Genomic DNA, 57,671 nt, shown 5'->3' on the forward strand with positions numbered 1-57,671 from the left:
CGCACAGCTCGATCGCCTGTTCCAGCGCGTGCCCGAACCCAAGCCCGAGCCGGCCTGGGTACACGGAGAATTGCAAGCCCCCCCCCCCCCCCCGCACACCCCCCCCCCCCCCCCCCCCCCCCCCCCCCCCCCCCCCCCACAAACCTGCTCCCCATTTGAGTCAGTAGGGAGGCGGGTCCGGTATTTTTTCTGTGTGTCGACCCCACGGTCGAACCCTTTATTTCAAGTTAAGGAGTGACACCATGCTGGTGATGCGCCCCGCGCAAATGGCTGATCTGGGCGAGGTACAGCGCCTGGCTGCGGACAGTCCGATCGGTGTCACTTCCTTGCCGGATGACGTGGAACGCCTGAGCGACAAGATCGCCGCGAGCGAAGCCTCGTTTGCCGCCGAAGTCAGTTTCAATGGCGAGGAAAGCTATTTCTTCGTCCTCGAAGACACCGCCACCGGCAAGTTGGCGGGCTGTTCGGCGATCGTCGCGTCGGCGGGCTATTCCGAGCCGTTCTACAGCTTTCGCAACGAGACCTTCGTCCACGCCTCCCGTGAGCTGAAGATCCACAACAAGATCCACGTGCTCTCCCAGTGCCACGACCTGACCGGCAATAGCCTGCTGACCAGTTTCTATGTGGTCCCGGAGCTGGTCGGCTCGCCGTGGTCGGAACTCAACTCCCGTGGGCGGTTGCTGTTCGTCGCCAGCCATCCGGAGCGGTTCGCCGATTCGGTGGTGACCGAGATCGTCGGCTACAGCGACGAGAACGGTGATTCGCCGTTCTGGGACGCCATCGGGCGCAATTTCTTCGACCTCAACTACGCCGCCGCCGAGCGCCTGTGCGGGCTGAAAAGCCGAACCTTCCTCGCCGAGCTGATGCCCCATTACCCGATCTACGTGCCGCTGTTGCCGGACGCTGCCCAGGAAGCCATGGGCCAGGTCCACCCGCGCGCGCAGATCACCTTCGACATCCTGATGCGCGAAGGTTTCGAGACCGATCACTACATCGACATCTTCGACGGCGGCCCGACCCTGCATGCCCGCGTCTCGGGGATCCGCTCGATCGCCCAGAGCCGCGTGGTACCGGTCAAGATCGGCGAGCCGGTCAAGGGCGCCGGCCGGCAATACCTGGTGGCCAATGCCCAACTGCAGGATTACCGCGCCGTGTTGCTGGAGCTGGATTACGCACCGGGCAAGCCGGTGACGCTGGACATGGAAGCGGCCGAGGCCCTGGGCGTTGGCGAAGGCGCCAGCGTGCGCCTGGTGGCGGTTTAACGAGTTTCGCGGGTGGCGTGAGCGACCCGTCTGAGGAGATAGCATGATCGTTCGTCCCGTACGCAGCAGCGATTTACCCGCTCTGATCGCCCTGGCCCGCAGTACCGGCACCGGCCTGACCACCTTGCCGGCCAATGAAGAGCGCCTGGCCCATCGGGTCGGCTGGGCCGAGAAGACCTTTCGCGGCGAAGCCGGGCGCGGCGATGCGGATTACCTGTTCGTGCTCGAAGACGACGACGGTCGGGTGGTGGGGATTTCCGCCATCGCCGGTGCCGTGGGGCTGCGCGAGCCCTGGTACAACTTCCGGGTCGGCCTGACGGTCAGCGCTTCCCAGGAACTGAACATCTACCGGGAAATCCCGACGCTGTTCCTGGCCAACGACCTGACCGGCAACTCCGAGCTGTGCTCGCTGTTCCTCCATGCCGATTACCGCAATGGCCTCAACGGCCGCATGTTGGCCAAGGCCCGTTTGTTGTTCATCGCCGAATTCCCGACGCTGTTCGGCAACAAGATCATCGCCGAGATGCGCGGCATGTCCGATGAGAACGGCCGGTCGCCGTTCTGGGAAAGCCTGGGCCGGCACTTCTTCAAGATGGAATTCAGCCAGGCCGACTACCTGACAGGGGTGGGCAACAAGGCGTTCATCGCCGAACTGATGCCCAAGTTCCCGCTCTACACCTGCTTTCTGTCCGAAGACGCGCGGGCCGTGATCGGCCAGGTGCACCCGGACACGGAGCCGGCGCTGTCGATGCTCAAGAGCGAAGGCTTCAGCTACCAGGGCTACGTCGATATCTTCGACGCCGGCCCGGCCGTGGAGTGCGAAACCGGCAAGATCCGCGCGATTCGCGACAGCCAGGCGCTGGTCCTCGCCATCGGCACGCCGGGCGATGACGCCACGCCGTTCCTCATCCACAACCGCAAGCGCGAAGACTGCCGCATCACGGCGGCTCCGGCGCGCTTCGCCGCAGGCACCCTGGTGGTCGATCCGCTGACCGCCAAACGTCTTCAACTCAACGTCGGCGATCAGGTGCGCGCCGTGGCGTTGTCCGCTGCTCGGGAGTCGAAATAATGAATTCGCTGTACATCGCAGGCAGTTGGCTGGAAGGCCAGGGTGACGTGTTCGAGTCGTTGAACCCGGTCACCCAGCAGGTGTTGTGGGCCGGCAAGGGCGCCACGGCGGCGCAAGTGGAGTCGGCCGTGCAGGCGGCGCGTCAGGCGTTCCCGGAGTGGGCCCGGCGTTCGCTGGATGAGCGTATCCAGGTGCTGGAGGCCTTTGCCGCAGCGCTGAAGCATCGCGCCGACGAACTGGCCCGTTGCATCGGTGAGGAAACGGGCAAACCGCTGTGGGAAGCGGCCACCGAAGTCACCAGCATGGTCAACAAAGTGGCGATCTCGATCCAGAGCTACCGTGAGCGCACCGGCGAAAAGAGCGGCCCCCTGGGCGACGCCACGGCCGTGCTGCGACACAAGCCCCACGGCGTGGTGGCGGTGTTCGGTCCGTACAACTTTCCCGGCCACTTGCCCAACGGGCACATCGTGCCGGCGTTGCTGGCGGGCAACAGCGTGCTGTTCAAGCCCAGCGAGCTGACGCCGAAAGTCGCCGAGCTGACCGTCAAGTGCTGGGTCGAGGCCGGCCTGCCGGCGGGTGTGCTGAACCTGCTGCAAGGCGCGCGGGAAACCGGTATCGCCCTGGCGGCGAACCCGGGCATCGACGGGCTGTTCTTCACCGGCTCCAGCCGTACCGGCAACCTGTTGCATCAACAGTTCGCCGGCAGCCCGGACAAGATCCTGGCGCTGGAAATGGGCGGTAACAACCCGCTGGTGGTGGACGAGGTGGCGGACGTCGAGGCGGCGGTCTACACCATCATTCAATCCGCCTTCATTTCCGCCGGGCAGCGCTGCACCTGCGCGCGCCGCCTGCTGGTGCCCGAAGGCGCCTGGGGCGATGCGTTGCTGGCGCGCCTGGTGGCGGTCAGCTCGACCCTGGAAGTCGGTGCCTTCGATCAACAGCCGGCGCCGTTCATGGGGTCGGTGATTTCCCTCGGCGCCGCGAAGGCGTTGATGGATGCGCAAAACCACCTGCTGGGCAAAGGCGCGGTGCCGCTGCTGGCGATGACCCAGCCCCAGGCCCAGGCAGCCTTGCTGACCCCTGGCATTCTCGACGTGACGGCGGTGGCCGAGCGTCCTGACGAGGAACTGTTCGGACCGTTGCTGCAAGTGATTCGCTATGCGGATTTCCCCGCGGCGATCGCCGAGGCCAACAACACGCAATATGGTTTGGCCGCCGGGTTGCTGTCGGATTCCGAGGCGCGTTACCAGCAGTTCTGGCTCCAGAGCCGGGCCGGCATCGTCAATTGGAACAAGCAACTGACCGGCGCCGCCAGCAGCGCGCCGTTCGGCGGTGTCGGCGCCTCGGGCAACCACCGCGCCAGTGCCTATTACGCGGCCGATTATTGCGCGTATCCGGTGGCGTCCCTGGAGACACCAAGCCTTGTGATGCCGGCTGCCCTGACCCCCGGCGTGCGCATGTCTTGAGATCGCTATCGCGGGCAAGCCTTGCTCCCACAGGCGTTATGCAAAACCTGGGAGAAAACCTTGTTCCCACAGGGCCTATGCAAAACCTGGGAGCAAACCTTGTTCCCACAGGGCCTATGCAAAACCTGGGAGAAAACCTTGTTCCCACAGGGCCTATGCAAAACCTGGGAGCAAGCCTTGCTCCCACAGGCGTTATGCAAAACCTGGGAGCAAACTTTGTTCCCACAGGGCCTATGCAAAACCTGGGAGCAAACCTTGTTCCCACAGGGCCTATGCAAGACCTGGGAGCAAACTTTGTTCCCACAGGGCCTATGCAAAACCTGGGAGCAAACCTTGTTCCCACAGGGCCTATGCAAAACCTGGGAGCAAACCTTGTTCCCACGGGGCCTATGCAAAACCTGGGAGCAAACCTTGTTCCCACAGGCGTTATGCAAAACCTGGGAGCAAACCTTGTTCCCACAGGGCCTTTGCAAAACCTGGGAGCAAACCTTGTTCCCACGGGGCCTATGCAAAACCTGTGGGAGCAAGGCTTGCCCGCGATAGCCGCGACACGGTTGTTATTGATGCCTATAAAAAACAGATTCTCGTGGAGCCTCGCTGATGAAATCCTATGAAGTCAACTTTGACGGTCTAGTGGGGCCGACCCATAACTACGGCGGGCTCTCGTACGGCAACGTCGCGTCCCAGAGCAACAGCCAGCAATCGTCCAACCCCAAGGAAGCGGCGTTGCAGGGCCTGGCGAAAATGAAGGCGCTGATGGACATGGGCTTCCAGCAGGGTGTGCTGGCGCCGCAGGAGCGGCCCGACGTGGCGGCCCTGCGCCGGCTGGGCTTTGCCGGTAGCGATGCCCAGGTGATCCAGCAGGCGGCGAAGGAAGCGATGCCACTGCTGGTCGCCAGTTGCTCGGCCTCCAGCATGTGGGTGGCCAACGCGGCCACCGTCAGCCCGAGCGCCGACACCGCCGACGGGCGCGTGCATTTCACCGCCGCCAACCTGAACTGCAAATACCACCGCAGCATCGAGCACCCGACCACCAGCCGCGTGCTAGGTGCGATGTTCGCCGACCCGCAGCACTTCGCCCATCACGCCGCCTTGCCGGCGGTGGCACAGTTCGGCGATGAAGGCGCCGCCAACCACACGCGTTTCTGCCGTGCCTACGGCGAAGCCGGCGTGGAGTTCTTCGTGTTTGGCCGCAGCGCCTTCGACACGCGCTACCCGGCACCGCAGAAGTACCCGGCGCGCCAGACCCTCGAAGCGTCCCGGGCGGTCGCCCGCTTGCACGGCCTGAGCGAGGACGGCGTGGTCTACGCCCAGCAGAATCCGTCGGTGATCGACCAGGGCGTCTTCCATAACGACGTGATCGCGGTCGGCAACGGCGAAGTGCTGTTCTATCACGAGGACGCTTTCCTGGAGACCGACAAGCTGCTGGCCGAGCTGGGCAGCAAGCTTGCCAAGGTCGGCGGGAAGTTCCAGGCGGTGTGCGTGCCACGTTCGGCGGTGACGGTCGATGATGCGGTCCGTTCCTACCTGTTCAATAGCCAACTGCTGTCGCGCGCCGACGGCTCGATGCTGTTGATCGTGCCGGAAGAGTGCCGTAGCAATGAGCGTGTCTGGCAATACCTGCAGGGCCTGATGGCCTCGGGCGGGGTGATTCGCGAAGTGAAGGTCTTCGACCTCAAGCAAAGCATGCAGAACGGGGGCGGCCCGGCGTGCCTGAGGTTGCGCGTGGCACTCAATGAAACCGAGCTGGCGGCCGTCAACCCAGGGGTTATCATGACCGCGCCGTTGTACGAGTCGCTGACCCAATGGGTCGAGCGGCACTACCGCGACCGCATGACCGAAAACGACCTGGCAGACCCGCAGTTGTTGCTCGAATGCCGTGCGGCACTGGATGAACTGACGCAAATCCTTAAACTTGGCGCGGTCTATCCTTTCCAGATCAATTGAAAGCGCGCGCGACCTGACTACAGTCAAGGCAGGGCGCGTTGCCTTATCCCCAGACGAGAACGTAAAAACATGAGCGATGGCCTGCAACTGATTCTTGAAGACACCGATGGCACCCAGCTGGAAACCTCCTGCACCCGCGTCGCGGTCATGTGGCAAGGCAAGGAGCTCTGGATCCAGCAGGACGGCCGCGGCCAGTTGCTGATCGGCGTGGACGTCGAGGAAGGGGACGAGGAATACGCCAACCTGTTGCTGCGTCCATTGGCGACCAACCTGGTCAGCCTGCAACTGGAAATGGAACCGGCGGACGTCGGCGACGATGACCATGTCCATGGCCCGGATTGCGGCCACGATCATTAAGGAAACCGCGCTATGCTCGCCCTCGGCAAACTGCTTGAACTGACCCTCGCCGGCCGTGAACCGGCGGAGAAGACTCAACTGACAGTCGAAGGCGTGCGGATGCGCTGGTTGAGCGAGGGCGCGCTGGAGGTCAAGCCGCCCGAAGCCCGGGATAACGGCCTGGACCTGCTGCTGTCAGCCGGTATCCACGGCAACGAGACCGCGCCGATCGAATTGCTCGATCGCCTGCTGCACGACATCGCCCGTGGCGACCTGAAGCCACGGGCACGCATCCTGTTCCTGTTCGGCAACCCCGAGGCCATTCGGCGCGGCGAGCGTTTCGTCGAGCAGGACGTGAACCGGTTGTTCAATGGCCGCCACGAGTTGAGCGGCGGCCCCGAGGCGCTGCGCGCCTGCGAGCTGGAGCGGTTGGCCGCCAGTTTCTTCAATCGCCCGGAACGCAGTCGCTTGCACTATGACCTGCACACCGCCATCCGCGGCTCGAAGATCGAGCAGTTCGCCCTGTACCCGTGGAAGGAAGGTCGCGCGCACTCGCGCCGAGAACTGGCGCGGCTGCGGGCGGCGGGCATGGAAGCGGTGTTGTTGCAGAACAAGCCGTCGATCGTGTTCAGTGCCTACACCTACGACCAGCTCGGCGCCGAGTCCTTCACCCTGGAACTGGGCAAGGCCCGGCCGTTCGGGCAGAACGAAGGGGTCAACGTCAGCCTGCTGGAAACCCGCCTGCAACAGATCATCGAAGGCAACGAGCCAGCGTTGGATGACGGGCTCGAGCTCGACGGCTTGCAGCTGTTCAGCGTGGCGCGGGAAATCATCAAGCACAGCGACAGCTTCCGCCTGAACCTGCCGGCGGACATCGAGAACTTCTCGGAACTGGAAAAAGGCTATGTGCTGGCGGAAGACATCGCCCAGACCCGCTGGGTGATCGAGGAGGAGGGCGCCCGGATCATCTTCCCCAACCCCAAGGTGAAGAATGGCTTGCGGGCCGGGATCCTGATCGTGCCGGCAACGGATGAAAACCTGATCTAAAGCCAATGCCGAACCCTTGCTCGCGATAGCGGTATATCAGTCGACACTGATGGCGACTGACACCCCGTCATCGCGAGCAAGCTCGCTCCCACAGGTTCCTGGGTGTTTGTCAGACCGCTACCGCCCGCGGCTCGGTACGACGCAATGCACGGGTCTTGTGCAAGGTATCGGCGCAGGTCTTCGCAGCTTCCTGGCCCTTGTGCACGAAGTGTTCGAAGAAGAACTTCTGGTGTTCTTCCCCGGCGTGGAAGTGATGCGGCGTCAGCACCACCGAGAACACTGGCACTTCGGTTTCCAGCTGGACCTGCATCAGGCCGCTGATCACCGATTGGGCGACGAATTCGTGGCGATAGATACCACCGTCCACCACCAGGCCGGCGGCGACGATGCCGGCGTAGCGGCCCGACTTGGCCAGCAGCTTGGCGTGCAGCGGGATTTCGAAGGCGCCACCGACTTCGAAGAAGTCGATATCACTTTCCTGGTAACCCTGGTTGATCATCTCGGCGACGAAGCCTTTGCGGCTCTGGTCGACGATTTCCTTGTGCCAGCAAGCCTGGATGAACGCGACGCGCTCGCCCGAGTGTTTGGTTTTGCTATCGATTGCGGTGGGTTGCATGTTCTGGTTCCTGTTTGTGTGAAAAACAGGGCGTCATGAATCGAAGGGGATTCGAGGGTACGCGGCGAACAGACGATCGCAGGCGGCCCTTGGGTGTCAATCCCGTTCTCTCTTCATCCGGACTATGACCGTCGGCCCCGGAATCACACCGGGTCTGCTGACCTTGCCGCCACACCGCCGAAGCCGTGCGTCACCAAGCGCTCGCGGGCTATGCACCTTGCGTGCAATTACCGCCGGTGGGGAATTGCACCCCGCCCTGAGAACGTTTTAGCCGCCACGTTTGTGGCGGCGGAGGATTTTTAACACATATCCCTTGTGGGAGCGAGCCGTGGGAGCAAAGCTTGCTCGCGATGGCGGCGGGTCAGGCTGTATCGATGTTGACTGACCCACCGCTATCGCGAGCAAGCTTTGCTCCCACGGCGTGCGCGCGAGGGGACTCTTTACGTCGACCGGCTTGATTATTCTGCGCAATGCCCGCAGTAATTGCCCTTCGAAAGGGCATTCCCCCACCAGAACCCGAGGCCAGATTCATGAGTGTTATCGATCTTCGCAGCGACACGGTCACCCAACCCTCCGCCGGCATGCTCGATGCCATGGCCAGCGCGCCAACCGGCGACGACGTGTATGGCGAAGACCCGACCGTCAATCGCCTCGAAGCCGAACTCGCCAGGCGCCTGGGCTTCGCGGCGGCGTTGTTCGTGCCCAGTGGCACCATGAGCAACCTGCTGGGGCTGATGGCTCATTGCGAACGCGGCGATGAGTACATCGTTGGCCAGCAGGCCCACACCTATAAATACGAGGGCGGCGGGGCGGCGGTGCTCGGCTCGATCCAGCCGCAGCCGCTCGAGGCACAAGTCGATGGCTCCCTCGACCTGGCCCAGGTGGCTGCCGCCATCAAGCCCGATGACTTCCACTTCGCCCGGACCCGCCTGCTCGCCCTGGAAAACACCATGCAGGGCAAGGTGCTGCCGCTGGACTACCTGGCCCAGGCCCGGCGTTTCACCCGGGAACACGGCCTGGCGCTGCACCTGGATGGCGCGCGGTTGTACAACGCGGCGGTCAAGCTCAATATCGATGCCCGCGACATCACCCAGCATTTCGATTCGGTCTCGGTGTGCCTCTCCAAGGGCCTGGGTGCGCCTGTCGGCTCGGTCCTGTGCGGCAGCGTCGAGTTGATCGGCAAGGCGCGCCGCTTGCGCAAGATGGTCGGCGGCGCCATGCGCCAGGCCGGGATCCTGGCGGCGGCGGGGCTCTACGCCCTGGACCATCAGGTCCAGCGCCTGGCCGACGACCATGCCAATGCCCAGCGCCTGGCCGACGGCTTGCGCGCGGCGGGCTACGAGGTCGAGCCGGTGCAGACCAACATGGTCTACGTGCAGATGGGCGAACGCGCCGAGGCGATCAAGGCATTCGCCGCCGAGCGGGGCATCAAGCTCAGCGCGGCGTCCCGCTTGCGGATGGTGACCCACCTGGACGTCAGCCGTGCGCAAATCGACCAGGTGATCGCCACGTTCATCGAATTTTCCGGCAACTGATCGCCCAAGCGAGCCAATTGACAGTTTCTATCGCATAACACGCTGTACCCCGGGCGAAGGGCCGATATAATGCGGCCCTTTGCCGTTGCTTCGTCTGTTGACGTTTTGCACAGGCCTTTGGCCGCAGCCTCCGTGGAAGAACCTAATGAAAAGCGCAGAAATCCGTGAAGCCTTCCTTCGCTTCTTCGAAGAGCAAGGCCATACCCGAGTAGCCTCCAGCTCTTTGATCCCGGGCAACGACCCGACCCTGCTGTTCACCAACGCGGGGATGAACCAGTTCAAGGACTGCTTCCTGGGCCAGGAAAAACGTGCCTACACCCGTGCGGTAAGCAGCCAGAAATGCGTGCGTGCCGGCGGCAAGCACAATGACCTGGAAAACGTCGGCTACACCGCCCGCCACCACACCTTCTTCGAAATGCTGGGCAACTTCAGCTTCGGTGACTATTTCAAGCGCGACGCCATCACGTTCGCCTGGACCTTCCTGACCTCCGACAAGTGGCTGAACCTGCCCAAGGAGAAGCTCTGGGTAACGGTCTACGCCACCGATGACGAAGCCTACGACATCTGGACCAAAGAGGTCGGTGTCCCGGCCGAGCGCATGGTGCGCATCGGCGACAACAAAGGCGCGCCCTACGCCTCCGACAACTTCTGGACCATGGGCGACACCGGCCCGTGCGGCCCTTGCACCGAGATCTTCTACGATCACGGCGCCGACATCTGGGGTGGCCCACCTGGCTCGCCAGAAGAGGACGGCGACCGCTACATCGAGATCTGGAACAACGTGTTCATGCAGTTCAACCGCACCGCCGACGGCGTGTTGCATCCGCTGCCAGCACCGTCGGTCGACACCGGCATGGGCCTGGAGCGGATCAGTGCGGTGTTGCAGCACGTTCACTCCAACTACGAGATCGACCTGTTCCAGAGCCTGCTGGAGGCTTCGGCCAAGGCCATCGGTTGCACCAACGACAACCAGGCTTCGCTGAAAGTGGTCGCCGACCACATCCGTTCCTGCGGCTTCCTGATCGCCGACGGCGTATTGCCTTCCAACGAAGGTCGTGGCTACGTGCTGCGCCGGATCATTCGCCGCGCCTGCCGTCACGGCAACAAGCTGGGCGCCAAGGGCAGCTTCTTCTACCAGATCGTCGCGGCGCTGGCGGCCGAGATGGGCGATGCCTTCCCGGAGCTCAAGTCCCAGCAGGCGCACATCGAGCGCGTGCTCAAGGCCGAGGAAGAGCAGTTCGCCAAGACCCTGGAGCAGGGCTTGAAGATCCTCGAGCAGGACCTGGCCGAGCTCAAGGGCAACGTGGTACCGGGCGACGTGGTGTTCAAGCTGTACGACACCTACGGCTTCCCGATGGACCTGACGGGCGACATCGCCCGCGAGCGCAACCTGACCCTCGACGAGGAAGGTTTCGAGCGCGAGATGGAAGCCCAGCGGGTGCGTGCGCGCTCCGCCAGTGCCTTCGGCATGGACTACAACAACCTGGTCAAGGTCGACGTGGCGACCGAGTTCACCGGCTATGCCGGCACCACCGGTTCGGCCAAGATCGTGGCGATCTATAAGGACGGCCAATCGGTCGACATCCTGAGCGAAGGCCAGGAAGGCGTGATCGTGCTGGACAAGACGCCGTTCTACGCCGAATCCGGCGGCCAGATCGGCGACAGCGGCTACTTGCAGGCCGGCAGCTCGCGCTTCGACGTGCGCGACACCACCAAGACCGGCGGCGCGTTCCTGCACCACGGCGTGCTGGCCTCGGGCAGCCTGATGGTCGCCGCCCCGGTGGCGGCCCATGTCGACGCCGAGGTGCGCCATGCCACGTCGCTGAACCACTCCGCCACGCACTTGCTGCACGCGGCGTTGCGCCAGGTATTGGGCGAACACGTCCAGCAGAAAGGCTCGTTGGTGGACAGCCAGCGCCTGCGCTTCGACTTCAGCCACTTCGAAGCCATCAAGCCGGAGCAGCTCAAGGCGCTGGAAGACATCGTCAATGCCGAGATCCGCAAGAACTCCCCGGTGGAGACCGAGGAAACCGACATCGAGACCGCCAAGCAGAAGGGCGCGATGGCGCTGTTCGGCGAGAAGTACGGCGACAGCGTGCGCGTGCTGAGCATGGGCGATTTCTCTGTCGAATTGTGCGGCGGCATCCACGCCAACCGGACCGGCGACATCGGCCTGCTGAAGATCATCAGCGAAGGCGGCGTGGCGTCCGGCGTGCGCCGTATCGAGGCGGTCACCGGTGCTGCGGCCCTGGCGTACCTCAATGCGGCCGAAGAACAACTCAAGGAAGCGGCAAGCCTGATCAAGGGCAGCCGCGACAACCTGATCGACAAGCTGTCGGCGGTGCTGGAACGCAACCGCCTGCTGGAAAAGCAGCTGGAACAGTTGCAGGCCAAGGCCGCCAGCGCTGCGGGCGACGATCTGTCGGCCCAGGCCGTGGACGTCAAGGGCGTGAAAGTGCTGGCCGTGCGTCTCGACGGCCAGGACGGCAAGGGGCTGCTGGCGCTGGTCGATCAACTGAAAAACAAACTCGGCCGCGCAGTGATCCTGCTCGGCAGTGTCCATGAGGAAAAGGTCGTTCTCGTCGCAGGCGTGACCAAGGACCTGACTGGCCAACTCAAGGCCGGTGATTTGATGAAGCAGGCCGCTGCGGCAGTGGGCGGTAAGGGCGGTGGTCGTCCGGACATGGCGCAAGGCGGCGGTACCGACGTCGGCGCACTGGACGCGGCACTGGCCCAGACCGTTGCATTTGTAGAGCAGGGTATTTAAGGCAGCGTCCCGGGTTCGCAGTCTAGTGGCGGGCCCGGTCGTTGTTGTGATTATTGGGCGCCCTTCATGGGCAGAGGCGGCTTTGAAATGGCTTTGATCGTACAGAAATTTGGCGGCACCTCGGTCGGCACTGTCGAACGAATCGAACAGGTCGCCGACAAGGTTAAGAAATTCCGTGATGCGGGCGATGACCTGGTGGTTGTGCTGTCGGCAATGAGCGGCGAGACCAACCGTCTGATCGATCTGGCCAAGCAAATCAGCGGCGACCAGCAACCGGTTCCCCGTGAGCTGGACGTGATCGTTTCCACCGGTGAGCAGGTGACCATCGCCTTGCTGGCCATGGCGCTGATCAAGCGTGGCGTGCCGGCGGTGTCCTACACCGGCAACCAGGTTCGCATCCTGACGGACAGTGCGCACAACAAGGCGCGTATCCTGCAGATCGACGACCAGAAGATTCGCGGCGACCTGAAGGCGGGTCGCGTGGTGGTGGTCGCCGGGTTCCAGGGCGTGGACGAGCACGGCAACATCACCACCCTCGGCCGTGGCGGTTCGGACACGACCGGCGTAGCGCTGGCGGCGGCCCTCAAGGCTGACGAATGCCAGATCTACACCGACGTGGATGGCGTCTACACGACCGACCCACGGGTAGTGCCCGTGGCCCAGCGCCTGGACAAGATCACCTTTGAAGAAATGCTGGAAATGGCCAGCCTCGGCTCGAAGGTGCTGCAGATCCGGGCGGTGGAATTCGCTGGCAAGTACAACGTTCCGCTGCGCGTCCTGCACAGCTTCAAAGAGGGTCCGGGCACCCTCATTACTATCGATGAAGAGGAATCCATGGAACAGCCGATCATTTCCGGCATCGCTTTCAACCGCGATGAAGCCAAGCTGACCATCCGTGGCGTGCCAGACACCCCCGGCGTGGCGTTCAAGATTCTCGGCCCTATCAGCGCCGCGAACATCGAGGTCGACATGATCGTGCAGAACGTCTCGCACGATAACACCACCGACTTCACCTTCACCGTGCACCGCAACGACTACCCGGCTGCCGAAGCGGTCCTGAAGAAAACCGCAGGCGAGATCGGTGCCCGTGAAGTGGTGGGCGATACCAGGATCGCCAAGGTCTCGATCGTCGGTGTCGGCATGCGCTCCCACGCGGGCGTGGCCAGCCGGATGTTCGAAGCCCTGGCCAAGGAAACCATCAACATCCAGATGATCTCCACCTCGGAAATCAAGGTTTCCGTAGTGATCGAAGAGAAGTACCTGGAACTGGCCGTGCGCGCCCTGCACACGGCTTTCGAGCTTGACGCCGCTGCCCGACAGGGCGAGTAAGCGTTGCCTTTGGGGCGCGGCTGGACCGCGCCCTTTGTTTTTTTGAATGGCGCGTCCCAAAACTGTTCTTTTGCCCGCGCTGGTCAATACTAGGCGTGGAGGCTGCGACCGTTGCGGTTGTAGGTCCAACGCCTTTTTTGCCGACTGTTGTCCCTGAACTGAATTGCGTGAGGAGAAAGGTATGCTGATTCTGACTCGTCGGTGTGCAGAAAGCCTGATTATTGGCGATGGCGAAATCACCGTGACCGTGCTCGGCGTCAAAGGAAACCAAGTGCGTATCGGCGTCAACGCCCCGAAAGAGGTTGCTGTACACCGGGAGGAAATTTACCTGCGTATCAAGAAAGAGAAGGACGACGAACCAAGCCATTAATTTTTATCGATTTTTATGTTTGCAAACGGGGAGGAAGGTGGTTAATATACGCCCCGTGTTGCGGAGAGCTGGCCGAGTGGCCGAAGGCGCTCCCCTGCTAAGGGAGTACACCTCAAAAGGGTGTCGGGGGTTCGAATCCCCCGTTCTCCGCCATTATTCGTTTAGTGCGTCAAACCTGGCTTGATCGGTAAGTGATTGAAATTACTGAAAAAAGCGCTTTACAAAAAGATTTGACGACCTATAATGCGCGGCAACAAATGCACTCGTAGCTCAGCTGGATAGAGTACTCGGCTACGAACCGAGCGGTCACAGGTTCGAATCCTGTCGAGTGCACCATTTAAGAGTTGTTTGCAGTGATGCAAAATAACTTGGCTTCAACCAGTTGTGATCTGGTATAAAACCACAACTTGCACTCGTAGCTCAGCTGGATAGAGTACTCGGCTACGAACCGAGCGGTCACAGGTTCGAATCCTGTCGAGTGCACCATATACCAAGAAGCCCGCGTTTAACGCGGGCTTTTTGCTGTCTACGGTTTGCCTTTCACGCAGCCTTTCTCATCGAACACGATCTCGGCACTGCGACCTCTCTTCGTCGCGTAGGTGTAGCGCGTGCTCGAATTCCTCACCTTGATCGACTGTGGTTTGCCCAGGGCACTCTCTACATCCTGCTGGCTCATGCCGACGAGTACCCTTCGGCCTATGATGGCTTCGCGGCGTTGCTTGGCGCTGATGAGATTGGCGCAGCGGTCTTCGAACTGGCCGACCACTGTCAGCTCCTTGCGCGGTTTTTTATTGCCGGATATTTGCCGATGCTCGGCTTCCGGCAGCATCGATTCGGTCATCGGCGCGATCGTGCCCGGGTGATACGGATCGATCCGCTGCAGCGAGCGGTCTTCTCCTGGCTTGCAGTCCAGGGCTGTAAAAGTCACGTGCCCGACGCTGTCTTCGCAGCGGTGCACCGTTTGCCCGGCTGCCCACAGGGGCAGGCAGGGCAGGCTGGCGAGCAGAAACAGGTAATGGCCGACAGGCATCCGGCGTCCTCCTTGGCGCTGAAAAAACCAAGGGTAGCCGCTACATTTACAGCAGCGCGTGTGTTTTCTTTTCAGGATAAGTCGTCGTAACCAGACAGGTTCAGCCTGTGTTCAGGTTTGTGTCGCAAGCGCTTGTTCTTGCCATGATTTTTTAACGTTTTAAAGCGTCAAGCGGTGTATGATTGCGCCCGTCAGCCCCGCCGGGGCTTTGGAATATCTCCATGGACTTACCCAGTAGTTACTCAAGACCCCGTTTTGCCAATCATGAATTGACTGATTGATCCTTCCGGCGTGCTCCACTGCTGGGAGTGGAGTTCGCCTATGACCCAAGTAGAAGTAAAGAAAACGCAAGAAAGCCTTCAGGACCGTCTCGCTCAAGTCGTCGAGCTGCTGCAGCGCCAGCGGGTCGTCGAAGACCTGACGCACCGCCAGGAAGGTCCGCACCACGACCGGGTCGAGAACCTGGTCCATCGGCAGAATCTCGTCGAGCTGCAACGCAAGCTCGATGACCTGCACTCCGCCGACGTCGCCTACATCCTTGAAGCCTTGCCGCTGGAAGAGCGCCTGACGGTCTGGCAACTGGTCAAGGCCGATCGCGACGGCGACATCCTGCTCGAAGTGTCCGACTCGGTCCGGGAAACCCTGATCGCCGACATGGACGATCACGAGTTGCTCGCGGCGGCCAAGGAAATGGACGCCGACGAACTCGCCGACCTGGCGCCCGAACTGCCACGGGACGTTATCCATGAACTGATGGAGACCCTCGACGGCCAGCAACGTGAGCGCGTGCGTTCGGCGCTGTCCTATGACGAGGAGCAGGTCGGTGCGCTGATGGACTTCGAGATGGTGACGATCCGCGAGGATGTCAGCCTTGAAGTGGTATTGCGTTACTTGCGTCGTCTCAAGGAGCTGCCGGGGCACACTGACAAGCTCTTCGTGGTCGATTACGACGGCGTGCTGAAGGGCGTGCTGCCCATCAAGCGCCTGCTGGTCAACGACCCGGAGAAGCAGGTGGCCGAAGTCATGGCCAGCGACCCGGTGAGTTTTCATCCGGACGAAGACGCCTATGACGCGGCCCAGGCGTTCGAACGTTATGACTTGATTTCTGCGCCGGTGGTCGACAAGAACGGCAAGCTGATCGGCCGTCTCACCATCGACGAAATGGTCGACCTGATTCGTGAGGAAAGCGAAAGCGAAGTCCTCAGCATGGCCGGTCTGCGCGAAGAAGAAGACATCTTCGCCTCGGTCTGGAAATCCCTGCGCAACCGTTGGGCCTGGCTGGCAATCAACCTGATCACGGCGTTTGTCGCTTCCCGGGTCATCGGCCTGTTCGAGGGTTCCATCGAAAAACTGGTGGCGCTTGCGGCGCTGATGCCCATCGTCGCCGGCATTGGGGGCAATTCCGGTAATCAGACCATCACCATGATTGTCCGGGCCATGGCGCTCGACCAGGTCAGCACTGGCAATACCTCGCGTTTGATGCGCAAGGAATTGGCCGTGGCCTTGATCAATGGCGTGATCTGGGGCGGGGTGATCGGCGTGGTGGCTTATCTGCTTTATGGCAGTTGGTCGCTGGGGGTGGTGATGACCGCCGCGATGACACTCAACCTGTTGCTGGCGGCCTTGATGGGCGTGCTGATTCCCATGACCCTGGCGCGCATGGGGCGCGACCCGGCCATGGGGGCCAGTGTCATGATTACCGCCATGACCGACAGTGGCGGGTTCTTCATTTTCCTGGGGCTGGCGACGATCTTCCTGCTCTGATGCTGGCCTGATCAATTGAGGCGAGGGCGCTTGCGCCCTCGCCTCAATTGCATTCATACCCTGCGCGCCGAGGGCAAATCCGGGGCAAAAAAAAGCCAGCACGAGGCTGGCTTCAATTCATGCGTGCGATCAGGACGCGTCTGCGGCCATCTCTGCGTCATGGGCGATCAGCGAAACGAGGGCGTTCTGCTGGCGGTGAGAGAGTTGTCGGAAGCGTTGAAGCAACTCGCGCTCATGCAGTGACAGCTCCGGGCTGTCCAGGCGCATGCTCAATTCTTCACCCAACGCGCCTTCCTGGATCAGGCTTTGCTCAAGGCGCGCGATGATTTCAGAGTTCATGCTGCGGTGATGATTGCGAGCCACCTCGGCAATGCGTTCCCGCATTCCGTCTGGCAGACGTACGACAAACTTGTCAGCCGTACGGCTGGAATAAATTGCCTGTTTCAATGGGCGCATATATTTAACCGGTTAGTTCAGGGGAGCGGTTCTCGGGATTGGCCGCAGGATGTCGATAGGACAAGCTCCAAAGCCAAATGTTCAACCTGAATCGTTAAGAGGCCCGCATCATGCCTCAAAATTGCCAGATCATTGGCGCCAATTCTGTGACAAATTCTGATCCGCGTAAAGGCGTTATGCCAGTACCCTTGATCAAAAAATGCGGACTGGTTTGAAAAAATCAACAGGTCCGCATCTGTGACCGTCGTATCGTGTCGTTGTGCCATACCGTCCGGCGGATAACCCGCCTGCAACAAAAACACCCGCCGTCCTTGCCTTGTATAGGATAGTGGCAAATGGCCGATTTACTAGGTTGGACGCTCAGGGACAGATGAATGGCGCCCGGCATTCAACGCTCATCAACACCGAAGCGGTACCACCGCACCATTTGCCTACAGTTAAAAAACAGCGACGACATGACAAACGCAGGGCAGGTCGCTAACATGCACGCCGTCCCGCGCACCGCGTTTCTCGTGGTCGACTCGTGTCTCAGTAGCTCAATTGGATAGAGCATCCCCCTCCTAAGGGGAAGGTTGGCAGTTCGAACCTGCCCTGGGACACCATATTCTTCAAGCCTTCAGAACCCTCATCACCCTGGCTCGATTCTCATGGAGACGGCAGGGGACTGAGCGTATTCACCGCAGGCAATGAAAGCCCCACTCCGGCCAAGGCGGGTGGGGCTTTTTCATGGGCGCCGCCGATGATCCGAATCCCCGGCATCAGCGGCCATGGGTTTCATTGCCCGTTCTTGATCCGGCTCCAGATGCGCGTGCGCAACCGGTCGCTTTCCAGCGGCATCGCTTCGAGCACGAAGAGTTTCTTCATCACGTTTTCAGGTGGGTAGACCATCGGGTCGTTCAGGATAGCCTTGTCGACCAGGCCCTCGGCGGCGGCGTTGCCGTTGGCGTAGTGCACGTAATTGCTGATGCCAGCCATCACGGCGGGGTCCAATAGATAATTGAGGAATGCGTAGCCGGCGGCTTCATTCGGCGCATCGGCGGGCATGGCGACCATGTCGAACCACATTGGCGAACCTTCCTTGGGAATGGCGTAGGCAATGTGCTGGCCGTTCCCGGCTTCGGTGGCTCGCGCGGCGGCCTGCATCACGTCGCCGGAAAAGCCCACGACCAGGCACACGTCACCGGTGGCCAGGTCGCTGGTGTACTTGGAGTTGTGGAAGTAGCTCACATAGGGGCGCACGCCGAGCAGCAGGGCTTGCGCCTTCTCGTAGTCGGCCTTGGCCTTGCTGTGGTGGGGCAGGCCCAGGTAGTTCAGGGCGATCGGAAGGATCTCGGGACCGTTGTCGAGCATGGCCACGCCGCATTGGGCGAGCTTCTTCATGTTCTCCGGCTTGAACACGATGTCCCACGAGTCGATGGGGACATCGCCCAGGACCGCCTTGACCTTGTCCACGTTGTAGCCGATGCCGGTGCTGCCCCACAGGTAGGGGAAGCCGTAGCGATTGCCGGGATCGTTGGCTTCCAGCACTTTCATCAGCGTCGGGTTGAGGTTCTTCAAGTTGGGGAGTTTGCTGCGGTCCAGCGGCTTGAGCGCGCCGGCCGTGATCTGCCGGGCCATGAAATGGTTGGAGGGAAACACCACGTCATACCCTGAGCGGCCGGCCATGAGTTTGGCGTCGAGCACTTCGTTGCTGTCATACAGGTCATATTGAGTCGGGTGGCCGGTATGGGCGGTAAAGTTCTGCAGGGTGTCCGGGGCGATGTAGCTGCTCCAGTTGTAGATCCTGACGGTGTCTGCCGCCTGGGCGGTGGACGCGATCAACAGTAACGGAACGATCGACTTCAACATGGGAGACCTCAACCTTTGTTCTAGGCGTTATGGATGAAGGCAGTTCAGAAAATCAGCACGTAGCTTTTGCGAACGGTTTCTTGTACATCCCAGACTCCCGTGGTGTTCGCGGGGAACATCAACGCGTCGCCGGCCTGGATATGAAGGGCTTCACCGCCATCGGGGGTGAAGGTGCAACGGCCCTGGATGAAGTGGCAGAACTCCTGCTGCACGATCTGGCGCCGCCAGCGACCGGGGGTGCATTCCCATACGCCGGCCTCGACGCCGTCGCCGCGCTCGACGCTCGCCGTGGCGACCTGTGAAAGCGGCTCGCCCAGCGGTACACCCACGGCGCCCGGTTCACCGAGGGGCAAGCGGGCGGTGTCGCGAAAATGATCGATCTTCATGCAAACGGCTCCTTGGACTTCATCAGGCGTTCCATGCACCCCGCCAGGCCTTCAGCGATCTGGCGGCGCCAGCGTGGCGCATGGGGATTGGCCAATACCCGATCTTCGTGGACAAAGCTCTGGATAATGGCGTTGTAACCCAGCCACCGCAGGGGCTCTGGCTCCCAGCGGGGCAGCGAGTCGAGCGGGCGATCACCGAGCACCCAGGGTTGGCGAGTCAGTTCGTTGTCTTGGCCAAGAATCAGCGCCGCCACGGTCCGGCCGCCCAGGTTGCTGGCGCCTACGCCTTCGCCTCCGTAGCCGCCCGCCAGTACGATGTGCTGGCGACGGTCGGCGAGCATGTGCGGGTGAAAGCGTCGGGCGACCCCGAGATTCCCGCCCCAGGCGTGGGTCAGGCGTACATGGCGCAAGACCGGAAACAGCTCGCTGAACAGGTGTTGCCGCAACGCCCGTTCGGCCTGGCTCAGGTTGAAGTCGCTGCGCAGGCGACCGCCGAAGCGATAGCCCCCGCGGGCGCCAAACACCAGGCGGTCGTCTCGGCTGCGCTGGCCGTAGGTGACTTGTCGGCTGTTTTCGCTGAAGGCCTGGCCACGGTCCAGGCCAATTTCCGCCCAGGTACTGGCCGGGAGCGGTTCCGTGGCGACGATCAGGCTTTGCGCGGCCAACTGATGCTTGCCCAGCGGGGGCAGGGCGCTGGCATAACCTTCGACCGCCGGCACCACCCAGTCGGCATGCACCCGCCCGTGCTCGGTGCGAACCTGGCCTGGCCTCCAGTCGAGTACCGCGCTTTGTTCGAAAATGCGCACGCCCATCCGTTCGACGACGTCGGCCAGGCCGCGTACCAACCGTGCCGGCTGGATCGTCGCGCAGTGGGGTGAATACAGGGCGCCGTAGGCCTGGGCCACATTCAATTGCTGGCGCAAGGCCTGGGGGCTTAGCCAGCGGTAGTCGTCTTCCCCCAGGCCTTGCGCACGGGCGGCATCGAGTTGTTCGCGCAGGCGTCGTGCTTGTTCGGGGTAGCGCGCCGCGCAGTACAGCACGCCGCCTTTGCGCAGCTCGCAATCGATGCCTTCGAGCTGGCACACCCGCGCCACTTCGTCGGGGATCCCATGCAGCAGTTGGTAGCTCGCGTGGCGTTGCGCGGCAGGTAGAGGGCCCAGCAACCGGTCTTCGCCCAGCAGGTTGCCCATCAACCAGCCGCCATTGCGACCGGAGGCGCCGAAGCCGGCGGTCTGGGCTTCCACGATGACGATGTTCAGGTGCGGGGCCTGCTGTTTAAGGTAGTAGGCTGCCCACAGGCCGCTGTAGCCGGCGCCGATAATCACGACATCCGCGTGCAGGTCCTGCTGCAAGGCCGGGCGAGGCGCCAGGGCCTCGCCGAGTTGCTCCATCCACAAGCTCACACCACGCCAGCCAGCCATCACATGCTCCATCGGTTGATTGCCGACAGAGATTAATGCGCCGCAACAGGGGCTGTGTTATCTGCGGGCACGCGCGCAATGGGCGTTCAACCACGCCTTAGGGGTGCAACCGGTGTGGTTGCGGAAGGCCTTGTAGAACGCCGACGTGGAATTGAATCCGGCGCTCACCGCCAGGGCATCGATGGGCGCGTTTTCGCCGTGGCTGGCCAGGCGTTCAAGCAGGTAGGCCAAGCGTGCCTGGGTGACGTAGCGATAGAAGCTCTGCCCCAGTACCTGATTCAACAGGTAGGACAGCTGGTTGCGGCTGTACCCCGTGGCGCTGGCGATCCGCGCCAGGTCCAGGTCCGGGTCCAGGAACGGCTGTTGATGGGTGAAGTAATCGGCCAGGTCCCGGGCCATGAAGGTCAATTGGCGTGCCGAAAGCCCCAGCTTGCTGATGGCGGGGGCCTGGCGTCCGGCCTGCGGCTCGCCGTCGCGCACCAACGACGCATATTCGTTGATGCGCAGGATCTGGCCGTCACACACCGTGATCGCTTCGCTGGTGCGAAAGACCACCCGCTCGCCGCTGCCCTTGAGTGCTGTCTGGTACTGGATGAAGGCTGTGCTGCCGTCGGCGCGAATACGGTCGTTGTGTTCAAGGTACTCGTCGGGATGACGGGGCAACGTTCCGCTGATGTAGGCGCGCAGTTCGGCCAGGCCCATGCTGCGGTTCTGGAAAAAATCGTTGTACTGCACCTGCGGGTGGTAGATCGCCAGGATCGCCTCCAGGTCGCGACGCTTCCAGGCCATGTGATAGCGCATGACCACTTCGAGGGTGTGCGGCGTCTGGTCCGCGGTGTCTGGCGGGATGAGGGGCATGGGCTGGCGGGCCTGGTGGCTGGGCAGCGCCAGTCTAGCCCTTGAGTCGCTGGCTGGACAAACACCGCGCAACGACTTGGGGAAGTGCCCTCAGGGCAGCGATGTGACCCATTGCCCATTTTTACCCACCCGCGCGCGTCTGGTTGGCGTGACGCGAAACTTTCTCCCCTGATGGCAATCTGACCGTCTCGGTACGTTGTAGGAAACTTCCTAATTACGTGCCTTTTTAATGGGCATCAGTGTCGATGCCCACCGTATTTCTGGATTCAAGCCACAAGGATGTGTCATGCGCGCAGCCGCACCTTGCCGAACGCGTCAATCACGCACTGCTCGTCGCCTTGTCGACGGTATTCGTTCCCCTGCACAACCTTCACGGCGCCTGGCGTTGCTGTTGCTGGCCGCCTGGACGGTGGGAGCGGGGAGCGTCGCCCAGGCGGCCGGGCCTGAAGAGGAGTTGCTGCGCCAGCGTGAGCGTGAACGGGTGTTGCGCGATCAATTGGAGTCGCGGCCGGATGTGCGCTTGCAAGCGGCGCCTGTTACCGAGGAGGCCGATCGCCTGCCCGCCAAGGAAAGCCCTTGCTTCACCATCAATGACATCCGCCTGATTGGCGAGGCGTCGGACAAATTCCAGTGGGCCTTGCGCGCCGCCAACCCCAAGCAGGATCCGGCCATCGGCCGTTGCCTGGGGGGTGCCGGGATCAACCTGACGATGAAACGCATGCAGAATGCGATCATCGAGGCTGGCTACGTCACCACTCGCGTGCTCGCCGAAGCCCAGGACCTGAACAGCGGCGTCCTGGTCTTGACCCTGGTGCCGGGGCGCATTCGCGAGATTCGCTTCCAGGAGGGCACCAGCGGCCGGGCCAATGCCTGGAATGCGATGCCGGCCAATCCGGGCGACCTGCTCAACCTGCGCGACATCGAGCAGGCGCTGGAGAACTTCAAGCGCGTGCCCACCGCCGAAGCCGACATCCAGATCGCCCCGGCCCGTGCCGCCGACGCCAAGCCCGGTGAAAGCGATGTGGTGATCGCCTGGACCCAGCGGTTTCCCGCGCGCGTGAGCCTGTCGGTGGACAACTCGGGCAGCAAGACCACCGGCAAGTACCAGGGCAACGTGTCGCTGTCCCTGGATAACCTGCTGTCGCTCAATGATCTGTTCTATGCCAGCGTCAACCATGACCTGGGGGGCGGCGAGTCCGGTCATCGCGGTTCCGATGGCAACACCCTGCATTACTCGCTGCCGTTCGGTTATTGGCAGTTGGGTTTCACCACCAGTGAATACAACTACGAGCAGTCCGTCGCCGGCGCCAACCAGACCTACCAGTACCGAGGCGAGAGCCGTAACAACGAGTTGCGCCTGTCGCGCCTGCTGTACCGCGACGCCGTTCGCAAGACCACCGCCTGGGGCAGCCTGTGGACGCGTTCGTCGGAGAATTTCATCGACGACACCCAGATCGGCAACCAGAAACGGCGCATGGCCGGCTGGCAGCTCGGGTTGAACCATCGCGAATTCATCGGCGCCTCGATTCTCGACCTGGGCGCCGCCTATCGCCGCGGCACCGGGGCCCACGACGCGCTCCGGGCCCCTGAAGAAGATTTCGACGCGGGCACGTCACGCTCGCAGATCATCACCGCCGACGCCCAATTGCAGGTGCCGTTCCAGGTCAGCGACCAGCGCTTGCGCTACATCGGTGGCTGGCGTGCGCAATGGAACCGGACGCCGCTGGTGCCCCAGGACCGTTTCTCGATTGGCGGGCGCTACAGCGTGCGGGGCTTCGACGGGGAAAACATCCTGTCCGCCGACCGTGGCTGGACCCTGCGCAACGAGGTCGGCCTGTTCCTGGGCCAGACCGGCCAGGAGCTCTACACCGGTATCGACTACGGCGAAGTCAGCGGCCCGGCCAGTGAGTTCCTGATCGGCAAGCGCCTGGCGGGCGCCGTGGTGGGGATACGCGGTGGCTACAAGGGCCTGTCCTACGACTGGTCGCTGGGGACGCCGTTGAAGAAGCCCGATGGTTTCGAGACGGCCAACGTGACCAGCGCGTTCACCGTCATCTGGTCATTCTGAGGTGATCCCATGCAGTTCGAGACGCTAGACATCATTGCCCCCGGCCTGATCGACGAGCCCTGGAACGAAGCCGCGGTATTCGGCTCGGCCACCTGGTTGTGGATGCATTCCAAGGCGCATCGCGATGCGCCGTTGCACAGTTTGCCGACGCTGTTGTTGCCGGCCCTCAAGCATCGCCAGTTCGTGCTCGCCAGTGAACGGGGAAAACCGGTGTTCTACCTGTCCTGGCTCAATCTCGACGCGGCGGCCGAGCAACGCTATCTGCGGCAATCGCCGCTGACCCTGACAGACGCCGACTGGAACAGCGGCGAGCGCCTCTGGCTCAACGACTGGATCGCGCCGTTCGGCCACACCGGCGCAGTGACCCGCTTGCTGCATCGGCAGTTGTTCGCCAATCGGTGCGGGCGCGCGCTCTATCACCGAGGCGAGGAGCGCGGCCTGCGGGTCAAGACATTCCAGGGGATCGGCGTCATTCCTGAACAGGCCAAGGCCTGGTTTGCCGCTCATCCGCTGGCCGTCGCACCTTAACGCTAACCCGAGTAATTGCGGGCTGGAACCGCAAATGGAATTGCCATGAACAAGCACCTGTACCGAATCGTTTTCAACAAGGCCCGCGGACTGCTGATGGTGGTGGCCGAGACGGTCACCAGCCAGGCCAAGGCGCCGGGAACCCGTTGCGGCCCGACGGTGGGTGCAGGCGCCTGTACGGCGACCCTCGGGCCACTGCGCTTTGCGCTGATGGTGGCGATCGGGCTGGTGTCCTTGGGCGTGGCGCCGGCCTGGGCCGGGACCCTCGTGGCAGATCCCGGCGCGCCGGCCGGCCAGCGGCCCATGGTGATCGAGAGTGCCAACGGCACGCCCCAGGTGAATATCCAGGCCCCCAGCGCCGGGGGTGTTTCACGCAACACCTACAACCAGTTCGACGTCGACAACCGTGGCGTGATCCTCAACAACGCCGCGACCAACAGCCAGACCAAACTGGGCGGTTGGATCGAAGGCAACCCGATGCTGGGCAATGGCAGCGCGCGGGTCATCCTCAACGAAGTCAATTCCGCCAACCCCAGCCAATTGCGCGGTTATGTCGAAGTCGCGGGCCAGCGCGCCGAGGTGGTGATCGCCAACCCGTCCGGCATCACGTGTAACGGTTGCGGCTTCATCAACGCCGACCGGGCGACCCTCAGCACCGGTCGGGCACAGATGGAGAACGGACGCATCAGCGGCTACACCGTGCAGGGCGGGACGATCAACATCGAAGGCAAGGGCCTGGACGCCCGCGAGACCGACTACACGGACCTGATCGCCCGGAGCGTGCAGGTCAACGCCGGGGTCTGGGCCAACGATTTGAAAGTCACGGCCGGACGCAACCAGGTCAATGCCGACAACACCCAGGCCACGCCGCTGCCGGCGGTCGACGGGGAAAAGCCCAGCGTGGCCATCGACGTCGCCAAGCTGGGCGGCATGTACGCCGGGAAAATCATGCTGGTGGGCACCGAGTCCGGCGTGGGGGTGCGCAACGCCGGGCAGATTGGCGCCATGGCCGGTGAAGTGGTGGTCAGTGCCGACGGCAAGCTGCAGAACCTGGGCGCCATCAGCAGCGCCACCGCAACCCGGATCGCGGCCACCGAGGTGGACAACAGCGGCACGCTCTACGCCAAGGGCGACCTGGCCCTCGACAGCGCCGGCGACATCGACAACAGCGGCACCGTGGCCAGCCAGAACCACACGACGCTGACCGCCAGGAACATCCGCAGCACCCAGGCCTCCAGCGTGGCGGCGGGCGTCGGCGCCGATGGCAAGCTGGCCGGCGCTGGCAACCTCGCGCTGCGGGCCGGCACGGTCAAGGCGCAAGGGCAGAACCTGGCCGCCGGGGACGTGAGCGTCGAAGCCGCTGACCTGGACCTGAGCGGCAGCCAGACCCAGGGGCGCAATGTCACCCTGACCGCCCGCACGGGCGACGCGAATCTCGCCGGCAGCCAGGTCGATGCCAGCCAGGCGCTGACCGCCACGGCGGCCAGGACCTTGCGCACCGACGCGGCCAAGGTCAACGCCGGCAACCTGCAGGCGAGCGCCCGGGACATTGCCAACGCCGGCGGCGAGCTGATCCAGACCGGCACCGCCGATACATCGATCACGGCCAGCGCCACCCTCGACAACCGCGACGGGCGCATCGCCTCCAATGCCGGCAACCTGACACTTAAGGCCAGTCGCCTGGACAATGGCCAGGGCAAGGTCGAACACGCCGGCAAAGGTACCCTGCAGATCCAGGCCGACCAGTTGGCCGGCGGCAAGGGCAGCGCCGCCAGCAACGGCAAGGTGACGATCAAGGCCAGCGACGCCGTGGTGGACGACGGCCTGATCCAGGGCCAGCAGATATCCCTCGACACCCAGACCCTGTCCAACCAGCGCGGGCAGATTCTGCAAACCGGCGCGCAGCCGTTGCAGATAATCGCGCGCGAGCGTTTCGACAATCAGGATGGACGCGTCAACAGCGCTGGCGCGGTGGGGCTCGAGGTCGGCACGCTGAACAACCAGGGCGGCAAGGTCGTCGCCACTGACGGCGGGGCACTGACGGTGACCGCCAGCCAGGGCATCGACAACACGGCGGGCACCCTGGCCGCCAGCGGCAACGTCCAAGTCAGCGGCGCGCGCCTGGACAACGGCCAAGGTACCGTGAGCGCCGGCGGCGAGTTGCGGGCGACATTCGATCAGCTCGACAACATCGGCGGCACGATTGCCGCCACCCAGCGCATGGAGATCATCGCCGGGCAATTCGATAACACTCGCGGCGTGCTGGGGTCGGTGCAGTCCGGGCTGCGGGTCAGTGTGTCGGGCGATGCGTTGAACAACAGCGGCGGACGCCTCGAAGCACTGGGCGACATCACGCTTTCGGCCCAGGGCTTGAACAACCAGGGCGGCGTGATCAGCGGCCAGGCCCTGGACCTGGACAGCCACGGCAACCGGGTAGACAACAGCCAGGGCACGCTGAATGCCACGGCGACCCTGGACCTGCGCAGCGGCGAACTGCACAACGCCGCCGGCTTGATCCAGGCCAAGGGCAAGCTGTTCATCGACACCGGCAGCAACGCCCTGAACAACCTGCAATCCGGCACCACCCAAGGGATCAGCGGCCAGGACAGCGTGGAGATCCACACCGCCAGCCTCGACAACAATGCCGGTTTCCTGGGGGCCAAGGGCGCCCTGGTGCTCAAGGCCACCGACCTGGGCAATGGCAACGGCGGCCAGATCATTGGCGAGAAAACCGTGCGGGTCGAAAGCGCCCGGGTGGACAATCGCGGTGGGCAGTTGCAAGGCCTTGGCGATGTCCAGTTGGTGCTGGGGCAGACGCTCGACAACCAGGGCGGGCTGATCCGCAGCGCGGGGACGTTGGACGTGAGCGCCGACGTGCTCGACAACAGCGCCACCCAAGGCAGCCAGCAAGGCCTCGAAGGCCGCGCCATGAACGTGGCGGTCAATACGTTCGGCAACCAGGCCGGTGCGGTCCGCGCCGACCAGGGGTTGAGCTTGGGCGTCAGCCAGGCGTTGAATAACGAAGGCGGGCTGATTTCCTCGGGCGCCGGCTTGAGCATCAGCGACCGCGACCCGGCGCAACGTCGCCAGGCCGTGCATAACCAGGGCGGCACCCTGCTCGCGGGCAGCCTGCTGTCGCTCAATGCGGCCTATTACGGTGGCACCGGTCGGGCCCTGAGCCTGGGCGACCTGACGTTCCGGCTGCAAGGCGGCCTGGACCTGAGCGGCCAGATCCAGGCCAATCGCCAGGTCGACCTGAGCACCGAGGGCGCTTTCAACAACAGCGGGCAACTGCTGGCCGGCAACCTGCTGTCGGTCCGCTCGCAGACGCTGGACAACGCCGGCAGCGGTGAGATCAGCGCCGGCCAGGTTCGCCTGACCGTCAACGACAGCCTGACCAACCGTGGCCTGATCGACGGCCAGCAAGTGCGGGTGCAGGCCCTGTCGCTCAACAACCTGGGCACTGGCCGGCTCTACGGCGACCGACTGGCGATCAGCACGTCGGCGCTGAGCAACCGGGATGAAAACGGCATCGGCGCGACCATCGCCGCCCGCGAATCCCTGGACATCGGCGCCGGCAGCCTGGACAACCGCGAACAGGCCCTGATCTTCAGTGCCGGCGATCTCGCCATCGGCGGTGCATTGAGCGCGGCGGACAAGGCCCAGGACCGTGCCCAATTGCTGACCAACGCCAGTGCCACCATCGAGGCCCTCGGCAACCTGTCGCTGAACGTGCAAAGCGTGCGCAACACCAACGAACATTTCAGCACCCGGCAGGTGGAAGTCAGCCGCACTGCCTTGCAGGAGTTCCAGCTCACCGGCTCGACGAATCGCTACCAGGGCAACCAGGTTTCGTTGGACAACGACGAGGTGCTCTACCTGGCCACGCCCGAGGGCCGGCAAGACAACTGGAACCGCTACGACTACACCCGCGTGGTCGAGGAAACCCAGATCGCCACCTCGGCGCCGGCGCAAATCCTGTCCGGCGGGACGATGCAGATCAGCGCCGGCGATGTGCTCAACGACAAGAGCCGGATCATTGCCGGCGGGTTGCTGCTGGCCGACATCGGCAGCCTGACCAACACCGAACTGACGGGCCAGCGCACCACCACCGACAGCGGCACCGCCACCCACTTCTATCGGATCCAGCGCAAGGGGCGCGACCGCCAGGGCACGTCCGTCACAGGCTACACGCCCGCCCCGTCGATCCAGGACATCACCCTGCAACCGACCGTGTTCGCCCAGAACAGCGCGGGCAACGGCACCGGCACCCAGATCGGTGCGCGCGCCGCCCAGGGCGTCAACGAGCAGATCGCCAGCACCGGTCCGGTCAACGCCACCGGCAGCCGGACCCATCAAGTGGCGCCCATCGTCCAGGTCGCCGCACAAACCACGCTGAACAGCAAGGGCGTGGCCGAGCAGATCCGCAGCGGCGGGCCGTCCCTCGAGTTGCCGAACAACAGCCTGTTCAACACCAATCCGCAAAACACCAGCGGCTACCTGGTCGAAACCGATCCGCGCTTTGCCAGCTACCGCACCTGGTTGTCCTCGGACTATATGTTGCAGCGCCTGCAAGTCGACCCGGCCCTGACCCAGCAGCGCCTGGGCGACGGTTTCTATGAACAGAAGCTGATTCGCGAGCAGGTGGCGCAACTCACCGGCCGGCGGTTCCTCGATGGCTACGCCAATGACGAACTGCAATACCGCGCCCTGATCGACAACGCCGTCACCGTCGCCAGCCAATGGCAACTGGTGCCCGGCGTGGCCCTGACGCCTGCGCAGATGGCCCAGTTGACCAGCGACATCGTCTGGCTGGTGCAGAAGCAGGTGACCCTGCCTAACGGCGACACCCGCAACGTGCTGGTGCCCCAGGTGTACGTGCGGGTCCAGGAAGGCGACCTCAACGGCTCCGGCGCGCTGATCGCCGGGCAGCGGCTGAATTTGAACATCGCCGGCGACCTGGTCAACAGCGGCAGCCTGGCCGGGCGCAGCGTCATGGCGATCACCGCGCAAAACATCGACAACCTCGGCGGGCGCATGCAGGCCGACAACGTGTCGATCAACGCCCGGGACAACCTCAATAACCTCGGTGGCCTGATCGGCGCCGTGGACAGCCTGGCGGTCAAGGCCGGGCAAGACATCAACGTGATCTCCAGCAGCCGCGACACCCAGGGTACCCAGGGCACCCGCACGCAACTGTCGCGGGTGGCCGGGTTATTCGTCACCGGCGCCGAGGGCACGCTGGGCGTCAGCGCCGGCAACGACCTCAACCTGACCGGCGCCCAGGTGGTCAACGCGGGCCAGGACGGCAATACCTCGCTGGAGGCGGGGCGCAACCTCAACCTGAACACTGTGGGCGAGGCGCACCAGCAATCGCTGAGCTGGAACAGCAGCAACTGGCGCCAGGACGCCAGCCAGACGGAAGTCGGCTCATTGGTCCAGGGCCAGGGCGATGTCCGCCTGAAAGCCGGTCAGGACATCAACGCCCGCGCCGCGCAGGTCACCAGCGAACAGGGCGCCGTGTTTGCCGAGGCCAGGCGCGACGTCAACCTGACTGCCGGCCAGGACCACCAGTTCGCCGACGAAGCCCACAAGGTCAAGGGCAGCAGCGGCTGGTTCTCCAGCAAGACCACCACCACCCGCGACACCGTCAGCCAGACCCAGTCCCAGGGCTCGACCCTCAGTGGCGAGCAGACCTACGTGCAGGCCGGGCGCGATATCAACTTGAGCGGCAGCAACGTGGTGTCCACCGCCCAGACCGTGTTGGTGGCGGACAACAACGTCAACATCGAGGCGGCCACCGACAGCAGCAGCGAACGCCACGACAAGTCCGTCAAGAAAAGCGGCCTGTTCAGCGGCGGCGGCATCGCGGTCACCCTGGGCACGCAGAAGCAGAGCGTCAAGGACCTCAATACCCAATACACTGCCGCGGCGAGCACCGTCGGCTCCACCGCCGGGGACGTGCTGATCGAAGCGGGCAAGGGTTATCGCCAGGTGGGCAGCCAGGTCTCGGCCCCGCAAGGCAACATCGACGTCACGGCGCAAACCGTCGACATCGTCGAAGCACGCAATACCAGCAAGCGCGAACGCGAAACCCTATTCAAGCAGACCGGGTTCACCCTCACCGTGACCAACCCGGTGATCAGCGCGATCCAGACCAACCAGCAGATGAAACGGGCCTCGGAGAAAACCGACGACGGCCGCATGAAAGCCCTGGCGGCCGCGACGGCCGTGCTGGCGACCAACAACGCCGCCACCGCCGTGGCGATGGACCCGGGCGCGGCGGGCGGGATCAACATCAGCCTGTCGCTGGGCACCAAGAAGAACGAAAGCACCAGCACCTACACCAGCGACAACGCCGCCGGCTCGACCCTGACCGCCGGCAACGACATCCGCTTGCGTGCCACGGGTGCCGGCGCCGCCAGCAACATCACCGTGCAAGGCAGCGAGATCAAGGCCGGACACAACGCCAGCCTGCTGGCCGACGGCGACATCAACCTGCTTGCGGCCCGCAACATCGACAAGCAGGAAACCGACAGCAAAGGCAGTAGCGCCAATATCGGCATCGGTTTCTCCCTGGGCGCGCGCAATGGTTTCACCCTGGACCTGGGGGCGTCCGGCAGCCGCGGCCAGTCCGATGGCGACGGGCTCACCCACACAAACACCCACGTCCAGGCGGGCAATCGGTTGCTGCTGGCTTCGGGCGGCGACACCCGCCTCAAAGGCGCGGTGGCGAGCGGCAAGCAGGTCCTGGCCGATGTCGGTGGCGACCTGAGCATCGAGAGCCTGCAAGACGTCAACACCTACGAGGTGGACGAGAAGAGCATCGGCGTCGGCCTCAGCCTGTGCGTCCCGCCTTTCTGCTACGGGATGAGCACGATCAACGGTGCCAGCGGCAGCTTCGGCGCCACCGACATCGACTCCAACTACGCCAGCGTGATCGAGCAATCGGGCATCAAGGCCGGCGACGAAGGTTTCGACATTCGCGTCGGCGGCAACACCGACTTGATCGGCGGCGTGATCGCCAGCAGCGACAAGGCTGTGCAGGACGGCAAGAATCGCCTGGTCACCGCCAGCCTCACCAGTCGCGACATCAAGAACAAGGCCGAGTACGACGCCAGCACCGTCAGCATCGGTGGCGGCTATCGCGAAGTCGGCAAGGACCGGGAGGGCAACGCCACCAGCGGCGGCACGCAGACCCCTGGCACCGAGTTGCCAAGGACCGAAAACGACCTCAGCGCCACCATGCCGATCGCCATCGGTGCCAGCGACGATGCCAGCAGTGTCACCCGCAGCGGCATCAGCGGCGGCACCGTCGTCATCACCGACGACGCCGAGCAACAGAAGCGCACCGGCAAGAATGGCGAACAGACCGTTGCCAGCCTCAACCGCGATGTCTCCAGCGACCGTGACACCAGCAACGCGCTCAAGCCGATCTTCGATGAAGATGAAATCCGTGCCGGGTTCGAGATTGTCGGGGCATTTTCCAACGAAGCCAGCACCTTGCTCGCCAACAAGGCCAAGGAAGTCGACGTCAAGCGCAAACAGGCCGAGGAGGCCCAGGCCAAGGCCCTGGACCCCAACGCCCAGCTCACCGACACCGAGCGCCTGGCGTTGCTGGGCAACGCCCAGCGCTTGAACGCGGAGGCCCGTGGCATCGCCGACAAGTGGGGCGCGGGCGGCACCTACCGGCAGATCACCACCGCCCTGGTGGGCGCGGCCAGCGGCAACATCAGTGGCAGCAACAGTGCCTTCGTCCAAAGTCTGGTGGTCAATTACGTGCAGCAGCAGGGCGCCGGCTACATCGGCGACCTGGTGGCGGACGGCAAGCTCACCGAAGGCTCGCCGCTGCACGCCGCCCTGCACGGCATCGTCGCCTGCGCGGGCGCTGCCGCCAGCAGCCAGAGTTGCGGCAGCGGTGCCGCCGGCGCGGCGGCGTCGAGCCTGCTCACCGGCCTGTTCTCCGAAGCCAGCCCCGACGAAAGCGAATCCCAGCGCGAAGCCAAGCGTAACCTGATCGTCAGCCTCGTCACCGGCCTGGCCGCCACCAGTTCCTCACTGGATCCGGCCACCGCCAACAGCGCGGCAGGCGCCGCCGTGGACAACAACTGGCTGGCGACCCAGCAACTGGTCCAGGCCGAGAAGGAATACGCCGAGGCTGATGGCCTGGCGGCAAAGGCGCAAGTGATCGCCAAATGGGCGTACATCAATCAGAAGCAAGACGTACTGACCCGCTTCGGCGTGGGCAAGGGCCTGGTGCAAGCGGGTTGGGGCGACGTCGAAGGCCTGGCGCAATTCCTCCGCCACCCGATCGACGGGATCAACGGCCTGAAAGCCCTGATCAACGACCCCGAGGCCCGCCGGCAATTCGGCGACGGCGTGGTCAACGAACTCAACGCCAAACTCGATCGGGTCAAAGACGCTTTGGAAAACGGTGGGGATGATCGCGCCGTGCAGTTGGGGCAGGACATTGGCGAACTGGTCTGGCAGGTTGGCAGTATTGCCACGGGGGTTGGCACAGCGGCCAAGGGCGGCGTGGCATTGGCGAAAGCTGGGATCAAGGTGGGGGCGGAAGGGCTTGAAAAGATGGCCGGTATGGCCAAAATTGCGAAAGCTGAAGTGTCGGCTGGTAAGCCGCTGCAGTGGAGCAGCGTGGAGGGGGCATATAGCGGAAAGCTTGAAGGGGGGTATGGCCCTGGCACGACGACGGTTAATGGGAAGGTTGTCGAGAACCCTGGGGATTATAGTGCAGGGTTAAAAAAACCTAGTAAAGTGCTACGCGAGGTAGAAATTAACTCTGGTGGTAAGGGCGCATGGTCTAAAGAGCTCAATAAACCTGAGCCCAATACAATTTATAAAGTGGATGGGAATAAGATTTATCAAACAGATAGCTTGGGTCGCGTTGAAAAGGTTGAGTCTGAACTTTTGCTTGTGAAAAATGACAGGAATACATATCAGCAGTGTATCGCTGGTAAGTGTGGAGTTGCAGGTGATGAGGGAGGGCATCTAATTGCAAGTATCTTTAATGGCCCTGGTGAGAAGTTAAATTTACTTCCCATGAATGGGAATTTAAATAAAGGTGAGTGGAAGGCGATGGAGAATACATGGGCTTCCGCACTCAAGGAGGGTAGGAGCGTCAGTGTGAAAATCGAGCCTGTCTATACGGATGCTGGCCTCAGGCCGGATAGATTCAATGTTAGATATTCGATTGATGGTGGACGTCCTGTGATTGTTGATTTTAAAAATGCACCTAAAGGTGGGAACTGATGAGCGAGCAAGGGCTGTATCAAAAAATCGGCCAGCTTTTATTGGATGCTGGTCCCTCGGAGGCTCAGAAAATAGTTGTTAGAGCTAGGCTTTTTGCCGAGGGCGATGGAGGAAGCTATGAGTTTGATTATTTCGATAAAAAGAACCGCTCAAGCTGGTTTGATCCAGACAGCAGGGCTGTGGGAGATTTGACAGAGTTACTGGTTGAACTCCGGCGCTACTATGTTGAAAATGGATTGTGCCAAAATGGAAAACCTTGGTCCTCATGTGCAGTAACTTTGGATGTAGAGAGGATGAAGATTAGTATTGACTACAATTATGATGATTGAATTTTTTTTGCGGTGGCTTCCTGCTTGAATACAAGCAAATTCCAGGTGTTGAATGTCGAGGGAAACAGAAGTGATCCGGGCACCACTGGGAGATTCCCGCTACTGGGCGGAATGGGTCGACTACGGTGACGAGAGCATCGCCGATGCACTCGAGACCGCCGCGCAGCCCGGAGGGGATCCTGACTACGCACCGCAATACGTCTTCACCATTGCGCAGAAGCACCTGCATCAGATGCTGTGTCGTTATTCGGCCGGCTGCCCCGTCGCCGACTTATCGCGTTATTTCCCCGGATTGCTCGATGCCTGGGAGGAGGTCGAGCGCCTGGGTGCGTCAATCTGGACCCAGGCACAGCAATTCACCCGCCACGCCTGGCGGGTCAACTACGACCACTACATCGTCTGCTTCTGGATGATCGGTCTGGGACTGGCGTTGGACATTGCGGATGATCAATGGAAGCGCTTGCTGGTATTGATCGGCAATGAAGGCGAGGACGTCCTGCTGGATCGAATCATCGCCAGCCGCAGCCAAGAGCGTAAAATCGGTTCCGTGTTGCTTTACCCCAAGCCTTACGGCCGGCTGCTGGCGGCAGTGGATGCCCCTGCGGATGCGCAGGCCTCAATGTTGGCTACCTTCGTGAACCAGTGGTACCCGGAAGTGCGCACAGGCGCAAAATCCGGCTCCGATCCCCAAGCCGTCAATTATCGCCATCCTTATTGGTACACCTACGGCGACGAAAACTTCGAAGGCGGCGCGTATTTCGGTCGCTGGTGCGTGGAGGCCGTGGCGGCGGTCAAGGCGTTTGGCCTGGATGATTCGCAGTGCCTTGGACTTGAGCATTATCCAGGGGACTTGTTGAGGCCTGGCGGCCCGAGTACGCACCCGGTGCGACACGACGTTGAGTCACCAGCGGAGTCGGCCGTGGAGAACAAGGTCGGTTTTTGGGCGAAGTTGTTGGGACGTCGTTAGAGGGTTTGAGCGGCCGATTAAAGGTGATCAGTAGGCTCTGTCTGAAATGTGTCTGCATTCGCCCATACTGCGTTGAAACGGGGCTCGGAATGCTCATGTACTCCAGTACACTGCGCTTCCTCGCCCCGTTTCGCCTTGTCTGGCCTTCGCGCAGACACCTTTCAGACAGAGCCTAGTCCTGAATGTATTGAGGCCGCTTGTGTCGTGCTAGGAAAAAACTGAATGATCCGTGCTCCTCTTGGCGATGCCAGCTATTGGAATAAGGTGGTCGATGACAACGACGGCTATATTCTGGAATCTCAACGAATCCTGGGGCAACCTGCGGGTAACCCTGATTACGCGCCGCAATACGCTTTTAACCTTGCAAAGAAACACTGGCACCAGATCCTGCGGCTCTATAGCGCTGGCCATCCTATAGCTGATTTGTCGCGCTACTTCCCAGGTTTGCTTGATGCCTGGGAAGAGTCCGAGCGTCTCGGTGTGTCGGTCTGGACTCAAGAGCAGCAATTCACGCGTCACAGTTGGCGGGTCAACTATGACCATTACATCACTTGTTTCTGGTTGGTCGGCTTGGCCTTGGCGTTGGAGATTCCGGATGATCCATGGCAACGGTTGCTGGCACTGATCGGTAACCAGGGCGAGGACCTGCTGCTTGATCGGGTCATCGCAAGTCGCAGCCCCGAGCGCAAAATAGGTTCTGCCCTGCTTTACCCAAAGCCTTACGGCCGATTGTTGGCGGCAGTGGATGCTCCCGCGGATGCGCAAGCGTCGATGCTCTGTACGTTCGTTCAGCGCTGGTATGAGGAAGTGCGCACAGGCGCGAAATCCGGTTCCGATCCCCAAGCCGTCAATTATCGCCATCCTTATTGGTACACCTACGGCGACGAAAACTTCGAAGGTGGTGCGTATTTCGGTCGCTGGTGCGTGGAGGCCGTGGCAGCGGCCAAGGCGTTTGGCCTGGATGATTCGCAGTGTCTTGGACTTGAGCATTATCCAGGGGACTTATTGAGGCCTGGCGGCCCGAGTACGCACCCGGTGCGACACGACGCCGAACGGCCTTCGGCATTGGCAGCGGAGAAAAAGGGTGGTTTTTGGGCGAAGTTGTTGGGACGTCGTGGGTGAGCAAGCCTTGCCCTTGGCATGAGGCCTGAGATCGTCCTTTGTTGCTGCGGCGCTGTACCAGGCAGGTCGTTCGCAGCCAATCTTCCACACGTTCCCTTAACGGAACGCCATCGCCTGCCGATAACCCGATGAGCCCGGTTGTCTCCCGCGTTTCGGCGCGCAATGTGCGTCACGACACAGCCAGGCCAAGCGGTTGCTGAAATCCCTTGAAGGTTGCTGGCGGGTGGCTATCATCTGCGCGCCTCGGGGGCTGTGACACGGCGTTTCGTTGTTATGCCATTGGGTTATCTTCTTACTTGCCTGGACATCCTCGATGCTGGCGTACCACCAAAAAAGTTTTCTGATCGTCGATGATTTCTCGGATTTCCGCAGTTCGATCCGCTCCATGTTGCGGGAGCTGGGCGTCAAGGACGTGGACACCGCCGACACCGGTGAAGTGGCGTTGCGCATGTGCTCGCAGAAGCGCTACGACTTCATTTTGCAGGACTATCACCTCGGGGACGGGCGCAAGAACGGCCAGCAGGTGCTCGAAGACCTGATGGTCGAGAAGCTGATCAGCCATGAGAGCGTGTTCCTCATGGTGACCGCCGAGACCAGCCAGGCGATGGTGCTCAGTGCCCTGGAGCACGAGCCCGACGCGTACCTGACCAAGCCGTTCAACCGCTCCGGCCTGGCCCAGCGGCTGGAACGGCTGGAGCAGCGCAAGACCTTGCTCAAGCCGATCCTCCAGGCGCTGGATCGGGAAAAGCCGCTGGAAGTGCTCAATGCCTGCATCGCCCTGTGCAAGCAGGACCCGCGCTACGGGCCGTTGTGCCTGCGCTATCGGGCCGATGCGTTGCGTGACCTGAATCAGAACGAAGCCCTGGAGCGCCTGTACAACACCATCCTGGCCGATCGTCCGCTGCCCTGGGCCTATGCGGGCCTGGGCAAGTTGCTGTTCAAGCGCGGCCAGGTGGCGCAGGCCAAGGACGTCTACGAGAAGGCGTTGAAAACCTTCCCGATGATGCCGGCGTTGTACGACGGCATGGCCGATGTGCTGGTGGCCGAGGGCGATACCCAACAGGCGCAGCGGGTGCTGGAAGAGGCCGTTCGGCTGTCGCCGCTGGCGGTGCGCCGGCAAGCGCTGCTGGGCAAGCTGGCGATGACCAACGAAGACTACGACACCGCGTCCCGGGCCTATCGCCAGGCGGTTGGGCAGGGCGCGCAATCGCGCTTCAAGGACCCGGAGACCAACCTGGGCCTGGCCCACGCGCTGATCAGCAAGGGCAGTGAAAAAGGCCTCGATACGCGCACGCGGCTGGAGATCAACACGACCCTCAGCGCCGTGGCGAAGGAAAACCTCAACGACCCGGGGCTACAGGTCCGGGCGCGATTGATGAAGGCCACGAGCCTGCTGCTCAACGATGCCGAAACCGCCGAAAAGCTCACCGAACAGGCCTTGCAGCGCCTCGATGGCATGGAGCAGTTCATGAGTGCCGACGCGGCGTTGCTGGTGGCCAAGCAACTGCAAATGCTCGGCCAGGCCAGCGCCGGCGAGTCGATGCTCAAGAACTGCGCGGAAATCTACGGCGACGACCCGGCGGTGATGCAAGGCATCGCCAAGCTCACCGACGACCCGAACATCCTCAACCAGGGCAATGCGGCGGCCGAGCTGAACCGCGAAGGCGTGCGCGTCTACAAGACCGGCGCGTTGCCGGAGGCGCGGGAGCTGTTCCGCCGGGCCCTGAAGATGCAACCGAAGAACATCAGTATTGCCCTGAACATGGCGCAGTCCCTGCTGCACGGCACCGATACCAGCGTGGAATCGGAGCTGTTGCAGGAGTGCCGCGCCTGTCTGAAGCTGGTGGGCATGATGCCCGACACCGATGCGCGTTTTGCGCGTTATCAGAAACTGCGAAGCAAGGCATTTGGCGATGAATGACAGCGAACAGGCCCTCGATTTTTCCACGGTGATCGCGTCGACCGTACACGACATGAAGAACTCCCTGACCTTGCTCATGCAGGCGCATGCGCAATGGCTCGAGCGCTTGCCCGATGCCGAGCGCCAGGCCTCGGAGCAGGGTGTCATGGACTTCGAGTTCGCCCACCTCAACGGACTGCTGGTGCAACTGCTGGGGCTCTACAAGCTGGGCGTCAACCAGTTGCCGCTGCACCCGGCCTACCATGAACTGGACGACTTCATCGAGGCGCAACTGGCCAGCCACCAGGACGTGTTCCGCAGCCGCGGGATCATGGCCACCTATGAAGTCGACCCCCTCAGCCCCCTGGGCTTTTTCGACCGGGAGCTCATTGCGTCGGTGCTCGACAACTGCATCACCAATGCGATTCGCCATGGGCGCCAGGCCTTGCTGATCAGTGCGAGCGACGAAGCCGGGCAGTTGGTGTTGACCATCAACGACGACGGCGAGGGCTATCCGGCGGAGATGATCGAGCGCCAGGCCGAGTACGTGCAAGGCATCAACCACAGCAGCGGTAGCACCGGGCTGGGCCTGTACTTCGCGGCGCGGATCGCCGGGTTGCACCAGCGGGGCGGCGTGTGCGGGCGGACCGAAATCGCCAATGGCGGCGTGTTGGGCGGGGCGGTGTTCCGGATCTATCTGCCCTGAACAGGCGCTTTATTGAAAAACAGCACAAATCCCCTGTGGGAGCGAGCTTGCTCGCGATAGCGGTGTAGCAGTCAGCCCGATATTGACTGAGCCTCCGCTATGGCGAGCAAGCTCGCTCCCACACGCGTATTGCCCAGGATTTTAATTGTCTGTGGGTGCTTGATATTCCGAACAGCCGAAGCCTATTTTGTACGGGTTGCCGTTCGCGGCTCCCATATAACAAGGATTGCGTCATGACGACCGATGGCCAGCGTTCACTCGCGCAGCGATTGACGGGCATTGATGAGATTGAATGCGTTACGCCGGATTTGAACGGTGTGCCGCGGGGCAAGGTGATGACCGCCGAAGGGTTTCTGGAAGGTCGGCGGTTGCAACTGGCGCGGGGGGTGCTGTTGCAATGCATCATGGGCGGCTACCCGGCGGCCCGTTTCTATGGCAGCGACGACGGCGACCTGGCCCTGGTGGCCGACCCGCAGCAGATCCACCGCCTGCCCTGGAGCCAACAGCCCCGTGCCCTGGCGATTTGCGATGCCGACGAACTGACTGGGGAAAGCTCCCGGTTGTCTACCCGCGGCCAACTCAAGGCCGTGATCGCGCGCTATGCCGCCCGTGGCCTGGCACCCGTGGTGGCGACCGAGCTGGAGTTTTTCGTATTCGCGCCCAACGCGGACCCGGCCCAGCCATTCCAGCCGCCACTGGGCCTGGATGGACGTCGCGAGGACGGCCATTCGGCGTTCAGCATCAGTTCCAACAATGGTTTGCGTCCTTTCTTCACTGAAGTCTATGCCTGCATGGCGGCGCTGGGCTTGCCCCGCGATACGTTCATGCACGAAATGGGCGTGAGCCAGTTCGAGATCAACCTGCTCCATGGCGACCCGCTGCTGCTGGCCGACCAGACCTTCCTGTTCAAGCACCTGCTCAAGGAAGTGGCCCTCAAGCACGGCCTGATCGTGGTCTGCATGGCCAAGCCCCTGGCCAATACACCGGGCAGTTCGATGCACATCCATCAAAGCGTCGTCGAGCTGGGCAGCGGCCGCAACGTGTTCAGCGACGACGCGGGCGAGCCGACGGACACCTTCAGGCATTTCATCGGCGGGCAACAGGCCGGCATGGCCGACTTCACCGCGTTGTTCGCACCGAACGTGAACTCTTACCAGCGCCTCTACCAGCCGTGCGCGTCGCCGAACAATGCCTGCTGGTCCCACGACAACCGCTCGGCGGGGTTACGGATTCCCGCCAGTTCGCCGGCCGCCCGTCGGGTCGAGAACCGCTTGCCGGGCGCTGATGCCAACCCCTACCTGGCGATCGCCGCCAGCCTGGCCGCCGGGCTGCATGGCATCGAGCATCGCCTGGAGCCCAGCGAGGCCATCCAGGGCGAATTCGAGGTGCCGGATAATCTCTCGCTGCCATGTACCTTGCATGCCGCGCTGGAACGTCTGAAGCGTAGTCATCTGGCGAAGGAACTGTTCAGCGAGGAGTTCATCGAAGGCTACATTGCTTCGAAGACCCTTGAGCTGGCCAGCTTCTTCGATGAGATCACGCCCTGGGAACGGCGCGTTCTGGCGGCCCAGGCATAACCAATCGTTGCATCCGGGCTATCTTCAAAGGTAGCCCTTACCCCACCTCAAGGAGCCGCTCGGAACGCCGATGCGCCAAATCTGGAAACCTTTTCGAGCGCTGTATTTCGCCTCGCTGATGATGTTGATCGGCTCGGGCCTCTTGAGTACCTACCTGGCCTTGCGCCTGGCCGCCGACCATGTGGACAGCCTGTGGGTCGGTGCGCTGATGGCGGCCAACTATTTCGGCCTGGTGCTGGGCGGCAAGATCGGTCACCGGCTGATTGCCCGCGTCGGGCATATCCGGGCCTATTCGGCCTGCGCCGGGATCGTCGGTGCGGCGGTCCTGGGCCATGGGCTGGTGAACTGGCTGCCGGCCTGGATCGTGCTGCGGACGATTGTTGGCCTCGGCATGATGTGCCAGTACATGGTCATCGAGAGTTGGCTCAACGAACAGGCCGACGCCAAGCAGCGCGGGGTGGTGTTCAGCGGCTACATGATCGCCTCCTACCTGGGGATGGTGCTGGGCCAGTTGATCCTGGTGATCCACCCGGCCCTGGGCCTGGAATTGCTGATGCTGGTGGCGCTGTGCTTCACCCTGTGCCTGGTGCCGGTGGCTCTGACCCGACGGATTCACCCGGCGCCGCTGCGGCCGGCGCCGATGGAGCCGCGATTCTTCATCAAGCGGGTCCCGCAATCGCTCAGCACGGTGCTGGGCTCCGGGCTGATCGTCGGTTCCTTCTATGGCTTGGCGCCGCTGTATGCCTCCCAGCAAGGCCTGTCGACCGAGCAGGTCGGTTTGTTCATGGGGAGCTGCATCTTCGCCGGCCTGCTGGTGCAGTGGCCCCTGGGTTGGCTGTCCGATCGCTATGACCGGGCGTTGCTGATCCGCTGCTTTGCCTTGGCCCTGGCGATCTGTGCGATGCCGTTGGCGATCCTGTCGAACGTGCCGCTGGAAGTGCTGTTCGTCGCCGGGTTCTTCTGCTCGCTGGTGCAGTTCTGCCTGTACCCGCTGGCGGTGGCGTTTTCCAACGACCACGTCGAAGCGGATCGGCGAGTGTCGCTGACGGCGATGCTGCTGGTGACTTATGGCGTTGGCGCCAGTATCGGGCCACTGGTGGCCGGGGTGCTGATGAAACTGTTCGGCAGCCACATGCTCTACGCGTTTTCGGCTTTCTTCGCTTTGATCCTGGTGTGGCGGATCCGGCCGAAAGCGGTCACCAACCTGCACCAGGTCGACGACGCCCCGTTGCACCACGTGGCCATGCCCGACAGCATGTCGAGCTCGCCGCTGGTGGCGTGCCTTGACCCACGGGTGGATGAACAGGTGGTGCAAGACCAGATGCAGGCGCCGCCCACGCCCGAGGTCGAGCCAGAGCCGGAGCCGGTTGCCGAGACGGCGGATGACGAGGCGTCATTGGTCAAGTAGGGTGCGGTGTTCCCTTCGCGAGCAGGCTCGCTCCCACCTGGACTTGTGTGGGAGCGAGCCTGTTTGCGAAGGGGGAATGCCGCAGCGCTGGAGAGGCGTTGGACCTCAGAGATCGTCTTTGTCGAAACGACGGGCTTCGCGCTGCAGTTGGTAGACGAATCGCTCGACCTGGCGCTGCACCAGGCCGCTGATGTTGTGGAAGCGCACGCCGGCGAAGGTGGTGTTGATGCGCTCTTCGAAATGCAGGTAGCGCAACTCGACCGGCGCGGTCATGTTGCCGAAGGGCAGGGCGGCGATGAAGCGCTCATAGACCTGGCCCAGTTGCAGGCGTTCGGTGATGTCGCCGTCGAAGCGCAGCTTGCAGCCGGTGGCCGAGATGTCCAGCAGCTTGCCCTTGACCGCGGCCTTGAGCTTCTCACCGCCCAGTTCGACGTCCACCAGTTGAGCCAGCTTCAGGGCCGCGCGAAACGCATTGCGACGCTGGTGATAGACCACCTCGTCGGGCAAGGCGCCGCGGTAGCAGCGACCGTCGCGGGTTTCGGTGATGGTCAATGGGCCGTTGCTTTCCCAGGCGATGCGTACGCCGTCGTGGAAACCTTCGACACGAAACGGCTCGCCCGCCAACAGGAATCGCTCGCCGTCCCGGGGGATCATTTCGTCGAGGGCGATGGCATTGCTCTCGCGGTCCACGTCCACCAGGTAGCTCTGGAAGCGTTGGGTGCGCTCGTGGAAAGTGATGATCAGCGGGTCATGGCTCTCTTGCAGCATCCGCAGGTTGCCGGAGATCTCCAGGGGCGTGGTAAGGACCTTGGGCGGTTGCGGAGCATCATCCGCGTTTGAGGCATTGAACACGGTAGGTCAATCTCCAGGCAAAATACGACTACAAAGAGCCAGCATTTTGCCAGCATGTATCGCGCGTTGATAGAGCGCCAGCATGGTTCGTTTCATGCCTGGCTGAGCGGGCGGTGCTTGACCATCTTGGCGGTCGAACCGCGAGCGTCGTACAGCGTGGGGATTTCACCGCCATTGAGGATGCGCAACTGGTTGGCGGTAGCGGCCTGCTGGACCTGGATCGACTGGCCGTTGCGGGCGTTGGCGGCCTGGCATTGGGCGAGCAGGTCGCTCAGGACGGCGCTTTGGGCCAACAGCTGTTCGCCGACCGACGACTGGCTGGCCAGTTGCTCGAGGCCGTCTGGGCTGGCGGGCAGGTTGAGGCTGGCGAGGATCTCGCTGCGCTTGCGGCCATGCTGGTCGAGCAAAATGATCAGTGCCTGCTTCTGTGCCAGGATGTTTTCCAGCAAGGGCATGTCACGACCGTGCAGCGCCAGTGCTTCGGTCTGCAGCAGTTCCAGCAATTGTTGCGCTGGAACGAAGTCGTCGATGATCAGTTGCAATAAAGTCGTATCGTGCATGGCTGGCCTTGGGTCTTTGCGTCCAAAAGCCTGGCGCAGGCGGCGGCCTAGCGCTGGGCTTCGAAGTTGAGCAGTTTGCTGGCTACGCGGTTGCTGTCGACTTTGTAGCTGCCATCGGCGATGGCTGCTTTCAACTCGGCCACGCGGGCGTTGTCGACGACAGGTTGATCGCGCAGCTTGTCAGTGACCTTCTGCAACTGCTGGGCCTCACTGCTGAGGTGAACCGACTCTCCAGTGCTGACTTCGGCCGCAGTAGCCACCGGCGCGGATTTGTCGGCTTCCTTGCTGGCGGTGGTACGCGTGGTGCCTGTCAACGGTGAAGAGCTGTTTAAACGATTGAAGTCGATGACCATGGTAGAAAACCTCTGGATATTTGGACGCTTGCCATGTTTTCGGCCATCCCTGAAAAAACTTTAGGCTCATTTATCCAATGAACGTGCGCACGTCTGCGCTCGCCTTTGCGTAAAGGCACAGTCTAGGGAACCGCGAGGTCAAGCGCCAGCTTTCTACCTGTCTGCATAAAGTACTACATGGCCACTTCCACCTGGCCGGGGGCGATGACCTGTGCCTTGATCACCCGTTGGGAATTGAGGTTCTTCACCCGGATCTGCTCGCGCATGCCGCCGTTGGACAGGGCCTCGCCGGGCATCCGCACGGCCAGGGTGCCGCTGCGGGCGGTAATGACCACCTGGTCGCCCTTGCGGACCACTTCGGCCTGTTCCAGGTGTACCTGGGTCACGACCTGGTCGGCGACCATTGGTCGGACAAGTTTCTGCCCGATGGCCTCGTCCACCGAGGTCAGGAAGCCCTGGCTGATCTGGCTGACGTCGCGCTCGCGCAGCACCACGTCCTGGGGCTCGACGATCCCGGCGCGCTTGAGCGGGCGGGTGGTCGTGACGATTTCACGGTACAGGCGCACCTGGGCGGGCACGAACACCGTCCAGGGCGCGGCGCTGTCGCAACGGACCTTCACCGTGACGCGGCCGAGCGGGCGGGCCGGGCTTTCCAGCGAAGCAGTCAATTCCTTGTCGCACATCGGCATGCGCAAGCGCGGGTCGAGCTGGTTCACTTCGATTTCATAACGACCTTCGGTTTGACTGGTTGCCAGGTAGTCTTCTACGGTGAATTCAAGAAAGCCCTGAGTGACGCCGATAAGGAGATCAGGCAAGGTAACCGGAGCATCCGCGAGAGCCGGGTTGCCCGAGGTGAACAGGCAGACAGCCAACAGTGCACCGAGCCAGTGGCGGCAGTGAGTGGTCAGGCGTCGAGAAAATGTCGTTTGTGCGTTCATGCCGGTTGAATAGCAAGCCCCGTGCCGTTTAGTGATGAATGCGCGTCGGACCCATTAGCGTTAGGTAGGAGTCAGGGCATGGCGGGAGTAATGGACTCGGTAAACCAGCGGACACAGCTGGTCGGTCAGAATCGCCTGGAGCTGTTGCTGTTCCGTCTCGACGGCCAGCAGTTGTACGGGATCAACGTGTTCAAGGTACGCGAGGTGCTGCAATGCCCCAAGCTGACCCTGATGCCCAAGTCCAGTCCCGTGGTGTGCGGTGTGGCGAACATTCGGGGAGCGACCATCCCCATCCTCGACCTGGCGATGGCGACCGGTTCGGGACGGCTGCTGGACCAGAGCAATCCGTTCGTGATCATCACCGAGTACAACACCAAGACCCAGGGTTTCCTGGTGCGCTCGGTGGAACGCATCGTCAACATGAACTGGGAGGAGATCCATCCGCCGCCCAAGGGCACCGGCCGCGATCACTACCTGACGGCGGTGACCCGGGTCGATAACCAGCTGGTGGAAATCATCGACGTGGAGAAGATCCTCGCCGAAGTGGCGCCGACCACGGAAACGATTTCCCACGGCGTGGTGGATGCCGAGACGCAGCACAAGGCGATTTCGCTGCGGGTGCTGACCGTCGATGATTCGTCGGTGGCCCGCAAGCAGGTAACGCGTTGCCTGCAGACGATCGGCGTCGAGGTGATCGCGTTGAACGACGGGCGCCAGGCGCTGGACTACCTGCGCACACTGGTCGACGAAGGCAAGAAGCCGGAAGAGGAGTTCCTGATGATGATCTCCGACATCGAGATGCCGGAGATGGACGGGTACACCCTGACCTCGGAGATTCGCAGCGACCCGCGCATGCAGAAGTTGCATATCATCTTGCACACGTCATTGTCCGGGGTGTTCAACCAGGCGATGGTCAAGAAGGTCGGGGCCGACGATTTCCTGGCGAAGTTCCGCCCCGATGACCTGGCGTCCCGGGTGGTCGATCGGATCAAGTCAGTAGAATAAAGGTCGGGCGCGTTGTGCGCCCGGCACATCAATACAAATGAAAGAGGCGGTATCTTGTCTACGGGTAATTTGGATTTCGAACAGTTCCGGGTCTTCCTGGAAAAAGCCTGTGGCATATTGCTTGGTGAAAACAAGCAATACCTGGTGTCGAGCCGTCTCAACAAATTGATGGAGCAACAGGGCCTCAAGACGTTGGGCGAGCTGGTGCAGCGCATCCAGACCCAGCCGCGCAGTGGCTTGCGTGAAATGGTGGTGGACGCCATGACCACCAACGAAACCTTGTGGTTTCGCGACACCTATCCGTTCGAGGTGTTGAAGAACAAGGTCCTGCCGGCGGCCATCAAGGCCAGCCCGGGCCAGCGCCTGCGGATCTGGTCGGCGGCCTGCTCGTCGGGGCAGGAACCCTATTCGCTGTCGATGTCCATCGACGAGTTCGAGCGAACCAACATCGGCCAGTTGAAGGGCGGCGTGCAGATCGTCGCCACCGACCTGTCCGGGACCATGCTCAACAACTGCAAGACCGGCGAGTACGACAGCCTGGCCATCGGTCGCGGCCTGTCGCCCGATCGCCTGCAACGCTACTTCGACCCGAAAGGGCCGGGGCGCTGGGTGGTCAAGGCGCCGATCAAGAACCGGGTGGAGTTCCGCTCGTTCAACCTGCTGGACAGCTACGCCAGCCTGGGCAAGTTCGACATCGTGTTCTGCCGCAACGTGCTGATCTACTTCTCGGCCGAAGTGAAGAAGGACATCCTGATGCGCATCCACGGCACCCTGAAGCCGGGTGGCTACCTGTTCCTCGGCGCCTCCGAAGCGTTGAACGGCTTGCCGGACCACTACCAGATGGTCCAGTGCAGCCCGGGGATCATCTACCAGGCGAAGTGATGGGCTTGGCGTGTCAAAAATCGGGAGTCCTCAGGGCTCCCGTTTTTTTTGCCCACTAATGTCCCCATCACCCTCTTCCTGTGGGAGCGAGCCTGCTCGCGATAGCGGTATTGCGGGCGACATCAATGTCGATTGACACACCGCTATCGCGAGCAGGCTCGCTCCCACAATGAAATGCATCGTTCTGCAGGAAGCGGCAGAAAAGCGGCAGCCAAGCGGAAACCCATTGCCGCTTTTCTGGCATTGCCGCCTTGCCGCTGCCCGCAAAGCCCCGGTTTACGGGCTTTTGGAAAGTGGCACGACGCTTGCTATAGTCCTCGTACGTACATTGGTCACCCAAAGGTTTCCGTCATGAGCATCAGCTTCGATAAAGCGCTCGGTATCCACGAGAAGGCCCTGAGCTTCCGCGCCCAGCGTGCCGAAGTCCTGGCCAACAACATCGCCAACGCCGACACCCCGAACTACAAGGCTCGGGACCTGGACTTCTCCAAAGTGCTCGCCGAGCAGAACGAGAAGACCAAGAACGGCAGCTTCGCCCTGAACATGACCAACAGTCGTCATATCGAGGCCGAAGGCTTGGGCAATGGCGACGAGTCGCTGATGTATCGCACGCCGATGCAACCGTCCATTGACCAGAACACCGTGGATGCCCAGCTGGAACAGTCCAACTACGCGGAGAACTCCGTGAACTTCCAGGCCAGCTTCACGCTGCTCAACAGCAAATTCAAAGGGCTGGTATCGGCCCTGCGCGGAGAGTAATCCATGTCGATCGCGAGCGTATTCAACATCGCCGGCAGTGCCATGAGTGCCCAGACCACTCGTCTGAACACCGTCGCCAGTAACATCGCCAACGCCGAGACCGTCTCGTCGAGCATCGACCAGACCTACCGTGCCCGGCACCCGGTGTTCGCCACCATGTTCCAGGGCGGCCAGAGCGGCGGCAGCGATTCGCTGTTCCAGGAGCAGGGCGCGGCCGGGCAGGGCGTGCAGGTGTTGGGCGTGGTCGAAGACCAGAGCAACCTCGAGGCGCGCTACGAGCCCAACCATCCGGCGGCCGACGCCAAGGGCTACGTCTATTACCCGAACGTCAACGTGGTCGAGGAAATGGCCGACATGATTTCCGCCAGTCGTTCGTTCCAGACCAACGCCGAAATGATGAACACCGCCAAAACCATGATGCAGAAGGTCCTGACCCTCGGTCAGTGATAAGGGGCGAGCCACATGAGCGTTACCAACACCACCGGCGGCTTGAGCCTCAACGAGATCCTGGCGAACTCTTCGGTCAAGACCAACACCCCCACCGATAGCCTGGCTTCGGTGACGGGGGCGGCGACCGGCAAGAAAGAACTGGGCAAGGATGCGTTCCTGCAATTGCTGGTGACCCAGCTGAAGAACCAGAACCCGTTGGAGCCTCAGGACAACGGTGAGTTCGTCGCCCAGCTGGCGCAGTTCAGCAGCCTGGAAGGCATCACCACCCTCAACCAGACGGTGAGCGGCATCGCCGGCAACTACAACTCGTCCCAGGCCTTGCAGGCGTCGTCGCTGGTCGGGCGCTCGGTGATCGCCCCGGGCGACAAGGCCGTGGTCGATACCTCCAAGAGCCTCAACGGCACGGTGGTGGTCCCGGCCTCGGTTTCCTCCGTGGCGGTCAAGATCGTCGACAAGGATGGCAAGACCGTCCGCACCATCGACCTGGGCAGCCAGAAGGCCGGCAACTCCGCCTTCATCTGGGATGGCAAGAACGATGCGGGCGCGACGGTCGAATCGGGCACCTATACCTTCGCCGCCTCGACCACCATCGACGGCAAGGCCACGTCGCTGATCACCAACCTGCCGGCGACGGTCAGCAGCGTGACGATCAGCCAGACGGGCGGTGAACTGATGCTCAACCTCGCCGGGCTGGGCAGCATCGCCCTGTCCAAAGTACAAACTATTGGTATGTAAGAGCCGACTAACCCGGCAAAGGAGTGGAAAATGTCTTTCAACATCGGCCTTAGCGGTCTCTATGCAGCCAACAAGCAGCTGGACGTTACCGGCAACAACATCGCCAACGTCGCGACCACCGGTTTCAAATCGTCCCGCGCGGAATTCGAGGATGTCTACTCGGCCACCAAGCTGGGTTCGGGCAGCAAGACCGTCGGCAACGGCGTGCGCCTGGCCAACGTTTCCCAACAGTTCGGCCAGGGTGACGTCAACAACACCGGCAACGTGCTGGACATGGGTATCCAGGGCCAGGGCTTCTTCGTCCTGAGCAACGACGGCTCGCTGAGCTACACCCGCGCCGGTACCTTCAAGACCGACAAGGAAGGCTTCATCACCAACACCGACGGCACCTCGCGCCTGCAGGGCTACGGTGTGGACGCCAACGGCAAGATCCAGAACGGCATCCTGACCGACCTGCGCATCGACACCTCCAACCTGCCGCCACAAGCGACCAGCCTGGTGTCGTCGACGATCAACCTGAACTCCACCGCTCCGGCGATCACCGCGGCGTTCAACCCGAGCGACACGGCCACGTTCACCAAGCAGTTCACCACCCCGGTCTATGACACCCAGGGCAACCAGCACTCCATGGACCAGTACATGGTCAAGACGGCCGGCAACACCTGGAACGTCTACACCCTGATCGACGGCCGCAACCTCAATGGCAGCTTGCCGACCACGACCGGCGCGACCGCACCGGTGCCTTCGACCATGACCTTCGATTCGAGCGGCAAGCTGACCCAGGTCAGCACTCCGCCTGCCACCATCAACAACGACCTGGTGTTGACCGGCTGGGTGCCGGGCACCGTGACCAACGGCGTGTGGGCTGCCAACGGGGCCGCGAGTGCGCCAAGCATCACGATCTCCATGACCAACACCACCCAGTTCAACGCCGACACCGCGCGCTCGATTCCAACCCAGAACGGCTACGCCACCGGCCAGATCACCAACCTGACCATCGACGGCAGCGGCGTGCTGTTGGCCAACTTCAGCAACAACCAGACCAAGCCGATCGGCCAGCTCGCCCTCGCCAGCTTCACCAACGAGCAGGGCCTGCAACCGGTAGGTGGCACCAGCTGGAAGGAAACCTTCGCTTCGGGCATCCCGGGCTACGACGCGCCAACCACCGGCACCCTGGGTTCGATCGTCTCCAACTCCCTGGAAGAGTCCAACGTCAACCTGACCAACGAATTGGTCGAGCTGATCAAGGCGCAGAGCAACTACCAGGCAAACGCCAAGACCATCTCCACCCAGAGCACCATCATGCAGACCATCATCCAGATGACCTGATGTCGCGGATGGCTTGAAGCTGCACAAGGAGCCCCTCGCAAGAGGGGCTTTCTTTTGAGTGGGTATTTGTATTGCCTGTGCCGGCCTTATCGCGAGCAGGCTCGCTCCCACAAAGACTAGACAGTACACATCATTGCTGTGGGAGCGAGCCTGCTCGCGATGGCGCCAGTCCAGGCGCCACTTTTCTCCAGGCAAAAGAAACCCCCGATAGACCAGCAGTCTATCGGGGGTTTTTTCTTTCAGCAGGCGCCTCTCGGTGCCCACTGGCTCAGCTTATTGGCAAGCTTCGCAATCCGGCTCGTCGATCGCGCAGGCCTTTGGCACTGGCGCAGGTCCTGCGGGAGCCGCCAGGACCGAATCGTCACCGTGGTTGCCGCCGCTGGAAACAGCGTTCAGCTTGCCGGTGTTGATGGTCGACTTCTCGGTGCTGGTGGCCGCCAGGGCACGGAGGTAGTAGGTGGTCTTCAGGCCACGGTACCAGGCCATGCGGTAGGTCACGTCCAGCTTCTTGCCCGAGGCGCCGGCGATGTACAGGTTCAGCGACTGGGCCTGGTCGATCCACTTCTGGCGACGGCTGGCGGCGTCGACGATCCACTTGGTGTCCACTTCGAACGCGGTGGCGTAGAGCGCCTTGAGTTCCTGCGGGATGCGCTCGATCTGCTGCACCGAACCGTCGTAGTACTTCAGGTCGTTGATCATGACCGAGTCCCACAGGCCGCGGGCCTTGAGGTCGCGGACCAGGTACGGGTTGATCACGGTGAATTCGCCCGACAGGTTCGATTTCACGTACAGGTTCTGGTAGGTCGGTTCGATCGACTGCGACACGCCGGTGATGTTGGCGATGGTGGCGGTCGGTGCGATGGCCATGATGTTGGAGTTACGAATGCCTTTCTGCACACGGGCGCGAACCGGTGCCCAGTCCAGGGATTCGTTCAGGTCGACATCGATGTACTTCTCGCCACGGGAGGCGATCAGGATCTGTTGCGAATCCAGCGGCAGGATGCCCTTGGACCACAGCGAGCCCTGGAACGTCTCGTAGGCACCGCGCTCGTCGGCCAGGTCGCAGGAAGCCTGGATCGCGTAGTAGCTGACCGCTTCCATGGACTTGTCGGCGAATTCCACCGCCGCATCGGAACCGTACGGGATGTGCTGCAGGTACAGCGCGTCCTGGAAGCCCATGATGCCCAGGCCGACCGGACGGTGCTTGAAGTTGGAGTTCTTCGCTTGCGGCACCGAGTAGTAGTTGATGTCGATCACGTTGTCGAGCATGCGCACGGCGGTGTTCACGGTGCGTTGCAGCTTGGCGGTGTCCAGCTTGCCGTCGACGATGTGGTTCGGCAGGTTGATCGAGCCCAGGTTGCAGACCGCGATCTCGTCCTTGTTGGTGTTCAGGGTGATCTCGGTGCACAGGTTCGAGCTGTGGACCACGCCCACGTGCTGCTGCGGGCTGCGCAGGTTGCACGGGTCCTTGAAGGTCAGCCATGGGTGGCCGGTCTCGAACAGCATCGAGAGCATCTTGCGCCACAGGTCCTTGGCCTGGACGACCTTGAACAGCTTGATCTTGTTGTACTCGGTCAGGGCTTCGTAGTACTCGTAGCGCTCTTCGAAGGCCTTGCCGGTCAGGTCGTGCAGGTCCGGCACTTCGGATGGCGAGAACAGGGTCCACTTGCCGTCGTCGAAGACGCGCTTCATGAACAGGTCCGGGATCCAGTTGGCGGTGTTCATGTCGTGGGTACGACGACGGTCGTCACCGGTGTTCTTGCGCAGCTCGATGAACTCTTCGATGTCCATGTGCCAGGTTTCCAGGTACGCACAGACCGCGCCTTTGCGCTTGCCGCCCTGGTTGACCGCCACGGCGGTGTCGTTGACCACCTTGAGGAACGGCACGACGCCCTGGGACTTGCCGTTGGTGCCCTTGATGTACGAGCCCAGGGCGCGCACCGGGGTCCAGTCGTTGCCCAGGCCACCGGCGAATTTGGACAGCATGGCGTTGTCGTGGATCGCGCCGTAGATGCCCGACAGGTCGTCCGGAACGGTGGTCAGGTAGCAGCTGGACAGCTGTGGACGCAGGGTGCCGGCGTTGAACAGGGTCGGGGTCGACGCCATGTAGTCGAATGACGACAGCAGGTTGTAGAACTCGATGGCGCGGTCTTCTTTCTGCTTCTCTTCGATGGCCAGGCCCATGGCCACGCGCATGAAGAAGATCTGCGGCAGTTCGAAACGGATACCGTCCTTGTGGATGAAGTAACGGTCGTACAGGGTTTGCAGGCCCAGGTAGGTGAACTGCTGGTCACGCTCGTGGTTGATCGCCTTGCCGAGTTTTTCCAGGTCGAAGGACGCCAGGACCGGGTTCAGCAATTCGAATTCGATACCCTTGGCCACGTAGGCGGGCAGCGCCTTGGCGTACAGGTCGGCCATCTCGTGGTGGGTGGCGCTCTCGGCGACTTCCAGGAAGCTCAGGCCTTCGGCGCGCAGGGTGTCCATCAGCAGGCGGGCGGTGACGAAGGAGTAGTTCGGCTCGCGCTCCACCAGGGTCCGCGCGGTCATGACCAGGGCGGTGTTGACGTCCTTGAGGGCGACGCCATCGTAGAGGTTCTTCAGGGTTTCGCGCTGGATCAGGTCGCCGTCGACTTCTTCCAGGCCTTCGCAGGCTTCGCTGACGATGGTGTTCAGGCGGCCCATGTCCAGCGGCGCCAGGCTGCCGTCGGCGCGGGCGATGCGGATCGATGGGTGGGCTTGTACCGGGGCGTCGGCCGGGGCGCGGGTGGCGCGTTCCTTGGCGCGGGAGTCACGGTAGATCACGTAGTCGCGGGCCACTTTCTGCTCGCCGGCACGCATCAGGGCCAGTTCGACCTGGTCCTGGATTTCTTCGATGTGGATGGTGCCGCCCGAAGGCATGCGACGCTTGAAGGTCGCGGTGACCTGTTCGGTCAGGCGGGCCACGGTGTCGTGGATGCGCGACGAGGCGGCGGCGGTGCCACCCTCAACTGCAAGGAACGCTTTGGTGATGGCGACGGTGATCTTGTCATCGGTGTAAGCAACGACAGTGCCGTTACGCTTGATCACACGCAGCTGGCCCGGTGCGGTGGCGGACAGATCCGGGCTCGAATCGGCGGCCAGCGGCGCGGTGCCCTGCGGGTTCTCGCGAGTTGTGTCGGTGTGCATGGGTGTCTCCACAGTCTCTATGTTTGTTTGGGCACCATCACGGTGCCCACCGTTCCGTCCTGAAGCACTACAACCGGCTGGCGCCGGGCATAACAACTTCGGGACAGTAGGAAACAGGCGTCTGGCGCTGTTTCCATCCGAAGTTCTCGGGTCGCGAGCGTGGCTCGAAACCGGATTTGCAGGGGGCAGCGATGAACTGCAACACCCGTACCGTTTCGGTCGTTTTCGACCTCGAAACAGTCGCCATCCGCAGGGGCGGTCTGGGCTTGGGGAAACGCGGTTGTTTCAGTTGGACAGAAGCAGGAAAAGCGCTTGAAATCTCTGTCCAACTAGTGTTTGGGTTTTGGCCAAAACCCCTACATGTAGGGTTTTTTACGCGGCGGGCTACAAGATAATGCGTTTTGGGGGGGGAATGCAACGTACTACCTGTGGATAAGCCTGTGCGTAATTTGTGTGAGAAACGTGGAACGGCGCTGTAGGCCGCGACCTAGCTGGAGCGAGGCTTTTTTCATCGTTTTCAACCACCCGAAAACAGCCCGATGGTTTTTGCGGGCGCGGACGTTACCACATAAAACCCAGCCGATCGAAACGCATTTGTTCGCTTGTTTTCTGCGCAGGCCACGTTTATACAATCGGCCCGTGCGTCGGACATGTTCTCCTCCTTTAACATGACAAAAAGAGGGGAGGCGCTGTACTTGGCGCTCTTTGTGGCGAGGGGATTTATCCCCGTTGGGTCGCGAAGCGGCCCCCTGCGTTCTGTCCGATGCACCTGTTGGCAATTCGGGGCTGCTGCGCAGCCCAGCGGGGATAAATCCCCTCGCCACAGGGTTTTGTGCTGATCCTTCCTTTTATATTCGCAGCAAGACGAGGCCCTCAGTGGAACAAGAAGCCTGGCAGGTATTGATCGTCGAGGATGACCAGCGTCTGGCCGAGCTGACCCGCGAGTACCTCGAAAGCCACGGCCTGCGCGTCGCCATCGAGGGCGACGGGGCGGTGGCGGCGGGGCGGATCATTGCCGAGCAGCCGGACCTGGTGGTCCTTGACCTGATGCTGCCTGGCGAGGACGGCCTGAGCATCTGCCGCAAGGTGCGCGAGCGGTACGATGGGCCGATCCTGATGCTCACGGCCCGCACCGACGACACCGATCAGATCCAGGGCCTGGACCTGGGCGCCGACGATTACGTCTGCAAGCCGGTGCGCCCACGCCTGCTGCTGGCCCGGATCCAGGCCCTGCTGCGACGCAGTGAACCGGAGACGTCCCCCGCGCAAAAACCGCGACGCCTGCGATTCGGCCCGCTGGTGGTGGACAACGCCCTGCGCGAGGCCTGGTTGCAGGACAACGGCATCGAATTGACCAGCGCCGAGTTCGACCTGCTGTGGTTGCTGGTGTCGAATGCCGGGCGCATCCTGTCCCGGGAAGAAATCTTCACCGCCCTGCGCGGTATCGGCTATGACGGCCAGGACCGCTCCATCGACGTGCGCATTTCGCGCATCCGCCCCAAGATCGGCGACGACCCGGACCATCCACGGCTGATCAAGACCGTGCGTAGCAAGGGCTACCTGTTCGTGCCCGAAGCCTGTGTAGACGCGGCGCCGTGAACTCGATCTTCCTGCGTATCTATGGCGGCATGTGCGCGGCGCTGGTGCTGGTGGCAGTGCTGGGCGTGCTGGCCCTGCACCTGCTCAACCAGGCTCGCAGCGAGCAATACCGCGAGCGCCTGGCCCATGGCACGTTCTCGTTGATGGCCGACAACCTGCGACCGATGAACGACACCGAACGGCACCGGGCCCTGGTGGTCTGGGGGCGCTTGCTGGGCATCCCCCTGGCCTTGCAGACGTTCACCCAGACTCACCTGGACCTCAGCCAGCGCACCCGCGTGCTGCGTGGCCAGGCGCTGGTCGAGCAGACCGGGCCCCACGCGGCGAAGGTCTACCGGCTGGTCAGCGATGGCGAGCAGTTGATGCTGGTGGGGGAAGTCCAGCAAATCAGCGAGCAATTGGCCCGGGCGACCATTTACCTGCTGGCCGACGAACTGGTGCGCTACCCGGTGGGCGAGCAGCCCCGGCGACTGGCCCAGCTCAAGGAGGAAAAAGGCTTCGGTTTCGACTTGCGCCTCATGACCGCCGAACAGGCGGACATGGACGAAGACCAGCGCCGTCGGGTGTCCGAGGGCGATACGGTGATGGCATTGGGCAAGGGCGGCGACTCGATCCGCGTGTTCGCCGGCATGGTCGGTACGCCGTGGGTGCTGGAGATCGGCCCGCTGTACCAGATGAACCCCTATCCGCCGCAATGGCTGGTGCTGATCGCGGCGTTGGGGTTGAGCCTGATCGGCCTGATCGTCTACCTCTTGGTGCGCCAGTTGGAGCGGCGCTTGCGCGGCCTGGAGTCGGCGGCCACGCAAATCGCCCAGGGCAGCCTGGAAACCCGGGTGCCGGCCCGCGGGGCCGACTCGGTCGGGCGCCTGGCCGCGGCGTTCAACGGCATGGCCGAACACTTGCAGCAGTTGCTGGCGATCCAGCGTGAGCTGGTGCGGGCGGTCTCCCACGAATTGCGCACGCCGGTGGCGCGCCTGCGCTTCGGTCTGGAAATGCTCGGCACGGCGACCACGCCCCAGGCCCGGGACAAATACCTGGCGGGCATGGACCACGACATCGAGGACCTGGATCGTCTGGTGGACGAGATGCTGACCTATGCGCGTCTGGAACAGGGCTCACCGGCGTTGAATTTCCAGCGAGTGGACCTGGATGCGCTGGTCAACCAGGTGATCGAGGAACTGGGCCCGTTGCGGGCCGGGGTCACCGTCGAGCGCGGCCTGTGCCTGTCGGCCGCCGATTGCGACGGTGCCTGGGTCGAGGCCGAGCCCCGGTTCCTGCATCGGGCCTTGCAGAACCTGGTGGGCAATGCCATGCGTCACGCCAGTTCGCGGGTGACCGTCAGCTACCAGGTGGGCCAGTTGCGCTGTCGGGTGGACGTGGAGGATGACGGGCCGGGCGTGCCGGAGGCGGCCTGGGAGCGGATCTTCAAGCCTTTCCTGCGCCTGGACGACAGCCGCGCCCGGGCCTCGGGCGGGCATGGACTGGGCCTGTCGATCGTGCGGCGGATCATCCACTGGCACGACGGCCGGGCGTTGATCGGCAAGAGCAAGAACCTGGGCGGGGCGTGCTTCAGCTTGAGTTGGCCGAGGCATCAGGACAGGTCTTGAGGACGCGGGTGAATGGTAAGCCGCCATCGCGGGCAAGCCTTGCTCCCACAGATCAGTTTTCCCTCATTTAAGTGTGGCTTGCTGTGGGAGCAAGGCTTGCCCGCGATGAGGCCCTCCCAAACACCAAAAATCTCAGGCGCTTATCCCCACCAGGCTCAACAACTGCCCATCCTTCACCGCGAACTGGGCCTGCAGTTCACGGCCATGGTGCCATTCGGACGACAGGTCGGTCAGCAACCGCAGCCGTACCTGGCCGTCGCGGGACCAGTCGAGCACCTCGGCATGCTCGAAATAAAAGCGCTGCCCGACGATCGGGTACAACGCCTTGAACAGGCTTTCCTTCACGGAAAAGGTCAGGGTCACCAGCAGCGCCCGGTCATTGCCCTGGAGCGCGGCCAGGCGCTGCAACTCTGGCGGCGTGAGGATTTCCCCGCACAGGCGTTCGGCGCGCTCGGGTTCGAGCAGGTTTTCCAGGTCCAGGCCCAGGCCGCGCCAGTCGCGCTTGCGGGCGACGATGGCGGCCGCACGGCCGGTGCCGTGGGTGATCGAACCGCTGACATGAGCCGGCCACACCGGGGCGCGGTCCTCGCCGATGGCCGGCACACAGGCCTGGCCATCGAGCCGCTGCAATGCCGCCCGGGCGCAGATTCGCCCGGCGAGGAATTCGGCCTGGCGCTTGGCCACCGAGCGCTGGATGCTTACCGGCGGTTCGATACCGCTGTTGGGGAAGTCGGTGCCCACCAACAGCAACGGGTCGAAGCGGGTGCTCAGCAGCACCGTATCGGGCAGGGCGTCGGGCAACAGCCAGCGATCATCCAGGGGCGAGCAACAGGCGGGCAGGGTGGGGAGTGCGTTCATGTCGGGCATTTTGCCGGGTTAGGTGCAGGCTGGGTAGGGGCCAGTCTGGGGGGCGGGGGACAACTCGGCCTTTGTGGCGAGGGTATTTATCCCGGTTGGGCTGCGTAGCAGCCCCCTTCTGTAAGGCCTGACACGCTGCGATGGCGGCCGGACTGAGGGGCGCTTCGCACCCCAGCGGGGATAAATCCCCTCGCCACAGGATGTAATCAGAATATCTTCTTGAAGAACGCCTGCATGTCCGCCCACGATTTTTCATCGGCGGCCTTGTTGTAGCCGATGTCCGGCCCGCCATGCTCGCCGTGGCTCAGGCGGTCGGCGTCAGGGTTGCTGAAGCCGTGCTTGGCGCCTTCGAGGCTGACGAATTTATAGTCGGCGCCGGCCTTGTCCATCTCGCTCTTGAACGCGGTGACGTTGTCTTCGGTGACCATGCTGTCCAGGGCGCCATGCTCGACCAGCAGCTTGGCCTTGACGCTACCGGGCGTGGCCGGGGTGTTGGTCACCAGCGCACCGTGGAAACTCACCACGCCGGCCAGCGGCACGCCCTGGCGTGCGGCGTCCAGCACCACCTTGCCGCCGAAGCAGTAGCCGATGGCGGCCAGTTTGTCCGGGTCGGTCTGGGGCTGTTTCGTCAGCAGGTCGAGCCCGGCCTGGAAGCGCGCACTGGCGGCCTTGCCATCCTTGAGGGCCGCCTGCATGAAGGCCATGGCGTCCTTCGGGTGCTCGGTGTTCTTGCCGTCGCCGTACATGTCGATGGCCAGGGCGCTGTAGCCCAGGCCGGCGAGGTCGCGGGCCCGGCGCTTGGCGTAGTCATTCAACCCCCACCATTCGTGCACCACCACCACGCCCGGGCGCGGCCCCTTGACGGCATCGTCGTAGGCGTAATAGCCGATCAGCTGGGTGCCGTCGGCACTGGTGTAGGGGATCTCCTGGGTCTGGATGGCGGCGTGGCTCACGCCGCCAAGGGCCAGCAGTACAACGGCAAGCAACCTGCGCATGGTGGTTCTCCTTGAAATGGGGGTCGTGCGAGACAAGACACTCTAGCCGATTCATTCAGCCCAGGTTCAGAGAACGTTCAAGGGGTGTTCAGGGACCGCTGGTTAACGTGACGGCGACTTCACCCACCACCCACGCTTGAAAGGACTTTGATCATGACCGCGATGAAGAAACTGCTACTGGCTTTCACGGTGCTGGGCGCCAGCG

General features: G+C 62.7%; 44 protein-coding genes, 4 tRNA genes and 1 riboswitch (1 of these 49 running past the window's edge). Of the genes, 34 read left to right on the forward strand and 14 right to left on the reverse strand.

All coding sequences use genetic code 11. The annotated features are described in order from the left end of the window. Positions 1 to 242 precede the first annotated feature (242 nt). The 6 genes from aruF to astE all read left to right on the forward strand — a co-directional run bounded on the left by aruF (position 243) and on the right by astE (position 7,127). Complete coding sequence (gene aruF, locus Q6A48_RS12770; RefSeq protein WP_003178851.1) at positions 243 to 1,262, forward strand: arginine/ornithine succinyltransferase subunit alpha; 1,020 nt, start codon at positions 243 to 245, stop codon at positions 1,260 to 1,262. A 43-nt stretch (positions 1,263 to 1,305) separates the two neighbouring features. After that, on the forward strand, positions 1,306 to 2,331 hold the full coding sequence (astA, locus tag Q6A48_RS12775) for an arginine N-succinyltransferase (RefSeq protein WP_304554469.1): 1,026 nt from the start codon (positions 1,306 to 1,308) through the stop codon (positions 2,329 to 2,331). After that, positions 2,328 to 3,797, forward strand: a complete 1,470-nt coding sequence (gene astD / locus Q6A48_RS12780) for a succinylglutamate-semialdehyde dehydrogenase (RefSeq protein ID WP_304554555.1) — start codon at positions 2,328 to 2,330, stop codon at positions 3,795 to 3,797. Before astA ends, astD begins: the two co-directional genes overlap by 4 nt. Before the next feature lie 600 nt (positions 3,798 to 4,397). Further along, a complete protein-coding gene (astB, locus tag Q6A48_RS12785) occupies positions 4,398 to 5,744 on the forward strand; it encodes an N-succinylarginine dihydrolase (protein ID WP_304554470.1) in 1,347 nt (448 codons plus the stop codon). Between the two features lie 69 nt (positions 5,745 to 5,813). Next, positions 5,814 to 6,101 carry a hypothetical protein gene (locus Q6A48_RS12790; protein ID WP_042728514.1) on the forward strand — a complete coding sequence of 96 codons (288 nt, stop codon included), beginning with the start codon at positions 5,814 to 5,816 and terminating at the stop codon, positions 6,099 to 6,101. 12 nt (positions 6,102 to 6,113) lie between these two features. Further along, positions 6,114 to 7,127 carry a succinylglutamate desuccinylase gene (astE, locus tag Q6A48_RS12795; protein ID WP_304554471.1) on the forward strand — a complete coding sequence of 338 codons (1,014 nt, stop codon included), beginning with the start codon at positions 6,114 to 6,116 and terminating at the stop codon, positions 7,125 to 7,127. Between the two features lie 109 nt (positions 7,128 to 7,236). Here the strand turns inward: astE and Q6A48_RS12800 are convergent, their stop codons facing one another. Further along, positions 7,237 to 7,743 (reverse strand): 6,7-dimethyl-8-ribityllumazine synthase, encoded by a 507-nt coding sequence (locus Q6A48_RS12800; RefSeq protein WP_304554472.1) that lies wholly within the window; start codon positions 7,741 to 7,743, stop codon positions 7,237 to 7,239. A 100-nt stretch (positions 7,744 to 7,843) separates the two neighbouring features. After that, positions 7,844 to 8,011: riboswitch (FMN riboswitch) on the reverse strand. A gap of 262 nt (positions 8,012 to 8,273) precedes the next feature. Here Q6A48_RS12800 and ltaE point away from each other — a divergent pair. The 7 genes from ltaE (at position 8,274) to Q6A48_RS12835 (ending at position 14,230) form a co-directional block, all read left to right on the forward strand. Next, positions 8,274 to 9,278 carry a low-specificity L-threonine aldolase gene (gene ltaE / locus Q6A48_RS12805; protein ID WP_304554473.1) on the forward strand — a complete coding sequence of 335 codons (1,005 nt, stop codon included), beginning with the start codon at positions 8,274 to 8,276 and terminating at the stop codon, positions 9,276 to 9,278. A gap of 145 nt (positions 9,279 to 9,423) precedes the next feature. Continuing rightward, a complete protein-coding gene (gene alaS, locus Q6A48_RS12810) occupies positions 9,424 to 12,045 on the forward strand; it encodes an alanine--tRNA ligase (RefSeq protein WP_304554474.1) in 2,622 nt (873 codons plus the stop codon). An 87-nt stretch (positions 12,046 to 12,132) separates the two neighbouring features. Beyond that, positions 12,133 to 13,374 carry an aspartate kinase gene (locus tag Q6A48_RS12815; RefSeq protein ID WP_304554475.1) on the forward strand — a complete coding sequence of 414 codons (1,242 nt, stop codon included), beginning with the start codon at positions 12,133 to 12,135 and terminating at the stop codon, positions 13,372 to 13,374. Between the two features lie 181 nt (positions 13,375 to 13,555). Next, positions 13,556 to 13,744 (forward strand): carbon storage regulator CsrA, encoded by a 189-nt coding sequence (csrA, locus tag Q6A48_RS12820; RefSeq protein ID WP_003178872.1) that lies wholly within the window; start codon positions 13,556 to 13,558, stop codon positions 13,742 to 13,744. Between the two features lie 62 nt (positions 13,745 to 13,806). Further along, positions 13,807 to 13,897, forward strand: a tRNA-Ser gene (locus tag Q6A48_RS12825). Positions 13,898 to 14,003: 106 nt separating this feature from the next. Beyond that, positions 14,004 to 14,080: transfer RNA gene (locus tag Q6A48_RS12830), tRNA-Arg, on the forward strand. Between the two features lie 73 nt (positions 14,081 to 14,153). After that, positions 14,154 to 14,230, forward strand: a tRNA-Arg gene (locus tag Q6A48_RS12835). A gap of 40 nt (positions 14,231 to 14,270) precedes the next feature. Here Q6A48_RS12835 and Q6A48_RS12840 read toward each other — a convergent pair. Next, complete coding sequence (locus tag Q6A48_RS12840) at positions 14,271 to 14,774, reverse strand: cell envelope protein SmpA (RefSeq protein WP_304554476.1); 504 nt, start codon at positions 14,772 to 14,774, stop codon at positions 14,271 to 14,273. 321 nt (positions 14,775 to 15,095) lie between these two features. Here Q6A48_RS12840 and mgtE point away from each other — a divergent pair, with 321 nt between their 5' ends. Then, entirely contained in the window at positions 15,096 to 16,538 is a 1,443-nt protein-coding gene (gene mgtE / locus Q6A48_RS12845; protein WP_053148151.1) for a magnesium transporter, read from the forward strand. Positions 16,539 to 16,667: 129 nt separating this feature from the next. Here the strand turns inward: mgtE and Q6A48_RS12850 are convergent, their stop codons facing one another. Next, complete coding sequence (locus Q6A48_RS12850) at positions 16,668 to 16,994, reverse strand: Arc family DNA-binding protein (RefSeq protein WP_003178899.1); 327 nt, start codon at positions 16,992 to 16,994, stop codon at positions 16,668 to 16,670. Positions 16,995 to 17,519: 525 nt separating this feature from the next. On the opposite strand from Q6A48_RS12850, the gene Q6A48_RS12855 reads away from it, so the two are divergent. Beyond that, a tRNA-Arg gene (locus tag Q6A48_RS12855) sits at positions 17,520 to 17,596 on the forward strand. 172 nt (positions 17,597 to 17,768) lie between these two features. On the opposite strand, the gene Q6A48_RS12860 is transcribed toward Q6A48_RS12855, so the two are convergent. The 4 genes from Q6A48_RS12860 to Q6A48_RS12875 are packed head-to-tail and all read right to left on the reverse strand — an operon-like array spanning position 17,769 to position 21,507. Continuing rightward, complete coding sequence (locus Q6A48_RS12860) at positions 17,769 to 18,842, reverse strand: polyamine ABC transporter substrate-binding protein (RefSeq protein ID WP_304554481.1); 1,074 nt, start codon at positions 18,840 to 18,842, stop codon at positions 17,769 to 17,771. Positions 18,843 to 18,886: 44 nt separating this feature from the next. After that, on the reverse strand, positions 18,887 to 19,228 hold the full coding sequence (locus tag Q6A48_RS12865) for a cupin domain-containing protein (RefSeq protein ID WP_304554482.1): 342 nt from the start codon (positions 19,226 to 19,228) through the stop codon (positions 18,887 to 18,889). Then, the gene (locus tag Q6A48_RS12870) at positions 19,225 to 20,649 is read right to left on the reverse strand and encodes an NAD(P)/FAD-dependent oxidoreductase (protein ID WP_304554483.1); all 1,425 of its coding nucleotides are present in this window, start codon (positions 20,647 to 20,649) and stop codon (positions 19,225 to 19,227) included. Before Q6A48_RS12870 ends, Q6A48_RS12865 begins: the two co-directional genes overlap by 4 nt. A gap of 57 nt (positions 20,650 to 20,706) precedes the next feature. Continuing rightward, on the reverse strand, positions 20,707 to 21,507 hold the full coding sequence (locus Q6A48_RS12875) for an AraC family transcriptional regulator (protein ID WP_304554484.1): 801 nt from the start codon (positions 21,505 to 21,507) through the stop codon (positions 20,707 to 20,709). A 286-nt stretch (positions 21,508 to 21,793) separates the two neighbouring features. Here Q6A48_RS12875 and Q6A48_RS12880 point away from each other — a divergent pair, with 286 nt between their 5' ends. The 10 genes from Q6A48_RS12880 (at position 21,794) to Q6A48_RS12925 (ending at position 41,379) form a co-directional block, all read left to right on the forward strand. Then, a complete protein-coding gene (locus Q6A48_RS12880) occupies positions 21,794 to 23,575 on the forward strand; it encodes a ShlB/FhaC/HecB family hemolysin secretion/activation protein (RefSeq protein ID WP_304554486.1) in 1,782 nt (593 codons plus the stop codon). A 9-nt stretch (positions 23,576 to 23,584) separates the two neighbouring features. Continuing rightward, positions 23,585 to 24,103: a toxin-activating lysine-acyltransferase gene (locus Q6A48_RS12885; RefSeq protein ID WP_304554487.1), complete on the forward strand. Its 519-nt coding sequence runs from the start codon at positions 23,585 to 23,587 to the stop codon at positions 24,101 to 24,103. A gap of 45 nt (positions 24,104 to 24,148) precedes the next feature. Then, positions 24,149 to 33,370 (forward strand): two-partner secretion domain-containing protein, encoded by a 9,222-nt coding sequence (locus Q6A48_RS12890; RefSeq protein ID WP_304554488.1) that lies wholly within the window; start codon positions 24,149 to 24,151, stop codon positions 33,368 to 33,370. Then, entirely contained in the window at positions 33,370 to 33,699 is a 330-nt protein-coding gene (locus Q6A48_RS12895) for an immunity protein YezG family protein (RefSeq protein ID WP_304554489.1), read from the forward strand. The genes Q6A48_RS12890 and Q6A48_RS12895 overlap by 1 nt, the downstream gene beginning before the upstream one ends. Before the next feature lie 70 nt (positions 33,700 to 33,769). Then, positions 33,770 to 34,666 (forward strand): PoNe immunity protein domain-containing protein, encoded by an 897-nt coding sequence (locus tag Q6A48_RS12900; protein WP_369811695.1) that lies wholly within the window; start codon positions 33,770 to 33,772, stop codon positions 34,664 to 34,666. Between the two features lie 222 nt (positions 34,667 to 34,888). Further along, positions 34,889 to 35,788 carry a PoNe immunity protein domain-containing protein gene (locus Q6A48_RS12905; protein WP_304554491.1) on the forward strand — a complete coding sequence of 300 codons (900 nt, stop codon included), beginning with the start codon at positions 34,889 to 34,891 and terminating at the stop codon, positions 35,786 to 35,788. A gap of 313 nt (positions 35,789 to 36,101) precedes the next feature. Beyond that, positions 36,102 to 37,709, forward strand: a complete 1,608-nt coding sequence (locus Q6A48_RS12910; protein WP_304554492.1) for a tetratricopeptide repeat-containing response regulator — start codon at positions 36,102 to 36,104, stop codon at positions 37,707 to 37,709. Further along, positions 37,702 to 38,394: a sensor histidine kinase gene (locus Q6A48_RS12915; RefSeq protein WP_304554493.1), complete on the forward strand. Its 693-nt coding sequence runs from the start codon at positions 37,702 to 37,704 to the stop codon at positions 38,392 to 38,394. The genes Q6A48_RS12910 and Q6A48_RS12915 overlap by 8 nt, the downstream gene beginning before the upstream one ends. Positions 38,395 to 38,729: 335 nt before the next feature. Beyond that, complete coding sequence (locus Q6A48_RS12920; protein ID WP_304554556.1) at positions 38,730 to 39,971, forward strand: glutamine synthetase family protein; 1,242 nt, start codon at positions 38,730 to 38,732, stop codon at positions 39,969 to 39,971. 70 nt (positions 39,972 to 40,041) lie between these two features. After that, entirely contained in the window at positions 40,042 to 41,379 is a 1,338-nt protein-coding gene (locus tag Q6A48_RS12925) for an MFS transporter (RefSeq protein WP_304554494.1), read from the forward strand. Between the two features lie 105 nt (positions 41,380 to 41,484). On the opposite strand, the gene Q6A48_RS12930 is transcribed toward Q6A48_RS12925, so the two are convergent. From Q6A48_RS12930 to flgA, 4 genes are all read right to left on the reverse strand, one after another. Then, positions 41,485 to 42,231, reverse strand: coding sequence for a flagellar brake protein (locus Q6A48_RS12930; RefSeq protein WP_304554495.1), 747 nt, complete (start codon positions 42,229 to 42,231; stop codon positions 41,485 to 41,487). A 92-nt stretch (positions 42,232 to 42,323) separates the two neighbouring features. Continuing rightward, the gene (locus Q6A48_RS12935) at positions 42,324 to 42,791 is read right to left on the reverse strand and encodes a flagella synthesis protein FlgN (RefSeq protein WP_304554496.1); all 468 of its coding nucleotides are present in this window, start codon (positions 42,789 to 42,791) and stop codon (positions 42,324 to 42,326) included. A gap of 47 nt (positions 42,792 to 42,838) precedes the next feature. Further along, complete coding sequence (flgM, locus tag Q6A48_RS12940) at positions 42,839 to 43,144, reverse strand: flagellar biosynthesis anti-sigma factor FlgM (RefSeq protein WP_304554497.1); 306 nt, start codon at positions 43,142 to 43,144, stop codon at positions 42,839 to 42,841. A 173-nt stretch (positions 43,145 to 43,317) separates the two neighbouring features. Then, entirely contained in the window at positions 43,318 to 44,082 is a 765-nt protein-coding gene (gene flgA / locus Q6A48_RS12945; protein ID WP_304554498.1) for a flagellar basal body P-ring formation chaperone FlgA, read from the reverse strand. A gap of 78 nt (positions 44,083 to 44,160) precedes the next feature. On the opposite strand from flgA, the gene Q6A48_RS12950 reads away from it, so the two are divergent. The 6 genes from Q6A48_RS12950 (at position 44,161) to flgE (ending at position 49,242) form a co-directional block, all read left to right on the forward strand. Further along, complete coding sequence (locus Q6A48_RS12950; RefSeq protein WP_304554499.1) at positions 44,161 to 45,087, forward strand: chemotaxis protein CheV; 927 nt, start codon at positions 44,161 to 44,163, stop codon at positions 45,085 to 45,087. 54 nt (positions 45,088 to 45,141) lie between these two features. Beyond that, positions 45,142 to 45,969, forward strand: a complete 828-nt coding sequence (gene cheR, locus Q6A48_RS12955; RefSeq protein WP_042729798.1) for a protein-glutamate O-methyltransferase CheR — start codon at positions 45,142 to 45,144, stop codon at positions 45,967 to 45,969. A 351-nt stretch (positions 45,970 to 46,320) separates the two neighbouring features. Next, on the forward strand, positions 46,321 to 46,728 hold the full coding sequence (flgB, locus tag Q6A48_RS12960) for a flagellar basal body rod protein FlgB (RefSeq protein WP_304554500.1): 408 nt from the start codon (positions 46,321 to 46,323) through the stop codon (positions 46,726 to 46,728). A 3-nt stretch (positions 46,729 to 46,731) separates the two neighbouring features. Next, positions 46,732 to 47,175 (forward strand): flagellar basal body rod protein FlgC, encoded by a 444-nt coding sequence (gene flgC / locus Q6A48_RS12965; RefSeq protein ID WP_212799358.1) that lies wholly within the window; start codon positions 46,732 to 46,734, stop codon positions 47,173 to 47,175. Positions 47,176 to 47,190: 15 nt separating this feature from the next. After that, entirely contained in the window at positions 47,191 to 47,913 is a 723-nt protein-coding gene (gene flgD, locus Q6A48_RS12970; RefSeq protein ID WP_304554501.1) for a flagellar hook assembly protein FlgD, read from the forward strand. 30 nt (positions 47,914 to 47,943) lie between these two features. Continuing rightward, positions 47,944 to 49,242: a flagellar hook protein FlgE gene (flgE, locus tag Q6A48_RS12975; RefSeq protein WP_304554502.1), complete on the forward strand. Its 1,299-nt coding sequence runs from the start codon at positions 47,944 to 47,946 to the stop codon at positions 49,240 to 49,242. A gap of 273 nt (positions 49,243 to 49,515) precedes the next feature. On the opposite strand, the gene Q6A48_RS12980 is transcribed toward flgE, so the two are convergent. Further along, positions 49,516 to 52,407 (reverse strand): ribonucleoside-diphosphate reductase subunit alpha, encoded by a 2,892-nt coding sequence (locus Q6A48_RS12980; protein ID WP_304554503.1) that lies wholly within the window; start codon positions 52,405 to 52,407, stop codon positions 49,516 to 49,518. 876 nt (positions 52,408 to 53,283) lie between these two features. On the opposite strand from Q6A48_RS12980, the gene Q6A48_RS12985 reads away from it, so the two are divergent. Both Q6A48_RS12985 and Q6A48_RS12990 read left to right on the forward strand, forming a co-directional pair. Continuing rightward, positions 53,284 to 54,006: a response regulator gene (locus tag Q6A48_RS12985; RefSeq protein ID WP_304554504.1), complete on the forward strand. Its 723-nt coding sequence runs from the start codon at positions 53,284 to 53,286 to the stop codon at positions 54,004 to 54,006. Beyond that, complete coding sequence (locus Q6A48_RS12990) at positions 54,003 to 55,613, forward strand: ATP-binding protein (RefSeq protein WP_304554505.1); 1,611 nt, start codon at positions 54,003 to 54,005, stop codon at positions 55,611 to 55,613. Before Q6A48_RS12985 ends, Q6A48_RS12990 begins: the two co-directional genes overlap by 4 nt. Before the next feature lie 132 nt (positions 55,614 to 55,745). Here Q6A48_RS12990 and Q6A48_RS12995 read toward each other — a convergent pair whose 3' ends face one another. Beyond that, positions 55,746 to 56,471 (reverse strand): 4'-phosphopantetheinyl transferase family protein, encoded by a 726-nt coding sequence (locus Q6A48_RS12995; RefSeq protein WP_304554506.1) that lies wholly within the window; start codon positions 56,469 to 56,471, stop codon positions 55,746 to 55,748. Positions 56,472 to 56,677: 206 nt separating this feature from the next. Further along, a complete protein-coding gene (locus tag Q6A48_RS13000; RefSeq protein ID WP_304554507.1) occupies positions 56,678 to 57,466 on the reverse strand; it encodes a dienelactone hydrolase family protein in 789 nt (262 codons plus the stop codon). A 153-nt stretch (positions 57,467 to 57,619) separates the two neighbouring features. Between Q6A48_RS13000 and Q6A48_RS13005 the strand changes: the two genes are divergently transcribed. Beyond that, on the forward strand, positions 57,620 to 57,671 hold the start of the coding sequence (locus Q6A48_RS13005; protein ID WP_304554508.1) for a hypothetical protein. Its footprint extends 548 nt past the window's final position; only the first 52 of its 600 coding nucleotides appear in the window; its start codon is at positions 57,620 to 57,622; its stop codon lies beyond the right edge, outside the window.

The organism is Pseudomonas citrullilanati, assembly GCF_030580855.1.
GTDB classification, from domain to species: Bacteria; Pseudomonadota; Gammaproteobacteria; order Pseudomonadales; family Pseudomonadaceae; genus Aquipseudomonas; species Aquipseudomonas citrulli.

Coding starts and splice junctions, on each gene's coding strand:
- Q6A48_RS12910 (WP_304554492.1), top strand. CDS start 36,102: ATGCTGGCGTACCACCAAAAAAGTTTTCTGATCGTCGATGATTTCTCG.
- Q6A48_RS12840 (WP_304554476.1), bottom strand. CDS start 14,774: ATGCCTGTCGGCCATTACCTGTTTCTGCTCGCCAGCCTGCCCTGCCTG.
- astA (WP_304554469.1), top strand. CDS start 1,306: ATGATCGTTCGTCCCGTACGCAGCAGCGATTTACCCGCTCTGATCGCC.
- Q6A48_RS12790 (WP_042728514.1), top strand. CDS start 5,814: ATGAGCGATGGCCTGCAACTGATTCTTGAAGACACCGATGGCACCCAG.
- csrA (WP_003178872.1), top strand. CDS start 13,556: ATGCTGATTCTGACTCGTCGGTGTGCAGAAAGCCTGATTATTGGCGAT.
- aruF (WP_003178851.1), top strand. CDS start 243: ATGCTGGTGATGCGCCCCGCGCAAATGGCTGATCTGGGCGAGGTACAG.
- Q6A48_RS12875 (WP_304554484.1), bottom strand. CDS start 21,507: ATGCCCCTCATCCCGCCAGACACCGCGGACCAGACGCCGCACACCCTC.
- flgM (WP_304554497.1), bottom strand. CDS start 43,144: ATGGTCATCGACTTCAATCGTTTAAACAGCTCTTCACCGTTGACAGGC.
- flgD (WP_304554501.1), top strand. CDS start 47,191: ATGAGCGTTACCAACACCACCGGCGGCTTGAGCCTCAACGAGATCCTG.
- Q6A48_RS12995 (WP_304554506.1), bottom strand. CDS start 56,471: ATGAACGCACTCCCCACCCTGCCCGCCTGTTGCTCGCCCCTGGATGAT.
- mgtE (WP_053148151.1), top strand. CDS start 15,096: ATGACCCAAGTAGAAGTAAAGAAAACGCAAGAAAGCCTTCAGGACCGT.
- alaS (WP_304554474.1), top strand. CDS start 9,424: ATGAAAAGCGCAGAAATCCGTGAAGCCTTCCTTCGCTTCTTCGAAGAG.
- flgA (WP_304554498.1), bottom strand. CDS start 44,082: ATGAACGCACAAACGACATTTTCTCGACGCCTGACCACTCACTGCCGC.
- Q6A48_RS12860 (WP_304554481.1), bottom strand. CDS start 18,842: ATGTTGAAGTCGATCGTTCCGTTACTGTTGATCGCGTCCACCGCCCAG.
- astE (WP_304554471.1), top strand. CDS start 6,114: ATGCTCGCCCTCGGCAAACTGCTTGAACTGACCCTCGCCGGCCGTGAA.
- Q6A48_RS12935 (WP_304554496.1), bottom strand. CDS start 42,791: ATGCACGATACGACTTTATTGCAACTGATCATCGACGACTTCGTTCCA.
- Q6A48_RS13000 (WP_304554507.1), bottom strand. CDS start 57,466: ATGCGCAGGTTGCTTGCCGTTGTACTGCTGGCCCTTGGCGGCGTGAGC.
- Q6A48_RS12885 (WP_304554487.1), top strand. CDS start 23,585: ATGCAGTTCGAGACGCTAGACATCATTGCCCCCGGCCTGATCGACGAG.
- Q6A48_RS12865 (WP_304554482.1), bottom strand. CDS start 19,228: ATGAAGATCGATCATTTTCGCGACACCGCCCGCTTGCCCCTCGGTGAA.
- Q6A48_RS12850 (WP_003178899.1), bottom strand. CDS start 16,994: ATGCGCCCATTGAAACAGGCAATTTATTCCAGCCGTACGGCTGACAAG.
- Q6A48_RS12815 (WP_304554475.1), top strand. CDS start 12,133: ATGGCTTTGATCGTACAGAAATTTGGCGGCACCTCGGTCGGCACTGTC.
- Q6A48_RS12870 (WP_304554483.1), bottom strand. CDS start 20,649: ATGGCTGGCTGGCGTGGTGTGAGCTTGTGGATGGAGCAACTCGGCGAG.
- Q6A48_RS12925 (WP_304554494.1), top strand. CDS start 40,042: ATGCGCCAAATCTGGAAACCTTTTCGAGCGCTGTATTTCGCCTCGCTG.
- Q6A48_RS12880 (WP_304554486.1), top strand. CDS start 21,794: ATGCGCGCAGCCGCACCTTGCCGAACGCGTCAATCACGCACTGCTCGT.
- Q6A48_RS12980 (WP_304554503.1), bottom strand. CDS start 52,407: ATGCACACCGACACAACTCGCGAGAACCCGCAGGGCACCGCGCCGCTG.
- ltaE (WP_304554473.1), top strand. CDS start 8,274: ATGAGTGTTATCGATCTTCGCAGCGACACGGTCACCCAACCCTCCGCC.
- astB (WP_304554470.1), top strand. CDS start 4,398: ATGAAATCCTATGAAGTCAACTTTGACGGTCTAGTGGGGCCGACCCAT.
- Q6A48_RS12950 (WP_304554499.1), top strand. CDS start 44,161: ATGGCGGGAGTAATGGACTCGGTAAACCAGCGGACACAGCTGGTCGGT.
- Q6A48_RS12920 (WP_304554556.1), top strand. CDS start 38,730: ATGACCGCCGAAGGGTTTCTGGAAGGTCGGCGGTTGCAACTGGCGCGG.
- flgE (WP_304554502.1), top strand. CDS start 47,944: ATGTCTTTCAACATCGGCCTTAGCGGTCTCTATGCAGCCAACAAGCAG.
- Q6A48_RS12895 (WP_304554489.1), top strand. CDS start 33,370: ATGAGCGAGCAAGGGCTGTATCAAAAAATCGGCCAGCTTTTATTGGAT.
- Q6A48_RS12915 (WP_304554493.1), top strand. CDS start 37,702: ATGAATGACAGCGAACAGGCCCTCGATTTTTCCACGGTGATCGCGTCG.
- Q6A48_RS12890 (WP_304554488.1), top strand. CDS start 24,149: ATGAACAAGCACCTGTACCGAATCGTTTTCAACAAGGCCCGCGGACTG.
- flgC (WP_212799358.1), top strand. CDS start 46,732: ATGTCGATCGCGAGCGTATTCAACATCGCCGGCAGTGCCATGAGTGCC.
- Q6A48_RS12800 (WP_304554472.1), bottom strand. CDS start 7,743: ATGCAACCCACCGCAATCGATAGCAAAACCAAACACTCGGGCGAGCGC.
- Q6A48_RS12905 (WP_304554491.1), top strand. CDS start 34,889: ATGATCCGTGCTCCTCTTGGCGATGCCAGCTATTGGAATAAGGTGGTC.
- flgB (WP_304554500.1), top strand. CDS start 46,321: ATGAGCATCAGCTTCGATAAAGCGCTCGGTATCCACGAGAAGGCCCTG.